Here is a 54,081-nt window from a genome sequence, read left to right as displayed (position 1 = left end):
ATGCGGTGACGGAGCGGCACCGGCCGGTCGGCCGAGCGGCGTTCTCCGGTCAGCCCCGCCCCCCGTCGGCCGGGTCGGCCAGCGCCCGGATGCGGTCCACCGCCCCGGGCACGGCGAACTGGGCCGCGCCCAGCCCCTCGACGAAGTAGCCGCGCCGGGCGGCGCCGCGCTCCTCCAGCGCGGAGAGCACCGGATAGACCGCGGCGAAGCCGCCGACCACCTGCTCGGCCACCACCGCGCCCCGGGTCACCACCCCGTGCCGCTCCAGCAGCAGGTCGGCCAGCGCCGCGGAGCGGCGGGTCGGGTCGGTGTCCCGCTCCGGCAGCCGGGACCAGCGGCCGGCCACGGTCGGCGGCCCACCGCGGGTGGGCAGCGCCACCCGGCCCGGACGGCGGTAGCGGGTGCGCGGCGCGGACGGCCGGGACCGGTGCGCCCCGCCGCCGCCGAGCACGGCCCGCAGCGGGGCGAGGGTGTCGTTGGTGAGGTGACCGGCCCAGACCAGGTCCCAGATGACGCCGGTCAGCGCCGCGTCGTCGGTGGCGCCCACCCGGTCGGACAGCGACCGGAAGAAGAGCGCCTGCCCGTCGGCGAGCGCGTCGAGGACCGCCTCGTGCAGCGGGGTGAGGCTCAGCGCCTCGTCCGGCGGCGACAGCAGCAACGGCGCGGCGTCGGCGTACGCGAGGGTGACCCAGCCGTCGCCGCCGGAGATCGCCCCGGCTCCGGCCCAGAGCACCTCGCCACTGGCGCAGAGCTCGTCGAGCTGGGCCGGGGAGTAGTCGGCGACCCGGGCGGGCAGCACCAGCCGTTCCAGCGCGGACGCCGGCACCGCCGCCCCCTGCACCTGCTCGATGGTGGCGGCCAGCGCCTCCACCCCCCGCGCCGACGAGCCGACCTGCTGCCAGCGGGGCAGGAACGCCGCGAGGGCCCGGGGCGGCACCGGCTCGATCTCCCGGCGCAGCGCGGCCAGGCTGCGCCGGCGCAGCAGCCGCAGCACCTCGGCGTCGCACCACTGGGTGCCGACGGTGTCCGGGGCGAACTCGCCGGAGACGACCCGCCCGGTGGCGGCGAGCCGGCGCAGCGCCTGCTCCACCACGAACACCCCGAGGCCGAAGCGGGCGGCACAGGTGGCCGCCGCGAACGGCCCGTGGGTGCGGGCGTACCGGGCCACCAGGTCGCCGAGCGGATCGGCCACCGGCGCCAGGTACGCCTCGGCCACCCCGACCGGCAGCGCCACGCCGAGCGCGTCGCGCAGCCGGGCGGCATCCTCGACCACCACCCAGCGTTCCTCGCCGGCGACGCGGACCCGCAGCACCCGGCGGGCGGCCTCCAGCTCGCTCAGCCACGGCAGCGGAGCGCCCCGCTCGGCCAGCTCCGCCTCGGAGAGGTCGCCGACCACCCGGAGCAGCTCGACGACGTCCTCCGCGTCGCGCGGCCGGCGCTGGTCGGTCAACCAGCGCAGCTGGCGTTCGGTCTCGGCGAGCACCGCCGGGTCCAGCAGCTCGCGCAGGTCGACCCGGCCGAGCAGCTCACCGAGCAGGGCGGAGTCCAGCGCGAGCGCGGCGGCCCGGCGTTCGGCCAGCGGGGCGTCGCCCTCGTAGAGGAAGGCGCCGACGTACCCGAAGAGCAGCGAGCGGGCGAACGGCGACGGCCGGTCGGTCTCCACCTCGACCAGGCGCACCTTGCGGGCGGTCAGGTCGCGCATCAGCTCGGCCAGGGCCGGCTGGTCGAAGACGTCCTGCAGGCATTCCCGGGCGGCCTCCAGGGTGACCGGGAAGTCGGCGTACTCCCGGGCGACGTCGAGCAGTTGCGCGGCGCGCTGCCGCTGCTGCCAGAGCGGCTGGCGGCGGCGCGGGTCGCGGCGGGGCAGCAGCAGCGACCGGGCGGCGCACTCGCGGAACCGGGAGGCGAAGAGCGCCGAGGTGCCCACGGACTCCTCGACCAGCTGGGCAATCTCGTCGGGCTCGAAGACCACCACGTCGGCGCCGGGCGGCTCCTCGGCGGTGTCGGGCAGCCGCACCACGATGCCGTCGTCCGAGGGCATGACCTGGGCGTCGACCCCGTAGCGTTCGGCCAGCCGGCGGCCGATCGCCAGCGCCCACGGCCCGTTGACCCGGGCGCCGAGCACGCTGTGCACGGCGAGCCGCCAGTCGCCCAGCTCGTCGCGGAACCGTTCGACCACCACCGTGCGGTCGTCCGGCAACGAGCGGGTCGCGGCCTTCTGCTCGCGCAGGTACGCCATCAGGTTGCCGGCGGCCCAGTCGTCCAGCCCGCCGGCGCGCAGCGCGGCGATCGCGGTCTCGTCGCTCTGCCGCAGCAGGGCCCGGACCCGGGCGCCGATGGCGCGACCCAGCTCCACCGGCCGGCCGAGCTGGTCGCCCTTCCAGAACGGCATCCGGGCGGCCTGCCCGGGGGCGGGGGAGACCAGCACCCGGTCGGGGGTGATCTCCTCGATCCGCCAGGAGGAGGAGCCGAGCAGGAAGACGTCGCCGACCCGCGACTCGTAGACCATTTCCTCATCCAGCTCGCCGACCCGGGCGGCGCGTTCCGCGCCGGCCAGGAAGACCCCGAACAGCCCCCGGTCGGGGATGGTGCCGCCGCTGGTCACCGCCAGCCGCTGGGCGCCGGGCCGGCCGGTGAGCACGTCGGCGGCGCGGTCCCAGACCAGCCGGGGACGCAGCTCGGCGAAGGCGGTGGACGGGTAGCGCCCGGAGAGCATGTCGAGCACGGCGTGCAGTGCGGAGTCGGGCAGCTCGGCGAAGGGGGCGGCCCGGCGGACCAGCACGGCGAGGTCGCCGACCCGCCACGGCTCCAGGGCCACCATCGCGACGACCTGCTGGGCCAGTACGTCCAGCGGGTTGCGCGGGTAGTGCAGCTCCTCGATGGCCCCCTCGGCCATCCGCTCGGCGACCACGGTGCAGGAGAGCAGGTCGCCGCGGTGCTTGGGGAAGACCACGCCCCGGGAGACCGCGCCGACCTGGTGCCCGGCCCGGCCGACCCGTTGCAGCCCGGCCGCGACGCTCGGCGGCGCCTCGATCTGCACCACCAGGTCGACCGCGCCCATGTCGATGCCGAGCTCCAGGCTGGAGGTGGCCACCACGGCGGGAAGCTGACCCGACTTGAGTGCCTCCTCGATGTGCTTGCGCTCCTCGCGGGAGACGCTGCCGTGGTGCGCACGGGCGATCACCGCCGGCGCGCCGGCTGCCTCGCCCGACTGGGCCGTCACCTCGGCCGGCGGCCGGTGGGACCCGACCGGCCTGCCCTCCGCCTGCGGCGTGCCGTCCGGGGCGCTCGCGGCGGCCAGCTCCTCGGCGGCGAGCTCGTTGAGCCGGGCGCAGAGCCGCTCGGCGCTGCGCCGGGAGTTGGTGAAGACGATGGTCGAGCGGTGCGCGCGGATCAGCGAGAAGACCCGTTCCTCGACGGCCGGCCAGATCGACGCCCGGCGCGGCCCCGGGCCGCCCAGGTCGTCCTCCGGCTGCTCCTGCTCGTCGAGGCGGGTCATGTCCTCCACCGGGACCTGCACGCTGACCTCGATGGTCTTGGCGCTGGCCGGCTGCACCACGTCGACCGGGCGGGCGCCGCCGAGGAACCGGGCGCAGGCGTCGATCGGCCGGACCGTGGCGGAGAGGCCGATCCGCTGCGCCGGGGCGTCCAGCAGCTCGTCGAGCCGTTCCAGGGAGAGCGCGAGGTGTGCGCCGCGCTTGGTGCCGGCGACCGCGTGCACCTCGTCGACGATGACCGTCTCGACGCCGCGCAGCGAATCCCGGGCGGCGGAGGTGAGCAGCAGGAACAGCGACTCGGGCGTGGTGATGAGGATGTCCGGCGGGGTGCGCGCGAAGGCCCGCCGCTCGTCGGCGGGGGTGTCGCCGGTACGCATCCCGACGGTGATCTCCGGAGGCGCGATGCCGAGCCGGGTGGCCGCCTGCCGGATGCCGGCGAGCGGGCCGCGCAGGTTGCGCTCGACGTCGACCGCGAGCGCCTTGAGGGGGCTGACGTAGAGCACCCGGCAGCGCTGCCGCGCCTCGGCGGGCGGCGGCTCCTTGGCCAGCCGGTCCAGCGACCAGAGGAAGGCGGCGAGCGTCTTGCCGGAGCCGGTCGGCGCGACGACCAGCGCGTTGCGCCCGGCGGCGACCGACTGCCAGGCGCCCGTCTGCGCCGGGGTGGGCGCGGCGAATGCGGCCGTGAACCACTCCCGGGTCGCCGCGCCGAAGCCGGCCATCACCCGTGCGCCGTCGGCCCCGCCCACCTGCTCTGTCACGCCATCCATCCTGCCCCGCCGGTGCGACAACCGGCGGGGCGCGGACGCGGTCTGTCCCGCTGCGACGGGTTACGGCTCGGATGGGTGTTACGTCTTAACTAACTGCTTGCTTGCGACACGCAACATAAAGTAACTTCACTCGCAACGCAGCGTCGGGTGGAGGGGATCGGATGACCGTCGAGGAGCACGGCTTCACGCCCGCCACCGACGTGCTGATCCGCAAGGTAGACAGTCACCTGGCGGCCGTGCGGGGCAGTCTGCGCGGCCCCGAGCTGGAGCTCGCCGAGCGCCTCGCCCGCTCCCTGCGCGAGCTGGTCGTCTCCACCGCCCAGGCCAGCGCCGCCGACCGGGGCCAGGTGCGCGCCGCGGTCCACTACTTCGTCCTGCGCCGGGAGAGCCGGGGCAACCTGCTCTCGGTGCGCTCGCTCGCCGCCGCCCAGCGCGTGGTCAACAAGGTCGTCGTCCAGCTCGGCCGTCCCGACCTGCTGGTCGAGACCCGCCGCCCGGCCCGGGAGGCCGCCGTGCCGGCCGGGGACGTCGCCCTGCGCTGACCGGCACCGCCCGACCCGCCCGTGCCGGCGCCGGGCTCGTCCGTGCCGCGGTCGCCCCGCGGACCGGCCCCGGCAGCCGGGACCACGGGCTGCACGGACGTGATGGCCGACAGCCGGCCGAGTGCCCGTACGGGTTCAGCCGGGTCACGGCCGCCCGGTTGCGCAACGGGGCCGCCTGGCGGCGGAAGATTTCCCGACCGGTGCCCGCCGGCGAGTGAGAGCGCGGCGAGGCGGATGGGCTCGTGAGCGATATGCCTGAGAGGCATAAATATTCCTGACAGGCATACCGCTCACGGAGGTGCATGTGTCCGGCCGCCGCGACCCGCCGCGGCCACCGCTGAGTCATCCATGACATCAGCTCGACAGGGCCATCCGGGGTGCCCGCCACCCCGCCCGCGAACGGGCCGCAGCGGGTGATTTCCGGAAAACGGCACGTCGCTCGCCGATCTGGCGTCTGATCGGTGCAGACCGGGACATTCCCGCCCGGCGCGCGCCGCCAGCTCGACCGGGGAGGACGCGTGCTCGTACTGCTGCTCCTCCACCTGGCGGCGGCCCTCGCCGCGCCGCTACTGGTCCGGCGGTGGGGCCCGCGCGCCTGCTACCCGCTCGCGCTGGCACCGGCCGCCGCGTTCGGCTGGGCGCTGACCCGTACCCCGGCGGTCCGCGACGGCGGCGCCGTCGTCGAAACGTACCGGTGGATCGACCAGCTCGACCTCGACGTGGCGCTGCGGCTGACCACGCTCTCCTGGCTGATGACCCTGCTGGTCGGCGGCGTCGGCGCGCTGGTGCTGGTGTACTGCGGCCGGTACTTCGCGGCCGACTCCGCCGGGCTGGCCCGGTTCGTCGCGGTGCTGGTCGCCTTCGCCGGCGCGATGCTCGGCCTGGTCCTCGCCGACGACCTGCTGCTGCTCTACGTCTTCTGGGAGCTGACCACCGTCTTCTCCTACCTGCTGATCGGCCACAGCACCGAGCGGCGCTCCAGCCGCTGGGCGGCGGCGCAGGCGCTGACCGTCACCACCCTGGGCGGCCTGGCCATGCTGGTCGGCTTCCTGATCCTCGGCGGGCACGCCGGCAGCTACCGCTGGTCGGAGATCGCCGCCGCGCCGCTGCCGGGCGGGGCGACGCTGGTCACCGCGGTGCTGCTGATCCTCACCGGCGCGCTCGCCAAGTCGGCGATCGTGCCGTTCAACGCCTGGCTGCCGGTGGCGATGGCCGCGCCCACCCCGGTCAGCGCGTACCTGCACGCGGCGGCCATGGTGAAGGCGGGCGTCTACCTGATCGGGCTGCTCGCCCCGGTGCTCGCCCACGTCGGACCGTGGCGGCCGGTGGTGCTCACCCTGGGCCTGGTCACGATGATCGCCGGGGGCTGGGCGGCGTTGCGGCAGTGCGACCTGAAGCTGCTGCTGGCGTACGGCACGGTCAGCCAGCTCGGCCTGCTGGTGGTGGTGATGGGTGCCGGCAGCCCCGACGCCGCGCTCGCCGGGGTGGTGATGCTGCTGGCGCACGCCCTGTTCAAGGCGGCGCTCTTCCTCGTCGTCGGCATCGTCGACCACGAGGCCGGCACCCGCGACCTGCGGGAGCTGTCCGGGCTGGGCCGGCGGGCGCCGGTGCTGACCGCCGTCGCCGCGCTCGCCGCCGCCTCCATGGCGGGGGTGCCGCCGCTGCTCGGCTTCGTCGGCAAGGAGGCGGTCTTCACCGCGCTGGCCGAGTGGCCGGTCGTCCTCGCCGGGCTGGTCGTCGGCACCACCCTCACCGTCGCGTACAGCATCCGTTTCCTCTGGGGCGCCTTCGCCACCCGCCCGGACACCGAACCGACCGAGGTCGACCGGGCGCCCCTGGCGATGCTGCTGCCGCCGGCGCTGCTCGCCGTCGGTGGCCTGGTCGCCGGCCCTGCGGTGGCCGCGCTGGACCGGCCGCTGCGCCCGTACGCGGAGCTGTTCGGGACGCCGCACGAGCACCTGGCGCTCTGGCACGGCCTGACCCCGGCACTGGGCCTGTCGGCGCTGGTGCTGGCCGGCGGCTTCGCGCTGCACGCGGTGCGCGGTCCGCTCGCGCCGGTGCTGACCCGGCTCCGCTCGCCGGTGGGCGGCAACCAGGGGTACGAGTGGGTCACCCGCCGCTTCGACCGGCTCGCCATCGAGGTCACCGGCGCCACCCAGCGGGGTTCCCTGCCGCAGTACCTGGGCACCGTGCTGCTCGCGCTGGTGCTCGTGCCCGGCGCGACGCTGCTGGTCGCCCGCCCGTGGCGCGCGCGGATCGCCCTCTGGGACAGCCCGTTGCAGCTGGTGGTCACCGCGGTCATCGCGGTAGCGGCGCTGCTCGCGGTCGGCGCCCGCCGGCGGCTGACCGCGATGCTGCTGGTCGGGGTGACCGGCTACGGCACCGCGATGATCTTCGTGCTGTACGGCGCGCCCGATCTGGCGCTGACCCAGTTCCTGGTCGAGACGGCGACCATCGCCGTCTTCGTGCTGGTGCTGCGCCGGCTGCCGGAGCGTTTCTCCGCCCGGCCGCTGCGCCGCAGCCGGTGGGCCCGCCGGGGGATCGGCGTCGGCGTCGGGGTGGTCCTCGCCGGCCTCGCTCTGGCCGCCGCCGGCTCCCGGACCGCCGTGCCGATCTCCGCGGCCTTTCCCGACCTCGCGGTCGTCGAGGGGTACGGCCGCAACGTGGTCAACGTGACCCTGGTGGACATCCGGGCCTGGGACACCCTGGGCGAGATGTCGGTGCTGGTGGTGGCCGCGACCGGGGTGGCCAGCCTGATCTTCGAGCGGTCCCGCACCGGCCCCCGCCCGCGCCGGGGCGAACCGTCGGGGGCGCCCCGGCGCGACGCCCGGCCGGTCTGGCTCAGCGGCGGCCCGACGCTGCAGGAGCGGCGCCGCGCGATCGTCTTCGAGGTGGTCACCCGGCTGGTCTTCCACACCGTGGTGCTCTTCTCGTTCTTCCTGCTCTTCTCCGGTCACAACGCCCCGGGCGGCGGCTTCGCCGGCGGGCTGGTGGCGAGCCTCGCGTTGGCCCTGCGCTACCTCGCCGGCGGCCGGTACGAACTGGCCGAGGGCGCCCCGGTCGGCGCGGGCACGGTGCTCGGCGCCGGGCTGGCGATCTCCGTCGGTGGCGGCGTGGTGTCCCTGCTGACCACCGGAGACGTGCTGGAGAGCGCCAAGATCGACCTGCCGCTGCCCTGGCTGGGCGAGCCGTACGTGGTCACCTCGCTCTTCTTCGACGTCGGCGTCTACCTGGTCGTGGTGGGGCTGGTGCTGGACATCCTGCGCAGCCTCGGCGCCGAGGTGGACCGGCACATCGAGGCGTCCGGCCGGTCCGAGCGGGGGCTGGTCGTGCAGGAGGAGGGGGAGCCGGGGTGAGGCAGGGCGGTGCGGGGCCGACCCTGGTGCTGGTGCTCGCCGTAGGCGTGCTCGCGGCCACCGGGGTGATCCTGCTGCTGGAGCGCAGCCTGACCCGGATCCTGCTCGGCGTCATCCTGCTCGGCAACGGGGTGAACCTGCTCATCCTGCTCGGCGGGCGGTCCGGCGCGGCGCCGGTGGTGGGCACCGCTGCGGTCGAGGAGTTCAGTGATCCGCTGACCCAGGCCATGGTGCTCACCGCCATCGTGATCACCTTCGGGCTGACCGCGTTCCTGGCCTCGGTCGCGTACCGGAGCTGGTATCTCGGCGGCGACGACGAGGTGCAGGACGACCTGGAGGACCGCCAGATCGTGCAGCTCGCCGAGCGCAACGAGGTGCCCGAGGCCGACCTCGGCGGGGAGGGCCCGGACGACGACCCGGAGCAGGTGGACCCGGAGCCTGCCCGGCGCCGGCTGCACGGGCCGGGTGATCGCCGGTGAGACAACTCCTGCCGCTGCCGGTGGTGGTGCCGCTGCTCGGCGCCGCGCTGACGCTGATCCTGGCCAACCTGCCCCGGGCGCAGCGGACCGTCAGCGTGGTCGCGCTCAGCGGCAACCTGGTCGTCGCGGTCGCGCTGCTGGTCCAGGCGTACCGGCACGGGCCGGTGGTGACGCAGGTGGGCGGGTGGCCCGCGCCGGTGGGGATCGTGCTGGTCGCCGACCAGCTCGCCGCGCTGATGCTGGTGGTCTCCTCGGCGGTGATCCTGTGCGTGCTGTTCTACTCCATCGGCCAGGGCCGGAGCGAGACCAGCGAGTCCGCGCCGGTGAGCATCTACCACCCGACCTACCTGGTGCTGACCGCCGGCATCACCAACGCCTTCCTGGCCGGTGACCTGTTCAACCTCTTCGTCGGCTTCGAGATGCTGCTCGCGGCGAGCTTCGTGCTGATCACGCTGGGCGGCACCGAGGCCCGGATCCGCACCGGCTCGACGTACGTGGTGGTCGGCATCCTCTCCTCGATGATCTTCCTGGTCGCGGTCGGCCTGGTCTACGCCGCCACCGGCACCCTCAACCTGGCCCAGCTCGCCACCCGGCTCGACGCGCTGCCCGACGGCGTACGGATGGGGCTGCAGTTGATGCTGCTGCTGGCCTTCGGCATCAAGGCGGCGGTCTTCCCGGTCTCGGCCTGGCTGCCGGACAGCTACCCCACCGCGCCGGCCCCGGTGACCGCGGTCTTCGCCGGCCTGCTCACCAAGGTCGGCGTCTATGCGATCATCCGCACCGAGACGCTGCTCTTCCCCGGCGGGCAGGTCTCCGACCTGCTCATGGTGGTGGCCGGGCTGACCATGGTGGTCGGCGTGCTCGGCGCGGTGGCGCAGTCGGACATGAAGCGGCTCTTCTCGTTCACCCTGCTCAGTCACATCGGTTACATGATCTTCGGGGTGGCGCTGAGCACCGCCGCCGCGCTCTCCGGCGCGATCTTCTACGTGGTGCACCACATCACCATCCAGACCACGCTCTTCCTCGTCGCCGGGCTGGTCGAGGAGCGCGCCGGCAGCACCGACCTGCGCCGGCTGGGCGGCCTGGCCCGGATCGCCCCGCTGCTGGCGGTGCTCTTCTTCGTCCCGGCGATGAACCTCGCCGGCATCCCGCCCTTCTCCGGCTTCCTCGGCAAGGTCGGCCTGCTCCAGGCCGGCGTGGCGGTCGGCGGGCCGCTGCCCTGGACGCTGGTCGCCGCCGGCACGGCGACCAGCCTGCTCACCCTCTACGCCGCCTCCCGGGTGTGGAACATCGCGTTCTGGCGCGCGCCCCGGCTGGCCACCGCCGAGCCGGTGGTCCGGCTGCCCCATCTGATGGTGGGCGCCACCGCCGCCCTGGTGGTGCTGGGGCTGACGTTCACGCTCGCCGCCGGCCCGCTGTTCCGCGTCACCGCCGACGCCGCGGCCGACCTGCGGCTGCGCACCCCGTACGTGCGAGCCGTCCTGCCCGGCGGCGCCCCGTGACCGCCCCCGACACGGCGGGGCACCCGTCCCCGAGGCGGGCCGGCCACCGCCGCCGCGACCAGGCGATCGCCCTCGGCTGGCTGGTCCTGGTCTGGAACCTGCTCTGGGGCGAGTTCACCTGGGGCAACCTGCTCGGCGGCGCGCTGGTCGGCATCGCCGTACTGCTGTTCTTCCCGCTGCCGCCGGTCACCTTCGGCGGCCGGCTGCGACCGAGGGCGCTGCTGGTACTGCTGGCGACGTTCGTCGCCGAGCTGGTCAGCGCCAGTGTGCACGTCGCCGCGATCGCCGTACGGCCCGGCTACCGGCCGCGTGGGGCGATCATCGGGGTACGCCTGCAGGTGCGTACGGACCTGAACCTGGCGCTCACCGCCGAGCTGCTCTCCCTGGTCCCCGGCACCCTGATCCTCGAGGTCGACCGGGACGGCGGCGTGCTGTACGTGCACGTCCTCGACGTGCGGCGGCCGCAGGACCTGATCGACAGCCGGGCGCGGGTCCTCGCCGTGGAGGAACGCGTCGTCCGCGCGCTCGGCTCCGCCGCCGAGCTGCGCCTGCTCACCACCGATCCGTTGACCGGAGGTAACGCATGATCGTGACCCTGGCCACCGTGCTCACCCTGCTGCTGTCGGTGACCGCACTGCTGGCGCTGGCCCGGATCTACCGGGGGCCGTCCCTGCTGGACCGGGTGATCGCCGCCGACCTGCTGCTCTCCACGATGCTCGGCGCGGTCGGCGCGGAGGCCGCGATCAACCGGCACGCCACCACGCTGCCCGTGCTGGTGGTGCTCTCCCTGCTCGGCTTCGTCGGCTCGGTGGCCCTGGTCCGCTTCGCCGTCCGGGGGGAGACGTGACCCCGGCCCACCGGGTCGGCCGGTACGCCCCGGTGCCGCCGGCCGCCGGCGACCCGACGGGCCGGCGCCCCGGGAGGACGTGGTGAGCGCGGGTACGGTCGCCGACTGGCTGGGGGCGCTCGCCCTGGTGGCGGGAGCGCTGCTCAGCCTCGCCGCCGGGATCGGGGTGCTGCGCTTCCCGGACGTGCTGGACCGGATGCACTCCGCCACCAAGCCGCAGGTGCTCGGGGCACTGCTCCTGCTGCTCGGGCTGGCGCTGCGGCTGCGGACCGCGGCCGACCTCGGCATGATCGGGCTGGTCGCCGTCTTCCAGTTGGTCACCGCGCCGGTCGCCGCGCAGATGATCGGACGGGCCGCGTACCGGTCGGGACGCGTGGACCGCAGCCTGCTGGAGACGGATGAACTCGCCGAGCACCGGAAATAGGGGATGAGCGGCGGCTTTGTCCCCACTTTCAGCGGGCTTTCAGCGACCGCCGATAGAATGACGGCATGATCGACTCCTCTGCCCAGGAGGGCAGCAGTAGCCAGCCGGGTCGTGCCCGGCATCCCCTCGGCCCGACGTCCCCGGGAGCCCTGAGCGACCCGTGCTGATCGTCGTCGGTCTCGTACTCATCATCGTTCTCACCGCCGCCACCGGTTACTTCGTGGCCCAGGAGTTCGGTTACGTCGCCGTGGACCGCGGCCGGCTCAAGCAGCAGGCCGACGAGGGCGACCAGGCGGCCGCCCGGGCCCTGGAGGTCACCGGCCGGCTCTCCTTCATGCTCTCCGGCGCGCAGCTCGGTATCACCGTCACCGCCCTGCTGGTCGGTTACGTCGCCCAGCCCTACCTGGGCGCCGGGCTGGCCGAGCTGCTCGGCGGCACCGGCGTGTCCACCGCGGTCAGCCTTCCGCTCGCGGTGGCGCTGGCCCTGCTCATCGCCACCGTGGTGCAGATGGTCCTCGGCGAGCTGGCCCCGAAGAACCTGGCCATCGCCCGCGCGGAGTCGCTGGCCCGGGCGCTGAGCCGCTCCACCCTGCTCTACCTGAAGGTCGCCGGTCCGCTGATCACGCTCTTCGACCGCGCGGCGGTGCGGCTGCTGCGCCGGGTCGGCATCGAGCCGATCGAGGAGCTGCCCAGCGGCGCCACCCCGGAGGACCTGGAGCAGATCATCGCCGAGTCCCGGGAGGAGGGGCACCTCGACGCCGAGATGTCCGACCTGCTCGACCGGGGGCTGGACTTCCGCGAGCTGACCGCCGGGGAGGCCATGGTGCCCCGGGTGGACGTGCACACCGTACGGGCGCACGAGCCGGTCAGCCGGATCGTGGAGCTGCTCGACACCGGCCACTCCCGCTTCCCGGTGCGCGGGGCCGAGGGCGTGGACGACCTGGTCGGGGTGGTCGGCATCGCCGACGTGCTCGGGGTACCCCCGGCGCAGCGCGCCACCACCCCGGTCAGCGCGGTGGCCGTACCCCCGTTGCTGGTGCCCGAGACGCTGCCGCTGCCGACGGTGCTGGACCGGCTGCGGTCCGGGCACCGGCAGCTGGCCTGCGTCGTCGACGAGTACGGCGGCTTCGCCGGCGTGATCACGCTGGAGGACATCGCCGAGGAGCTGGTCGGGCCGATCCGGGACGAGGACGACCCGCCCGAGCGCGCCCCCGCCCGGCAGGCGGACGGCTCCTGGGTGGTGCCGGCCCGCTGGCGGATCGACGAGGTCGCCGACAGCACCGGCATCTCGCTGCCCGAAGCCCCCGAGTACGACACCCTCTCCGGGCTGGTCATGCGGGAGCTGGGGCGGGTGCCCGAGGTGGGTGACCGGCTGGAGATCAGCCTGCCCGCCGACGGCGAGGAGCCGCGCGACCGGCCGAAGGCCCTGGTCGAGGTGCTCGTGGTGGACCGGCACGTGGCCGACTCGGTGCGGCTGCGGATGGCCGGCGAGGCGCCCGGCGGGGAGGTGGCGGCATGAGTCCCGGCGTCGCCCTGCTGATCTCCGCGCTGCTGCTGGTGCTCAACGGCTTCTTCGTGGCCGCCGAGTTCGCGCTGGTGGCGAGCAAGCGCTACCGCCTCGAACAGGCCGCGGCCGGCGGCGGCCGGGCCGCCCGGGCGGCCCTGGACGGCGTCCGCGAACTGTCGCTGATGCTGGCCGGCGCGCAGCTCGGCATCACGCTCTGCACCCTGGGCCTCGGCGCGCTCGCCGAGCCGGCGATCGAGCACCTGCTCAGCCCGCTGCTGCACACGGTGGGCCTGCCCGACGCGGCCAGCCACGCCGTGGCGCTGGTGTTCGCGCTGGGGCTGGTCACCTTCCTGCACCTGGTCGTCGGCGAGATGGCCCCGAAGTCCTGGGCGATCACCGACGCCGAGCGTTCGGCGCTGCTGCTGGCGCTGCCGTTCCGGGCCTTCGCCCGGGTCGCCCGGCCGGTGCTGTCGGCGCTCAACTCGCTGGCCAACGTGGTCCTGCGGTTGTTCGGGGTGCAGCAGCAGGATCAGCTCGCCCAGGTGCACGGCCCGGACGAGCTGCGCATCCTGCTGGAGCAGTCCCGCGAGCACGGGCTGCTCGGCGCCGAGCAGCACCACCTGCTCACCAGCATGCTGGAGTTGCAGGGCACCACCGTCCGCGACGTGATGGAGCCCTTCGACGAGATCGTCACGGTCCGCCGGGACGACACCGCGGGCCGCATCGAGCAGGTCAGCCGGGACAGCGGCCGGTCCCGGCTCGCCGTGCTCGACGCGGGCGGCGAGGTCTGCGGGCTGGTGCACGTGCGGGAGGCGGTGCGGGCGGTCACCACCGGCCGGACGGCGACCGCGGGCGAGCTGATGACCCGGGCGTTCACCCTGCCGGCGACCTCCTCGGTCACCGAGGCGGTGGCGGCGATGCGCGCCGACCAGGCCCAGCTCGCGCTGGTCCGCAACGGCGGCGGCCCCACCCGCCCGATCGGCTTCGTCGCCCTCGAGGACCTCCTGGAGGAGGTCATCGGCGAGTTCGACGACGAAACCGACCCCGTCCCCCGCGGCCGCCGCCTCCGCTGACCCCACCTCCAAGATCCGCGCACTTTCCGAGAAAGCGTGGCCATTCCGCGCGGAATGAGCCCGCTGTCTCGGAAAGTGCGGCCACCCGGCGGTCAGCGGACGGTGCGGATCTTGAGGACCAGGGCGCTGCCGAGGAGGGTGAGGGCCGCGGTGGCGGCGTACAGGGTCGGGTAGCCGCCCAGGTGGACCACGATGGGGGCGGAGATCGCCGGGCCGAGCACCTGCGGCGCGGAGTTGGCGATGTTGATCACCCCGAGGTCCTTGGCCCGGTCGGTGGCGCGGGGCAGCACCTCGGTGATCAGCGCGGCGTCCACCGACAGGTAGACCCCGTAGCCGGCGCCGAGCAGCAGCGCGGCGGCCACCGCCGTCGACCAGACCGGCGCGGCGGCCAGCAGCAGCGCCGCCACCGCCATGATCACCCCGGCGGCGATCACGAAGACCTTGCGCCGGCCGGAGCGGTCGGAGAGCCGGCCGGCGACCACGGCGGTCAGCATCATCCCCAGTGTGTAGAGCAGGATCAGCACCAGCAGCCCGCCCTCGGGGTCGGGGTGACGCACCCCGTCGGTGAGGAAGTACAGCAGGTAGAGGGTGCCGAGCGCGTTGCCGATCTGGACCAGGAACCGGGTGATCCAGGCCCAGGCGAAGTCGGGGTGCCGGCGCGGGCTGATCCACATCGAGGCGGCCAGCGCCCGCCAGCGCAGCACCGGCCGGTGCGCCCGGGGCAGCGGATCGTCGGCGGTGAGCAGCGCGAACGGCAGCGAGAGCACCAGTACGGCCAGCGCGACGGCGGCGTACCCGGCGGTGGTGCCACTGACCACGGCGGTGACCAGCACCGCGCCGAGGACCAGGCCGAGCGCCTGCGGGATGCCCACCCAGCCGGAGACGCCGCCGCGCTGGGCGACCGGCACCCGGTCTGGCACGGCCGCGGTCAGGCTGGCCAGCATCGCGTTGAAGCAGACCTGCGCGGCCACCCAGGCCAGCGTCACCCCGGCGACGGTGTCCTGCCGGGCCAGCAGCACCAGGGCGAGCGCGCCGAGCACCGCACCGCCCGCGGTCCAGACGTGCCGGCGGCCGAGGTCCCGCCCGGCGATCCGCAGGCAGGTACGGTCCGACAACGCCCCGGCGAGTGGGTTGGCCAGCACCGCCGCCAGCGCGCCGATCCCGGTGACGACGGCCAGCATGGCCTCCTTGTCGCCCGGCGCGATCCTTCCGATCTGCTGCGGCAGCAGCACCTGGATCGGGGTGAAGAAGGCCATCCAGACGCCGAGGTTGGCGGCGAAGATCAGCGCGATCCAGCCCCGGCGCACCGGGACGACGGGCTCGGCGAGCGCCGCCGGCAGCGAGGTCGGCGTCGGGTCGACCGTGGTCATCGCCGGACGACCTGGTCCCGGTACCAGGCGTACGAGGACTTCGGCGTGCGCACCTGGGTGTCGAAGTCGACGTGCACCAGGCCGAAGCGCTTGGTGAAGCCCTCCGCCCACTCCCAGTTGTCCAGCAGGGACCAGACGAAGTACCCGGTGACGTCGACCCCGTCGTCGATCGCGGCCCGGACGGCCCGCAGGTGACCGTCGAGGTACGCGATCCGCTCCGGGTCGTGCACCCGGCCGTCGGCGTCGGGTACGTCGTCGTAGGCGCAGCCGCTCTCGGTGACCTGGATCTCCGGCAGCGCCTCGCCGTAGGTGTCGCGCAGCCAGGTGAGCAGCTCGCGCAGCCCCTCCGGGACCACCGGCCAGTCGAAGGCCGTCCTCGGGTAGCCCTCCAGCGGCACCAGCTCGAAGGGGAGCGGGGCGCCCTCCTCGGGCGCGCGGATGCCGGTCGGGTTGTAGTAGTTCACCCCGAGCACGTCGATCGGCGCGGCTATCACGTCGAGGTCCCCGTCGCGCACCGGGGCGTCGGTGAACCCCGGCGGGTAGCCCCGGCCGAGCAGCGGGTCGGTGAAGAGCCGGTTGTGCAGCGCGTCGTACGCCGCCCCGGCGGCCCGGTCGGCGTCGGTGCCGCCGAGCAACCGCACCGGCGAGTAGTTGTTGGCGATGGCGATCGGGCTGGTGGTGCGGGCGCGCAGCGCGGCGACGGCGAGGCCGTGCCCGAGCAACTGGTGGTGGGCGACGGGCAGCGCGTCGAAGAGCAGGAAGCGGCCCGGCGCGTGCGCGCCCGTGCCGTGGCCGAGGCTCATGTGGATGAACGGCTCGTTCAGGGTGATCCAGAGCTTCACCCGGTCGCCGAGGCGGGCGGCGACCAGGTCGGCGTACTCGGCGAAGCGGTACGCGGTGTCCCGGTTCAGCCAGCCGCCGGCGTCCTCCAGCGGCTGCGGCAGGTCCCAGTGGAAGAGCGTGGCCACCGGGTCGATGCCGGCGGCGAGCAGGTCGTCGACGAGCCGGTCGTAGAAGCCGAGGCCGGCCGGGTTGGCCGCGCCGCCGCCGCCGGGCTGCACCCGGGGCCAGGCGATCGAGAACCGGTACGCCGAGACGCCCAGCCCGGCCATCAGCGCGACGTCCTCGCGGTGCCGGTGGTAGTGGTCGCAGGCGACGTCGCCGGTGCTGCCGTCGGCGATCCGCCCCGGGGTGTGCGCGAAGGTGTCCCAGATGGACGGCCCGCGCCCGTCGGCGTCGGCACCGCCCTCGATCTGGTACGCGGCGGTGGAGACCCCCCAGCGGAAGCCGGCGGGGAACGCGGGCATCGGCGCGGTCGTCACAGTCACCCTCCCAGGAACATGAAGCGTGTTCGGGACTCTAGGGCGCGGGCCCGGGAAGCGCCATAGGCCGACGGCGATGCCGACGCAAGGGTTTTCGGCGTGTCTTTTCCGAACCCGTCCCAGTACGTCCGAATTTGCGCATACAGTGCGGAATATCGCGGATGTCCTCAGTGGGGGAAGACAGAAATGATCCTCGTCGAACGCAGTGCGCACGTGATGGCGCCGGTGGAAGCGGTCTGGGACGTCGTGCAGCGGGCCGAGCAGTTGCCGGCCTGGCTGGCGGGCGTCCGCGCGGCCGAGGTCCTCTCGGGGGAGGGCTTCGGCCGGCGACAGCTCGTCCAGGCCGGGCGCGGCGCGGCGCACGAGGCCGAGGTGATCGCCTACCAGGAACCCACCCTGATCGGGTGGCGGGAGCGGGCCAAGGGGGCCGGCGCCCGAGCCGAGGCGCGCACCGAGATCTACGTCCAGCTGACTCCCGACGAGGAGGAGGGCGGGACGATCGTGCGGCTCATCGTCGTACGGTGGCCGGCCGGTCCGGTCAAGGCGGCCCTGCTCCGGCTCGGGCTGCGTCGGGTCGGCGCCGACCTGGAGGACTCGCTGGCCCGCCTCACCGACCTGGCCGCCGTCGGCTGAGACGGGCGCGTCCTGCGGCGTCACCCGCGACGGCGGTGGCCCGGCGTCCCCGCCAGGGGCTCCGGACCACCGCCGCTCCCATCCCCGCTCCACCCCCTCGACCCGCCCACGCGCGCACTTTCCGAGAAAGCGTGGCTATTCCGCGTCGGATAGCCACGCTTTCTCGGAAAGCGTCGGGTGGTTGCCGTCGGCGGGTGGGGACGACGAAAGGGCCCGGCGCGTTGTGCGCCGGGCCCTTCGTCGTACGCGGGGGCTAGCTGTCGCCGCCGGTCTCGCCGACCGGGGCGGCGGTGATGTCCTCGAGGGCGTACTTCTTGGCCGCCTCGGCCGGCACGGTCGCCGGCACCGCGCCGCGCAGCGCGAGCTGCCGCAGCGTCGCGACCGTCACCGACTCGGCGTCGACGTGGAAGTGCCGGCGCAGCGCGTGCCGGGTGTCCGACATGCCGAAGCCGTCGGTGCCGAGCGAGGTGTAGTCACCGGGTACCCAGCGGGCGATCAGGTCCGGCACCGCGCGCATCCAGTCGCTGACCGCGACCTTTGGCCCGTCGGCGTCGGCCAGCTTCTGCTGGATGTACGGCACCCGCGGCTCGCTGCCCGGGTTGAGCAGGTTGTGCTCCTCGCACTCCACCGCGTCGCGGCGCAGCTCGGTCCAGGAGGTCACCGACCAGACGTCGGCGGACACCCCCCAGTCCTGGGCGAGCAGCTCCTGCGCCTTGAGCGCCCACTGCATGCCGCTGCCGGAGGCCAGGATGTTGGCCTTCGGCGCGTCCCCGTCCACCTGCGGCGCGGGGGAGTAGCGGTAGATGCCCTTGAGTAGGCCCTCGACGTCCACGCCCTCGGGCTCGGCCGGCTGCAGGATCGGCTCGTTGTAGACCGTCAGGTAGTAGAAGACGTTCTCCTGAGCGTCCCCGTACATCCGGTGCAGGCCGTTCTCCATGATGTGCGCGATCTCGAACGAGAACGCCGGGTCGTACGCGACCACCGCCGGGTTCGTGGCGGCGAGCAGCAGCGAGTGGCCGTCCTCGTGCTGCAGACCCTCGCCGTTGAGCGTGGTCCGGCCGGCGGTCGCGCCGAGCAGGAAGCCCCGCGCCATCTGATCGGCGGCCGCCCAGAGCCCGTCGCCGGTGCGCTGGAACCCGAACATCGAGTAGAAGATGTACATCGGGATCATCGGCTCGTCGTGGGTGGCGTACGACGTGCCGGCCGCGGTGAACGAGGCGACCGAGCCGGCCTCGTTGATCCCCTCGTGCAGGATCTGCCCGACGGTCGACTCCTTGTAGGACAGGAACAGCTCCCGGTCGACCGAGGTGTACCGCTGGCCGTGCGGCGAGTAGATCTTCGCGGTCGGGAAGATCGAGTCCAGGCCGAAGGTGCGCGCCTCGTCCGGGATGATCGGCACCCAGCGCTTGCCGAACTCCTTGTCCTTCATCACGTCCTTGAGCAGGCGGACGAAGGCCATCGTGGTGGCCACCTTCTGCTTGCCCGAGCCGCGCTTGACGTCGGCGAACCGCTCCGGGCCCGGGATGGTCAGCCGCTTGCTGCTGGTCCGCCGGGACGGCAGGTAGCCGCCGAGCTGCTGGCGCCGCTCCTTGAGGTACGCGATCTCGTCGGACTTCTCGCCCGGGGTGAAGTACGGCGGCAGGTAGGGGTTCTCCTCCAGCGCCTTGTCCGGGATGTCCAGGTAGAGCCGGTCGCGGAAGGTCTTCAGGTCCTCCAGCGTCAGCTTCTTCATCTGGTGGGTGGCGTTGCGGCCCTCGAAGTGCGAGCCGAGCGTCCAGCCCTTGATCGTCTTGGCCAGGATGACGGTCGGCTGACCGGTGTGCTCGGTCGCCGCCTTGTAGGCCGCGTAGAGCTTGCGGTAGTCGTGCCCGCCCCGCTTGAGGTTCCAGATCTCGTCGTCGCTCAGGTGCTCGACCATCTTGCGGGTCCGCGGGTCGCGGCCGAAGAAGTGCTCCCGGACGTACGCCCCCGACTCCGCCTTGTAGGTCTGGTAGTCGCCGTCGGGCGTGGTGTTCATCAGGTTGACCAGCGCACCGTCGGTGTCCGCGGCGAGCAGCGGGTCCCACTCCCGGCCCCAGACCACCTTGATGACGTTCCAGCCGGCGCCCCGGAAGAAGGCCTCCAGCTCCTGCATGACCTTGCCGTTGCCCCGGACCGGGCCGTCCAGCCGCTGCAGGTTGCAGTTGATCACGAAGGTGAGGTTGTCCAGCTCCTCGCGGGCGGCCACGCCGATCGCGCCGAGGGTCTCCGGCTCGTCCATCTCGCCGTCACCGAGAAACGCCCAGACGTGCTGGTCGGAGGTGTCCTTGATGCCCCGGTGGTGCAGGTACCGGTTGAACCGGGCCTGGTAGATGGCGTTCAGGCCGCCGAGCCCCATCGAGACGGTGGGGAACTCCCAGAAGTCCGGCATCAGCCGCGGGTGCGGGTACGACGGCAGGCCGCCGCCCGGGTGGGACAGCTCCTGGCGGAACCCGTCGAGCTGGTGCTCGCTCAGCCGCCCCTCCAGGTACGCGCGCGCGTACATGCCGGGGGAGGCGTGACCCTGGTAGTAGATGTGGTCGCCGCCGCCCGGGTGGTTCTTGCCCCGGAAGAAGTGGTTGAAGCCCACCTCGTAGAGCGAGGCGGAGCTGGCGAAGGTGGAGATGTGCCCGCCGACACCGATCTCCGGGCGCTGCGCCCGGTGCACCAGCATCGCCGCGTTCCACCGGACGTACGCCCGGATCCGCCGCTCGACGTGCTCGTCACCGGGGAACCACGGCTCGCGCTCCGGAGCGATGGTGTTGATGTAGTCGGTGGTGGTCAGCGACGGCACCCCGACCTGGCGCTCGCGGGCCCGCTCCAGCAGGCGCAGCATGACGTAGCGGGCGCGTTTGGTTCCGCGCTCGTCGATGACACCGTCGAGCGACTCGACCCATTCGCCGGTCTCTTCAGGGTCGATGTCCGGAAGCTGGCTCGGCAGACCAGCGGTGATCACCGGGCGCTTGCGTTCCGTAGCCACAGGCGTTCCCTCGGTTGTGTGTGGGATAGGTCTCTAGCGCCATCCTGCCCCCTGGTGGCACCCGTCGTCACGTCTAGCTCCCCCAGACGCGACGCTCAACACAGGTACCCACCAGTAACTTTGCGCGACCGACGGATGCGCTAGCCGGCCGGGCGCTTGTCCGCCGTCCCTACCCTGCGGGCATGCGATGGCAACTGGTGCTCCTGGGGCTCGTGACGACCGTCGCCGGCGTGGCCGGCATCGGGGTGGGGGTGGCCGGCCTGCTGGCGGGCAGACCGGAGATGGCGGGCTTTCTGATCCTCGGCGCGTTCGCGCTGCTGCTCGTCGCCGGGCTGGCCTGGGACGCGCGCCGGCGCCGCCGGTCCCGCCCTGACGACGCCGCGGCCGGCTGGTACGCGACGGCGCCGTACGCGGACACCGGGGCCGACCCCGGCGTCCCGGACCCCGTCCCGTCGGACTCCGGCCGCAGCGGCGGCTCGGGCTTCTGGGGCGGGTCCGGGTTCTGGGGCGGCTCCGACGGCGGGTCGGGCTCGCACGGCGGCTCGGACGGCGGCGGGTCGAGCTGGGGCGGCGGCTCGGACGGTGGCGGCGGCAGCTACTGAGCCGGTGCGGCAGAATGCGCGGTATGCGCAGTGAGGTGATCACCGTCCGGACCGGGTCCCGGCCGACCGTCCAGGACATCACCGCCGAGGCCGAGCGCTTCGTCGCCGGCCAGGGCGACGGGCTGCTGCACGTCTTCGTGCCGCACGCCACCGCCGGGCTGGCGATCATCGAGACCGGCTCCGGCTCCGACGACGACCTGCTGCGGGCGCTGGACGACCTGCTCCCCACCGACGACCGGTGGCGGCACCGGCACGGCTCGCCGGGGCACGGGCGCGACCACGTGCTGCCGGCGTTCGTCCCCCCGTACGCGACCCTCCCGGTGCTGGACGGCCGCCTGGCCCTGGGCACCTGGCAGTCGGTCTGCCTCGTCGACCCCAACGGCGACAACCCCACCCGCCAGATCCGCTTCTCCTTCCTCCCCGCCTGACCTCGCCCGCTCTCCGGGGGCCTGTTTCAGAGAAAGCGTGGCCATTCCACGCGGAATGGCCACGCTCTCTCTGAAAGTGCGGGCTCGGGGGTGGGGTGAGGGCGCCGGGTCAGGCGGCGGCGAGCTGGGTGACGCGGATCTTGGTGATCAGGGCGTCGAGGAGGGCGCTCAGCAGGGTCTCGGTCGTCTCGTCCTTGACCGTGCCGTCCTCGGTGAGCTTCTCGTGGGCGTTGGTGACGATGACCTCCGGCTTGGTGACCACCGCGGAGTCGGTCCCGAGGAAGAGCTGACGTAGCTGGAGCTGGGCGCGGACGGTGCCCATCCCGGTCGGCGCGGCACCGACGACGGCGATCGGCTTGTGCGTCAGCGCGGAGACCCGCGAGGTGATCGGGAAGCTCGGGCGCGACGCCCAGTCGAGGGCGTTCTTCAGCACGCCCGGGACGCCGTAGTTGTACTCCGGGGTGGCGATGAGCAGGCCGTCCGCGGCGACGATCCGCTCCCGCAGGTCCACCACGGCCGCCGGCGGCTCGGGCTCGGCGTCCTGGTTGAACGGCGGGATCCCGCCGAGGCCGGTGTACTGCTCGATGGTCAGGCCGGCCGGGGCGAGCCGCTGCGCGGCCCGGATCAGCGCCGTGTTGAACGACGCCTCGCGCAGGCTGCCGGAGATGGCCAGGACGGTGAGATCGGACATCGGAGACCCTTCGATCGGGAATGCATGAGCTTGCCAACAGTAGAGGTAATCAACTATTGGCTGGCAAGTAGGATGTGAGACATGACGCAGAGCACCGTTCCCACCGGCTCCGACCTGGGCGACCGCTCCGGGCTGGCCGGAGACGCGGTGCGCCGGATCATGCACGTCGCGTCCGCCATCCGGCACTACCAGGACGTCGAGATCGCCGAGCTGGGCTTGACCCCGGCGGCGGCCCGCGCGCTGCACCAGCTCGACCCCGACCGGCCGCTGCCCGCCCGCGACCTGGCCGAGCAGCTGCGCTGCGACCGGTCCAACGTGACCGCCCTGGTCGACAAGCTGGAGCAGGCCGGGCTGGTCGAACGCCGCGTCGACCCGGCCGACCGGCGGCAGAAGACGCTGCTGGTGACCGGGGCCGGCCGCCGGATGCGCGAGCGGGTGGACCGGGTGATGACCGACTCCCGGCTCCTCGCCGGCCTCAGCACCGACGAGCTGGCCACCCTGCGCGAGCTGGTGTGGAAGGTCTCCGACGGCGGCTGCCCGGAGCAGTGCGGCCCGGAGTAGGACCCGCCGGGCGGATCGTGTCCGAGTGGGCGACCCTGGCCTCCGTCGGTAATGCTGATCGACGTGACCACCCCGCAGGATCTCGACGACCGGTTCCGGGAGAGCCTGGGCGCGCTGCCCGAGCCCGAGCGGCGGCGTGACCCGGCCGAGCCGGTCCGCGACGGCGCCGCGCTGACCGGGCGGCAGCTGCTCGCCCTCTTCGACGCCCAGGTCACCAGTCGCCAGCTCGACTTGGCCGGGCGCTGGCTGCGCAGCTTCGGTGAGGGCTTCTACACCATCGGCTCGGCCGGGCACGAGGCCAACGCCGCCGTCGCCGTCGCGCTGCGCCCCACCGATCCGGCCCTGCTGCACTACCGCTCCGGCGCCTTCTACTGCGCCCGCGCCGCCCTCGCCGCCGGCGAGTTCCCGGCCGCCGACACCGACGGGGGTACGCCCAGCGACGCCCCCGGCCCGGCGGACGTGCTGGACGCCCCCGCCGACAGCTCCGCCGGCGCCGATGCCTCGGCCGTCGTGGGCGGTGGGCAGACACCGGAACGGGCTGCCGACCCGGCACCGCCCACCGGCAGCACGGGCGCGGCCGCCTACCGGGTCGGCGCGGACGGCACCGCCGAGGCGGTACCCGCCCCGGAGGCCATCGGCGTCGGCCACGACACCGCACCCGAGGCCGCCCCCCGCGCCCAGGCGAGCGGCGCAGCCGAGCAGGCGAGCGGCGCAGCCGAGCCGGACGCGTACGCCGTCGCCGCGCGGGACGTTCTGCGCGGAATGGTCGCCTCCGCGCGGGAGCCGATCGCCGGTGGCCGGCACAAGGTCTTCGGCCGGGCCGACCTGGCGGTCGTACCCACCACCTCCACGATCGCCTCGCACCTGCCCCGGGCGGTCGGTCTGGGCCTGGCCCTGGAGCGGCTGCGGCGGGTGGAGACCACCGGCCGCCGCGACGGCGCCGACGTGCCGCCGCGCTCGCCGTGGCCCCGGGACGCCATCGTGGTCTGCTCCTTCGGCGACGCCTCGGTCAACCACGCCAGCGCCGCCGCCGCGCTCAACACCGCCGGCTGGTACGACCACACCGGGCTGCGCATCCCGGTGCTCTTCGTCTGCGAGGACAACGGGCTGGGCATCAGCGTCCGCTCACCACAGGGCTGGGTCGAGCGGAGCCTGCGGGCCCGGCCCGGGCTGCGCTACTTCTCCGCCGACGGCACCGACCCGGTCGGGACGTACGAGGTGGCGGCGGAGGCGGCGGCCTGGGTACGCCGGCACCGGCGGCCGGCGGTGCTGCACCTGCACACCGTACGGCTGATGGGGCACGCCGGGGCCGACGCGGAGACCGCCTACCGCAGCTCCGCCGAGATCGCCGCCGACGAGGCGCGCGACCCGGTGCTGGCCACCGCCCGGCTGCTGGCCGAGGCGGGCCTGGCGACCGGCGAGGAGCTGCTGTCCCGCTACGACGAGCGGGGCTGGCAGATCCGCCGGATCGCCGAGGAGGTACTCGACGAGCCCAAGCTCGCCACGGCGGCGGAGGTGGTCGCCCCGCTCGCACCTCGCCGGCCGGCGCGGATCGCCGCGGCGGTGGCGGAGGCGGCGGCCCGGGCCGGTGGGCCGGGCGCGGGTGCCCGGGCCGAGGCGTTCGGCGGGAAGCCGCCGGAGCTGGCCGGGCGGCTCACCCTGGCGCAGAGCATCAACGCCGCCCTCGCCGACGGGATGCTCGCCCACCCGCAGCTCGCGGTCTTCGGCGAGGACGTCGCCGTCAAGGGCGGGGTGTACGGCGTGACCAAGGGGCTGCGCGAGAAGTTCGGCCCGGCGCGGGTCTTCGACACGCTGCTCGACGAGACCTCGGTGCTGGGGCTGGGCCTGGGCGCGGGGCTGGCCGGGCTGCTGCCGGTGCCGGAGATCCAGTACCTGGCGTACCTGCACAACGCCGAGGACCAGCTGCGCGGCGAGGCGGCCAGCATGCAGTTCTTCTCCTCCGGTGCGTTCCGCAACCCGATGGTGGTGCGGGTGCCGGGACTGGCGTACCAGGAGGGGTTCGGCGGGCACTTCCACAACGACAACTCGGTGGCCGTACTCCGGGACGTGCCCGGCCTGGTGGTCGCGGTGCCGGCGCGGCCGGACGACGCCGCGCCGCTGCTGCGGACCTGCCTGGCCGCCGCGGCGGTGGACGGCGCCGTCTGCGTCTTCCTGGAGCCGATCGCGCTCTACCACACCCGCGACCTGTACGAGCCGGGCGACGGCGAGTGGCTGGGGGAGTACGCGGAACCGGGCGCGTGGGCGGGCGGGCACGTGCCGATCGGCCGGGCCCGGGTCTACGGCGTCGGCTCGGCCGAGGACGTCACGATCCTCACATTCGGTAACGGGGTGCGGATGTCGCTGCGGGCCGCCGCCGTCCTCGCCGACGAGGGGATCGGGTCCCGGGTGGTGGACCTGCGCTGGCTGGCACCGCTGCCGGTGGCGGACATCATCCGGGAGGCGTCGGCGACCGGCCGGGTGCTGGTGGTGGACGAGACACGCCGGTCCGGCGGGGTCGGGGAGGGGATCATCGCGGCGCTGGTGGACGCCGGATATGTAGGAGCAGCGCGGAGAGTAGCCGGAGTCGACTCGTTTGTACCATTAGGTCCGGCGGCGCGTCAGGTTCTGGTCTCGGAGGAAGCCATTACCCAGGGTGCCCGTACGCTGCTGGCACGGTAAATTCCGTTCCACCCGGTGCGCCACTTGCGCGTGGGCCCGCAACTGTGTGGACTTTGCCTGACGGCGTCACCCGACGCCGCGAGCAGGGACGAGATGAGGAGGCACGCGACAGTGAGCGCGACCGCAGGTCAGGCCGCCGACGGGGTACGCAGCCTGGCGGACCGGTTCGGGATCGAGCCGGGGATGGTCGTCATGGAGATGGGGTACGACGACGACGTCGACCAGGATCTCCGGGACGCCCTGACCGACCGCTGTGGAGATCTGGTCGACGAGGACACCGACGAGGTGGTCGACGCGGTGCTGGTCTGGTACCGCGACGGCGACGGTGACCTCTTCGAACTCCTCGTCGACGCCCTCGGCCCGCTGGCCGACGCCGGAGTCGTGTGGCTGCTGACCCCGAAGGCCGGGCGTGACGGGCACGTCGAGCCGAGCGAGATCGCCGAGTCGGCGCAGACCGCCGGGCTTCAGCAGACCTCGACGGTCAACGCCGGCCGGGACTGGAGCGGCGCCCGCCTCGTGCTGCGGCGCGGCTCCAAGGGCAAGAAGTAGCCGTCCCCCACCGTGACCCGGCGGCGGCCGCCGCCGGGTGTGGCACGCTGTTGCCACCTCCAGACTCAACCCAGGGAGCTCGCATGCCGATCGAGGTTGGCGCCCAGGCGCCGGACTTCGTGCTCAAGGACCAGAACAACCAGGAGGTCCGGCTCTCGGACTTCCAGGGCAGGCGCACCGTCCTGCTGGTCTTCTACCCGCTCGCCTTCACCGGCATCTGCCAGGGCGAGCTGTGCGAGGTGCGGGACAACCTCAACGAGTACGTCAACGACGACGTCCAGGTGCTCACCGTCAGCGTCGACTCGGTCTACAGCCACAAGATCTGGGCCGAGCGCGAGGGCTACCAGTTCCCGCTGCTGGCCGACTTCTGGCCGCACGGGGCGGTCGCCCAGGCGTACGGCGTCTTCAACGACGTCGCGGGCATCGCCAACCGGGGCACCTTCGTCATCGACAAGGCCGGCGTCGTCCGGTTCGCCGAGATGAACATGCCGGGCGAGGCGCGCGACCAGGAGGGCTGGCGCAAGGCCCTGGCGGAGGCCGTCGCCGCCTGACGCCCGAACCGGGCACACCGTTCGACCGGGCCGGAGGCCGGCAGGTAAGCTTGCCACCCTCCGGCCCGCCGTACGGGCGTTCCGGGCGCGTAGCTCAGTGGGAGAGCACTCGCCTTACAAGCGAGGGGTCGCAGGTTCGAAACCTGCCGCGCCCACCACCCGTCATCCCAACGGAAGATCACGTTGGTCGACGCGGGGAAGCGTGATGGTGAAGGTCGTCCCGACGCCGACCTCACTCGCGACCGTGATGGTGCCCTGGTGATCCGTGACGATCTGCCGGGCGATGGCGAGGCCGAGCCCGCTGCCCCCGGTACGGCGGCCCCGCGCGGCGTCGGCCCGCCAGAACCGGTCGAACACCTGCGGTAGCGCGTCCGCCGCGATTCCCGAGCCGGTGTCGACGACCTGGACGATCGCCTGCGCGTCGGTGCGGCCCGCGACCAGCCGGACGCTGCCGCCCGCAGCGGTCGCCCGGAGGGCGTTGGTGACGAGGTTGCCCACCACCTGACGCAGCCGGTCGGGATCGGCGTGCACGGCCACCGGCTCGGCCGCCACGTGCAACGACACCCCGGCCGACTCCGCCCGGGCGTGGTGGGCGGTGCGGCAGGTCTCCAGGAGTTCGGCCAGATCCACGGTGACCCGGTGGTACGCCAGGTTGCCGGCCTCGGCCAGGGCCAGGTCCTGCAGGTCGTCGACGATGCGCTGCTGCAGCACCGCCTCCTCGTGCAGGGACGCGAACAGGTCCTGGTCCGGCGTGATCACGCCGTCGGAGAGCGCCTCGAGATAGCCGCGCAGGTTGGCCAGCGGGGTACGCAGTTCATGTGCGACGTCGGCGACCAGCCGGCGTTGCCGCTCCTCGCCGCGCTGCAGGGAGTCGGCCATCCGGTTGAACGACCGGGCCAGCTCCGCCAGCTCGTCGTTGCCCCGCTCCGGCACCCGTCCGGTGAGGTCGCCCTGGCCGAGCCGCTGAGCGGCCGCGGTGAGCGTGTCGATGGGGCGCAGCACCCGCCGGCTCAGCAGCGCGGTGCCGATGACCGCGACCGCCGCGACGCCCGCCGCCGCGGCGAGCAGTGGACCGGCGGTCAGCACGGACGCCGGATCGCCGCGAGCGCCGAGGTAGACCAGGGCGGGTACCGGTGCGACGTCACTGATCCCGTTGGTGAAGGCCTGGGCCAGGCAGGAATCCAGTGGTACCACCGTGGAGGCGCCACAGACCTGCACCTGGGCGGCGTCCGCCAGGCCCCGGCCCGGCTCGGCCGCGACGTCCCGGCAGCCGGCGACGATCTCGTCGACATACGGGCGATCGCGCACCTCGACCCTGCTCAGGTCGGCGCCGAACTGCGGAACTCCGGTGCTGGTGGGTGACGCGACGACAGGGACGGACCGCCGCGTCAGGCAGGCCGCGTACCGCACGCCGGTACGGTAGGCGGCGATCGCGTCCACCATGCCCTTGTTGCGGGCCGCCGGCTCCGCCGGCAACGCGGCCAGGTTCAGCACCGGCCGCGGGTCGACGAACCCGACCATGGTGCCGAGCGGCCGGGCGGTGCGGTTCTCCTGCGTGTCCGTGTCCACGATCACCTGGCCCGTGTCGGCGACCAGGTGGATCCGCTGACCGGTCTGGCCGCGCAGGTCCTGCACCAGGTCGGGCACGCCCTCCCAGGTGCCGTGCCGGCTGCCGTACGTCCGGAGTCGGTCGACGACCTCATCGAGTTGCGCCCGGTCGGCGGTGGCGGAGTCGTTGATCTGTTGCGAGGCCTGCCGCAGGGTCAGCCACGCGGTCGCCGCGGTCGCGCTCACCGCGACGAGGACGACCAGCCAGAGCACCCGCAGGCGGAAACTCACCGGCCGGCTCCGGGCGTGCCCTCGGGCGTCGGCGTCGCCGCCGGTTCCGGTGCGGCGAGCCGGTAGCCACGGCCGTAGACGGTGTGCACGTACCGCGGCTGGGCGACGTCGTCCTCGATCTTGCGGCGGAGGTTCATCACGTGCGCGTCGACGGTGCGTTCGAGCACGAAGCGATCGAATCCGAAGGCGCGGTCGATGATCTGCGCCCGGGTGAACGCCCGCCCGGGCTCGCCGGCGAGCACCTCGAGGATGCCGAACTCCTTGGCCGTCAGGGCGACCGGCCGCCCGCCGACGCGTACCTCGAACCGGCCGGCGTCCACCTCGAGGTCGCCGACGCGCAGCACCGCCCGGTTGTCGGCGTTGACCACCCGGGCCCGGCGCAGCAGCGCCCGTACCCGGGCGGTCAGCTCCCGCGGGCTGTACGGCTTGGTGAGGTAGTCGTCGGCACCGAGGTCGAGGCCCAGCAGGACGTCGTCCTCGGTGGTGCGGGCGGTCAGCAGCAGGATCGGAATCTCCGATTCGGCGCGCAGGATCCGGCACACGTCCAGGCCGTCGATGACCGGCATCATCACGTCGAGGACCACCAGGTCCGGCCGGCGGGACCGGCACTGGTCCAGCGCGGCGCGCCCGTCGCCGACCAGCAGCACGCTGTGCCCCTCGCGCTCCAGGTAGACCCGGACCAGGTTGGCCTGCTTGGGGTCGTCCTCGGCGACCAGGATCCGCGCGCTCATGTCTCCCCGTTCTGGCTGGTGGTGGCGGGGGTCAAGTAAACCCGAAACCCGTGAAGAACTGATGTGGGCGAGCTCCGGGAAGCGGCGGGCCGGACATCGCACAGCCGGTCCACGGTTTCTTCAAAGGTTCTTCACCACCGGCTGCCTACGGTGCCCGTCGTGTCAGTCAGGAGCCGGACATGATCTTCGAACCAGCACACCGGGGCCGCCGCGACGAGCAGCAGCGGCGGGCGGCCCGGCGGCGCATCCGGGAGACGCTCGCGGTGCGCCGGGCCGCCGCGGTCGGCGGACACGGGGCCGCCGAACCGCCGGACGACCCGCCCGTCGCGCCCGAGGCCGCCAGGTGACGCCGGGTACGCGTGGCCGGCCCGCGGGGACCGCGGTGATCGACGAACGTGTCCAGCTCGCCGAGGCCGTGATCGATCTGGCGGCGATCGCGGAGAACGTCCGGACGATCGCGGCGATCGCGCGTACACGGGTGATGGCGGTGGTGAAGGCCGACGGGTTCGGGCACGGCGCGGTGCCGGTGGCGCGGGCCGCGCTGGGCGCCGGCGCCACCTGGCTGGGCGTGACCTCGGCGGCGGAGGCGGTGACCCTGCGCTCGGCGGGCATCGGCGCGCCCGTGCTGAGCTGGCTGCACCGGCCGGACGAGGACTTCACCCGCCTGATCGCCGCGGACGTCGACATCGCGGTGTCGACCCTGGCCCACCTGCACGCCATCGCCACCGCGGCCACGGACCTCGGTGTGCCCGCCGCGGTCCAGCTCAAGGCGGACGTCGGGCTGTCCCGCAACGGTGCCGGCGGCGACGCATGGCCCGAGCTGGTCGCCTGGGCCCGCCGGCACGAGGCGGAGGGCAGCGTCCGGGTACGCGGGGTGTGGTCCCACCTGACGAACGCCGACGTGCCGGGCTGCCCGAGCATCGCCCGCCAGCTGTCGACGTTCCAGGAGGCGCTGCGGATCGCCCGGAGAGCCGGGCTCGACCCCGAGGTGGTGCATCTGGCGAACTCGGCGGCGGCCCTGGCCGCCCCGCAGACCCGGTTCGATCTCTGCCGGATCGGCCTGGCCATGTACGGCGTCGACCCGTTCGGCGCGACCGGTCCCGGCCACTACCGCCTGCGACCCGCCATGACCCTGCGGTCGAGGGTGATCAACCTGAAGCGCGTGCCCGCCGGTACCGGCGTGTCCTACGGCCCCGATCAGGTCACCGACCGGCCGACCACGCTCGCGCTGCTGCCGCTCGGGTACGCCGATGGCCTGTCACGTACCGCCGAGGGCCGGGCGTGGGTCTGGCTCGCCGGTCGGCGCTGCCCGATCGTCGGCCGCATCGCGATGGATCAGTGCGTCGTCGACGTCGGCGACCTGCCGGTGTCGCTCGGCGATCCGGTGGTCGTCTTCGGTCCCGGCGCCGAGCCCGGCTCGCCCGGCCCGGCCGAGCCGACGGCCGCCGAGTGGGCGCGGTGGGCCGGCACCAACCCGCACGAAGTCCTGACCGGAATCGGCGCGCGAGTGGCGCGCGTCCACCTGCACGGGGAAGCGGCAACATCATGACTGTTCGTCTGGCGGTGCTGTTCGGCGGGCGCAGCGGGGAGCACGACGTCTCCCGAGGCTCGGCGGAGAGCATCCTGGCCCATCTCGACCGCGACACGTACGACGTGACCGAGGTGCTGATCGAGCGCGACGGCCGGTGGCGGGTGAACGGCGACCGGGCCACCTTCGCGCAGGCGCTGGGGACCCTCGGCGGCCAGGACGTGGTGTTCCCGGCGCTGCACGGCCCGTACGGTGAGGACGGCACCGTCCAGTCGATGCTGGAGTGGCTCGGCGTCGCGTTCGTCGGAAACGGTGTCTTCGCCAGCGCCGCGGGCATGGACAAGCCGGTCACGAAGAGGCTCCTCGCCGCCGACGGGCTGCGCGTGGCCGACGGGGTGACGCTGCGGCCCGGCGAGGAGCTGTCGTCGCGGGACCAGGAGCGGCTGGGCCTGCCCGTCTTCGTCAAACCGGCCCGGGCCGGCTCCAGCCTGGGAGTCTCCAAGGTCGAACGATGGGCGCAGCTGCCCGCCGCCCTGCGGCTCGCGCGCGAGAGCGACGCGAAGGTTCTCGTCGAACGCGCCGTGCGTGGGCGCGAGATCGACGTCGGCGTCCTCCAGCACCCCGACGGTCGCGTCGAGGCCGGGCCGCCGCTGGAGATCCGGGTGGCGAACGCCGCCTTCTTCGACTACGACGCCAAGTACGACGGCGGTGCCGTCTTCCACATTCCGGCCCGGCTCGACCCCGGTACCACCCGGCTGCTGCAGGACCGAGCGGTGCGGGCGTTCCACGCGCTCGGCTGTCGTGGGCTGCTCCGCGTCGACTTCTTCCTCCCGGATCCGGACGCCGACCACGGCACCGGGTGGGCCGGAGACCGCACGGAGCCGGTGATCAACGAGGTCAACACCTTCCCCGGATTCACCGCCGCCTCCCAGTACCCGCAGATCTGGCAGCGGGCCGGCGTCGGCTACTCCGCCCTGCTCGACATCCTCATCCAGGGCGCACTGCACCGGCACGACACCGCCTCCGTCTGCCCGAGTCCCCGCTGATGGCCGTCTACACCGCGGAACACCTCCGTGGTCTCCGCATGATCGTCACGGGCGGGGGAACGGGCGGGCACACCTACCCGGCGCTGACCACGATCCGTACGCTCCGCGACCGGCTGGCGGCGGCCGGCACCGCACCGGACATCCGCTGGGTGGGCGTCGCCCACGGGCTGGAGGCCGGCATCGCCCGGCAGGAGGGCGTTGCCTTCACGGCGATCACCACCGGCAAGCTGCGCCGCTCGCCGAACCGGCACGAGTGGGGCCGCAACGTCGCCGACGCCTTCCGGGTGCCGCTCGGCGTCCTCCAGGCCGTCATGATCGTGGTGCGCACCCGGCCCGAGGTGGTCTTCTCCACCGGCGGATACGTCTCCGTCCCGATCGGCGTCGCCGCCTGGCTGGCCGGCCGCCCGCTGGTCATGCACGAGCAGATCCTCACGCTCGGGCTGGCGAACCGGATCCTCGCCCGCCTCGCCGATCGGGTCCTGCTGAGTCACGAGTCCTCCATCGACCACCTGCCCGCCCGAGCGAGAACCCGCGCAGTGGTCACCGGCAACCCGATCCGGCCCGAGATCCTCACGGGCGACCGCGACCGGGCGCTCGCCGCGTACCACCTGGATCCGCGCCTGCCGCTGGTGTACGTCACCGGCGGCGCCCAGGGCGCCGTCCAGGTCAACGAGCTGATCGCCGCCATCCTCTCCGGACTCCTGCCGAGCTGTCAGGTGCTGCACCAGTGCGGCGACTACTCCCTCGACCGGATGCGGCAGGTCGCGGCCGCCGTGCCGGAGCACCTGCGCAGCAGGTACCGGGTCGTCGACTACGTCCACGGCGAGCTGCCCGACGTCCTGACCGCCGCGGACATCGTCGTCGCCCGCAGCGGCGCCGGCACCGTCGCCGAACTCACCGCCCTGGGCAAGGCCTGCATCTTCATCCCGCTCATCCCCACCGGCGGCGACGAACAGCGGCGGACCGCACGGCACCTCGCCGACGCCGGTGCCTGCCGCATGCTCGCCGGCCCCGACGCCTCCGCCGACCGCCTCCACGAGGAGATCATGGTGCTGCTCGACCACCCGCAACGACGCCGGCAACTGGCCGACGCCGCCCGCCGGCACGGCCGGCCCGATGCGGCCGCGGCCGTGGTCAGCGCGATCATCGACGCCGCTGGGCGGTACCGGCCCTGATCCTGCGCTCCGATCGGCGAATCGCCTGCGCACACCTGCGCGTACGCGCCGGCCTGCCCGTTGCCACGTGGTACGGGTGAGGCGTGGGCATCGACGCACCGGGAAGCACCAGGTGAGCTACGCGGACGTCAACGGCCTGCGCCTCTGGTACGAGGTCCACGGCGACGGCCTCCCGCTGGTGCTGCTGCACGGCGGGTACGGCGCGGTGGAGATGTTCGCCCCGATCCTGCCCGCCCTGGCGCGGCGGCGGCGGGTGATCGGCGTGGACCTCCAGGGCCACGGGCGCACCGCCGACGTGGACCGTCCACTGCGGTACGAGACGATGGCCGAGGACATCGCCGCGCTGCTGCGGCACCTCGGCCTGCCCGAGGCGGACCTGCTCGGCTACTCCCTCGGCGGCGCGGTGGCGCTGCGTACCGCGATCCAGCATCCCGGGGTCGTCCGGCGGCTGGTGCTGGTCTCCACCCCGTGCCGGCGGCAGGGCTGGTATCCCGAGGTGCTGGCCGCGATGGCCGCCCAGGACGAGCGGGCCGGCGAGCAGATGCGCGGCACGCCCGCGCACGAGCGCTACGTGCGGATCGCCCCCCGCCCCGGCGACTGGCCGGACCTCTGGGCCAGGACCGGCGACCTGCTGCGCCGCGAGTACGACTGGTCGGCCGAGGTCGCTGCGCTCACCGTGCCGACGCTGCTGGTCTACGCCGACGCCGACTCGATCCCGGTCACCCACATGGCCGAGTTCTTCGGGCTGCTCGGCGGGGGCCACCGCGACGCCGGCTGGGACGGCACCGACCGGCCGGCGGCCCGGCTGGCGGTGCTGCCCGGCCTCACCCACTACGACATCGTCGCCTCGGCGGCCCTGCCCGCCGCCGTCCTGCCGTTCCTCACCCACGAGGTCCGCCCACCGCAGTGACCCGACGGTCGAGCGGGTGATACCTCAGAGGTATCAAGATGCCTCTGAGGTATCACGCTCGTGGGCCCGTCCGCTTTCGGCGCGGGTGGTGGATGCCGCGGCACCGGATCGGCCCCGGGCGCCGCCATCCGCCCCGTCGTGCTCAGCTGGTGAAGCCGCCGTCCACGGCGATCACCGCTCCCGTCACGTAGCCGGCGTCGTCGCCGGCCAGGTGGGCCACCGTGGCGGCGATCTCGTCCGGCGCGGCGTACCGGCCCAGGGCGGTGAATCCCCGGATGGTGTCGGCGTTCGGTCCGTCGGCCGGGTTGGCGTCGGTGTCGGTCGGCCCGGGGACGACCAGGTTCACCGTGATACCCCGTGGTCCCAGCTCGCGGGCGAGGCCCCTGGTCAAGCCGGTGAGCGCGGTCTTGCTCATCGCGTACGCGGCCAGGCCGGGGAAGACCGCCCGCTCGCCGACGTTGCTGCCGATCGAGATGATCCGGCCGCCGGCGGTCATGTGCCGCACGGCCGCCTGGGCGGCGACGAACGGCGCCCGGACGTTGACCGCGATGGTGCGCTCCAGGTCGTCGGCGGTGAACTCGTCGATCGCGCCGATCAGGAAAGCCCCGGCGTTGTTCACCAGGATGTCCAGCCGGCCCAGCTCGTCCGCCGTCCGGTCCACCGCCTGCCGCAGCGCGGCCGGGTCGGCGCTGTCCGCTCGCACGGCGGTCGCCCGCCGGCCGAGCGCCTCGATCTGCTTCACCACCGTCGCCGCCCGGTCGGCGTCGCGCTGCCAGGTCACCGCCACGTCGGCGCCGTCGGCGGCGAGGCGCAGCGCCGTCGCCGCCCCGATGCCCCGCCCACCGCCGGTCACCAGGGCCACCTTGCCGTCAAGAAGTGTCGTCGTCATGCAGCTCAGCATCGGCGTGGACGGCCCGGAGGTCTGGCGGCGATCGGACGCCTCGTTCGGGTGGTCAGGCGTCGGGCTCCTCCCCGGCGAGGCTCAGGCCGCGATCCCGCAGCGCCGCCCGCAGGATGCCGATCGCCTTCGGCCCCATGCCGTGCAGGGCCCGCAGCTCCCGCTCGGTGACGGCGGTCAGCTGGTCCAGCCGGGTCCAGCCCGCGCCGATCAGCGCCCGCCGGGCCGGCGCGCCCACCGCCGGGATGTCCATGTCGCTCACCACGTCATGGTGTCACGGTGCCGGTGCGGCGCGGCGGGTCGCCGATCCGGGCGGGCTTCGGTGCAACCGGCGGCGTACCCAGGGCAGCAGGGCGTCCGCCTGGGCCCGCTGGAACGCCCGGACGGTGGGGATGCCCGGCGGGGGCGGCTGCCGGGCGCCGTCGGTGAAGAAGCCGGCCAGCCCGGCGTACACGCCGGTCAGCGCGGCCGGGTCGACGTCGGCGGTGAGCGGGAGCCGGCGCAGCAGCGCCTCGACGTCGTGCCCGCCGTGCAGCGCGACGTCGACCAGCAGCAGCGCGGTGTCCAGCCAGGCCGGACCCCGGCAGGCGTGCGGCCAGTCGACCACGCTGACGATGCCGGCCGGGTCGACGAGCAGGTTGTCGGCGCGCAGGTCGATGTGGCACAGCGTGTCGCCGTCGAGGGCGGCCAGGCCGTACGCGGCCGCGGCGCGCAGGTCGTCCAGGTGCGCGCGGGCCCACGGGTCGAGGTCGGCGGGCGGGTCGGCGGCGATCCGGTCCCAGGCACCGAAGTCGTACGCCAGCCGCGCGGCGGCGGCCGGCGTGTGCCGGACCGGATCGGGGGTGAGCGCCGCGGCCATCGCCGCCAGCGTGTCGAGCACGGTCATCAGCTCGTCGGTCCGCCAGGGGGTGACCGGGTGCCGGCCCTGGACGTCGGTGAAGACCAGCGCCACCCACTCGCCGTCGTCGTAGCGCCCGAGCAGTCGGGGCGCCGGGGCGGACGCCGGCAGCGCGGCGGCGACGGCCGCCTCGGCGCGGTGCAGCGCGACGCTGTGCGCGTTCCGCGCCCGGCTGACCGCCTTGACGAAGGCGCGTCGGCCGTCGGCGGTGCGGACCCGGTCGGCGGTGCCGGGGGAGAAGCCGCCCGGCTGGGACACCGCCTCGACCACCCGGTCGCCGAGGACGCGCTGCACGCCGGACCGGACCTGACCGGGCAGGTCCGCCCAGCCGATCCGGGTCCTGACCAGCTCGTCCATCCGTCCAGGTTGGTGCGGGACGGGCCGGCGGGCAACCGGGTTACCCGGCGAGGTAACGCAGCATGACGAGCCCGCTGGCGAAGGGCCGGGTCTCCACCAGCCGGAACCGGCGCGGGTCGAACTCCCGGTCGACGATCGGCACGCCCCGGCCGACCAGGACCGGGTGGAGCTTGACCACCAGTTCGTCCACCTCGGGCAGCAACTGGCCCGCGAGCTGTCCGCCGCCGGCGAGCCAGATGTCGCCGCCGTCGCGGCGCTTCAGCTCGCGGACGAACTCGACCGGGTCGGCGTCGACGAGCTGCACGTCGGGGTAGTCCGCCGGGGGCAGCGACCGGGAGAAGACGTACTGGGTCAGGTGGGCGTACGGGCTGGTGACGCCGATGGCGAGGCCCGGGTCGTAGGTGGCGCGCCCCATCACCACCGCGTCGAAGCGGCCCTGCGGCCGGTCGATGCCGAACCGCTCGTGGGTGAAGGTGGGGAACGTCTGGGGCCAGGTCGCCACCAGGTGCTCCTGCACGTCGGGTTCGAGCGGGAGGAAGTCGTACGTCCCGTCGGGGGCGGCGATGAAGCCGTCGACGGTGCCGGCGACGTAGTACACGAGCTTGCGCAAACTGACTCCTCAATCACTACGGCTGTCGTGGTTGAAAAACTACAACACCTGTCGTGGTTCCGCTAGGGTTAATTCGTGGCGAGAAACGTGGAACGGCGGGCGGCGCTGGCCGACGCGGGGTTGCGGGTGCTGGCGGCGACCGGGGCGCGAGGCCTGACCCACCGCGCCGTCGACGCCGAGGCCGGCGTCCCGGTCGGCACGGCCTCCAACTACTTCCGCTCCCGCGACGCCATGCTCGGCGCGCTCGGCGAACGGATCATGGAACGGTTCGCGCCGGACGAGGGCACCCTCGCCGAACTCGGCGCCCGGGAGCCCTCGCTGGAGCTGTTCACCGACTACGTCCGCTACATCGTCGAGCGCACCACCGCCCAGCCGGAGCTGACCCGGGCGCTGATCGAGCTGCGGCTGGAGGCGGTGCGCCGGCCGGAGCTGGCCCGGATCCTCGGCGACACGCTGCGCCGTGGCTACCGCGACGACGTCGCGTTCCACGTCGCCGCCGGGCTGCCCGGCGGGGCGTTCGAGGTGGCCCTGCTGCACTACGCGCTGGACGGCCTCCTGCTCGACCTGCTCACCACCTCGATCGGCGCCGGATTCGACCCGGACGAGGTGGTCTCCGCCCTGGTGTCCCGGCTGGTCGCCCGCGCCTGAGCCCGGCCCGCCGCCCGGCCCGGCCCGACCCGACCCGAGGTATGCCACCGGCCGCAACGGGAAACCGCCTGCGGGACGTACCCCCGGGAGGAGTGACGCATGAGAGACGGCGCCGGCCTGACCATCGGTGTGCTCGGCTCGTACGGCGGACGCAACCTCGGCGACGAGGCGATCCTCACCGGTCTCCTGGCCGACCTGCGCGAGCAGGAACCCCACGCCCGGATCATCGTCTTCTCCCGCAACCCGGCGCACACCGCGCTCGCCCACCCCGACGTGGAGGCGGTGCCCTGGGAGGGGGTCAGCCGGGTCGACTCCGCGGAGGTGCTCGCCCAGCTCGACCTGCTCATCCTCGGCGGCGGCGGCATCCTGTACGACCGGGAGGCCCGCCGCTACCTGCGCGTCGTCCGGGTCGCCCAGGAGCGGGGCCTGCCGCTGCTGACGTACGCGGTGGGGGTCGGGCCGCTCAGCGACGGCGTCGACACCGGCATGGTCCGGGAGACCCTGGCCAGCGCCATCGAGGTCACGGTGCGGGACCAGGAGTCCCGGATGCTGCTGGAGGAGGCGGGGCTGCTCAACCCGATCACCGTCACCGCCGACCCGGCGTTCCTGCTGGAGCCCGAGGACTTCCCCGCCCGGCTGCTGCGCGAGGAGGGCGTGCCCGCCGGCAAGCGCCTGATCGGCCTCAGCGTCCGCGAGCCGGGCCGGGCCGCCGAGCGGCTCGACGTCGACGGGTACCACCGGCTGCTCGCCCAGATCGGCGACTTCCTGGTGCACCGCATCGACGCGTACGTGCTCTTCGTCCCGATGGAACGCGACGACATCCGGCACTCGCACGGCGTGCTGTCCCACATGGTCGCCGCCGACCGGGGCCGGATCCTGCACGGCGACTACTCGCCCCGGCAGGTGCTCGGCCTGATGAAGCACTTCGACCTGGCGGTCGGCATGCGACTACACTTCCTGATCTTCGCCGCGATGGTGGGCACGCCGTTCCTTCCCCTGCCGTACGCGGGAAAGGTCTTCGACCTGGCTCAACGGCTCGGAGTGCCGGCGCTGCGCGGCGTGGAACGGGAGGTGGAGGGTCCGCTGCTCGCGGAGGTCGACCGGCTCTGGGACGAACGCGACTCCCGGGCGGAGGCCACCGCCCGCCGGGTCGCCGAGGTCTGCGACCAGGCCCGGGGCACCTCGCAGGTCACCCGGGCGGTGCTGGACAGCCTGCGGTCCCGGGCGCTGGCCCGGATGGACGCCTGACCGCCCGGCCGGCTCAGATCGCCGGGCCGCGCCAGCGGTAGCAGTACTCGCCTTCGACGGACTCCAGCTCGTAGATCTGCGCGTCGATCAGCCCCTCCGGACCGAGGTGGTGATGGGTCAGCGGCGGACGGTTGTTGGTGTCCAGTTCCACGTCGACCGTCTCGCCGTCCGCCGGGCCGTCTGCCAGGGGAATCCGCACCGTTGATGCCATGGGCCCATCCTGCCCCGGAGATCGCCGGCCCGCAGGGATTGCCGGACCGGGACTACGGTGCAGGGTATGGCGGACATCGAGATCGATCCCACGCTCGCGCCGGTCCTGGCCCGCACCGGCGACGAACGCGTCGTGCTGGAGGCGTTCCTCGACTTCCACCGGGGCATCGTGCTGCGCAAGGTGCGCGGCCTGGCCGACGGCGACGCCCGCCGCCGGCTGGTGCCGTCCGCGACCACCCTCGCCGGGTTGCTGAAACACCTGGCCCTGATCGAGCGGAGCTGGTTCCCCGTCCTGCTCGACCCCGCCCCGGGCGAGGTCTTCCCGACCACCGAGGAGGACGCCGCGGCCAGCTTCGCCGTGGCCGAGGGGGAGACCCTGGACGACCTCGTCGAGGCGTACGAGCGGGCCTGCGCGCGGTCCCGGGAGGTGGCCGCCCGGTTCCCGCTGGACCACGTCGTGCCGCACCCCCAGCTCGGCGAGGTGTCGCTGCGCTGGATCCTGGTGCACCTGATCGAGGAGACCGCCCGGCACGCCGGGCACGCCGACATCCTGCGCGAACTCACCGACGGCGAGACCGGGGTGCTCTGACTCAGGCGCGCGGCAGCAGTCCCGGCGGGTACTCCATGCCGTCGTGGGTGCAGGCCGCGGCGGCCACCGCCGCCGCGTACGCCGCCGCCTCGGGCAGGGCCGCGCCGCGCAGCCGACCGGCGACCAACCCGGCGGCGAAGGCGTCCCCGGCGCCGTTGGTGTCCACCACCGGCGCGGCCGGCACGGTGGCGGGCACCCGCACCGGCGCGCCGCCGCCGGGGTGCAGGTCGGCGCCGTCCGCGCCCCGGGTCACCACCACCGTGCGGGGCGCCAGCCCGGCCGCCAGGGTCGGGGCCTGGTCACCCAGCCGTACCCCGCTGACCAGGACCAGGTCGGCGGCCTCGGCGAACGGACGGTGGTAGGGCTGCTGCCCGTCCCAGTCGTGCAGGTCGGTGGAGAGCGGCACCCCGTCGGGCAGTGCCGCGCGCAGCACCGGCAGCCGGTCCCGGACCCAGTCCATGATCGAGACGTGCACGTGGGCGGCGTCCCGGATCAGCCCGGCCAGCTCGTCGTCGGTGAACGGGGCCGCCGCGCCGGTCCACGGGGACGGGTCGTGCAGGGACATCCGCCGCCCGGCCGGGTCGAGCAGGTTCACCGACTGCCGGGTGCCGCCCGGGTTGTCGACCAGCACCGTGTGCACCGAGGTCCGGGCCAGCGCGGCGCGCACCACCTGACCGGCGGGATCGGTGCCGAGCACGTCCACCAGGGCGACCCGCAGCCCCAGCGCGTGCGCGGCGAGGGCCACCCCCGCGCCGGTGTTGCCGATCCGCGACTCGATCGCCGGGACGATGAGCGAGTCGGCGGCGGGAGGCGGGATCGCGGGCACACGGACCCGCACATCCACCCCAAGGCCGCCGATCACGAGCAGGTCGAACATGGCGCCGACGGTAGCCGGTGGGCGCGGCCTATCCTGGGCCGGGCGTCGACGAGGGGGGAGCTGTGCTGGTCATCCACGCGTTGTGGCTGGTCGGTGCCGGTCTCGCCGTCTGGGCGGAGGACAGCACCGCGCCCGCCCGGGCGCCCCGCCGGCCCGGAAGGGCCCCGCGCGAGCGCGCCCACCCGTTCGCCGCCGACCACGCCACGCTCGCCGCCGCGCTGGGCGACGTCCCGGCCCAGGCCGGTTCCCTGCCGCTCACCCTGCCCACCCGGGGCGGCTCCCCGCTGGACTCGCCCGAGCTGGTGCGGACCACCGTCGCCGAACCGGTCCGCGGCCCGGTCACCCTGGCCGGCTGGCGGGTGCCCGTCCTGACGTACGGCCCGGACGCGGCGCTGACCCTGCTGCGCGCCCTCGACGGGCCGGCCGCCGTACCGGGGGCCACCCTGCGCCACCTCGCCGAGCTGGCCGAGTTCGCGGTCGACCTGGTGTCCCGGGGCCGGGTCCTGCCCGCTCTGGCCGACTCGGCTCCGCCCGACGGCGGGGCGGTGGCGGTGGCCCGGGCGCTCTGGCGGCCGCTGCTCACCGGCACCGACGCCGGGTGGGCCCGGTCGCTGGCGCTGGCCCTGCCCCCGGCCGCCCGGTCCGCCGCCGGGCCGCTGTCCGTCCTCGACCTCGAGCCGGGTCCGGGCGCCCGCCCGGCGTCCGCCGCCGGACCGGTGCCCACCGGCGGGCGTGGACCCGGCCGGGCCGGTGCACCCGGCAGCCCCGGCTCGGCGGATCCCGGGGCGGGCGGGCTGGTGGCCGACGCGCTGGACGCGCTCACCGACGCCGCCGCCCGGGCCGCGCTGGCCGAGGTCGACCTGGCCCGGGGCGGCCGCCGCGACGGCGTCGTCGCCGACTGGCTGACCGCGCTCTCCGGGGCGGACCGGAAGTTCAGCGCCGACCCCGACGCGCTGGCCACCCTCCGCGCCGAGCTGGACGACTGGCAGCGCGACGCCGCCGGTGGCGCGGTACGGGCCAGCTTCCGGCTGGTCGAGCCGCCGCCCGAGGACATCGTCGACCCGCTGGTGGTGGTTCCCGCCGACCCGGCCACCGTGGTCCGGCCCGCCGGTCGCTGGCGGGTCGAGTTCGGCCTGCAGGCCGCCGACGAGCCGAGCCTGCACGTCGACGCCGGCCAGGTCTGGCGTGCGCCGGAGACCGTGCCCGCGCTCGCCGGCCGGCGCGACGACCCGCAGGAGACGCTCCTGGCCGAGCTGGGCCGGGCCGGCCGGCTCTGGCCGGAGCTGGACGCCGCGCTGCGGACCCCGGCCCCGGAGGAGTTGGAGCTGAACGTCGAGGGCGCGCACCGGTTCCTGCGCGACGGCGCCCCGGTGCTGCACGCCGCCGGCTTCGGGGTGCTGCTGCCCTCCTGGTGGCAGCGCCCGTCGGCGCGACTCGGCGCCCGGTTGCAGGCGCGCAGCCGTACCGCCCCGGGCACCGTCGCCGGCGCCTCCGGCGGGCTCGGCCTGGACGCTCTGGTCGACTACCGGTGGGAGGTGGCGCTCGGCGACGAGACGCTCGACGCCGACGAGCTGACCGCGCTGGCCGCGTTGAAGACGCCGCTGGTGCGGCTGCGCGGCCGATGGGTGGAGCTGGACCCGAAGCGGCTCGCCGCCGGGCTGCGGCTGCTGCGCTCCTCCGGCGAGCTGACCGTCGCCGACCTGCTCCGGCTCGGCCTGGCCGGCGCCGACCGGCCCGAGGCGCTGCCGGTGCTGGAGGTGACCGCCGACGGGCCGCTGGGCGACCTGCTCGCCGGGGAGGCCGAACGGCGGCTCACCCCGCTCGACCCGCCGCCGGGATTCAAGGGCACCCTGCGGCCGTACCAGCGGCGGGGGCTGGCCTGGCTGGCCTTCCTCCAGTCACTCGGGCTCGGCGGCGTGCTCGCCGATGACATGGGGCTGGGCAAGACGGTGCAGCTGCTGGCCCTGCTCGCCGGGGACCCGCCGGCGGCCGGGCCGACCCTGCTGGTCTGCCCGATGTCGCTGGTCGGCAACTGGCAGCGGGAGGCGGCGAAGTTCACCCCGGGGCTGCGCGTGCACGTGCATCACGGCGCGGAGCGGGCCCGGGGCGAGGAGTTCACCGCGGCGGCGCACGCGGCCGACCTGGTGGTGACCACCTACTCGGTGGCGGCCCGGGACGCGGTCGCGCTCGCCTCGATCGGCTGGCACCGGGTGGTGGTGGACGAGGCGCAGGCGATCAAGAACGCCTCGACCCGGCAGGCCGAGGCGGTGCGGTCGCTGCCCGCGCGGCACCGGGTCGCGGTCACCGGTACGCCGGTGGAGAACCGGCTGGCCGACCTCTGGTCCATCATGCAGTTCGCCAACCCGGGGCTGCTCGGCCCGGCCGCCAGCTTCCGGACCGCGTACGCGGTGCCGATCGAGCGGCACGGGGACGCCGAGGTTGCCGCCCGGTTGCGCCGGATGACCGGCCCGTTCGTGCTGCGCCGGCTCAAGACCGACTCCTCGATCATCTCCGACCTGCCCGAGAAGCTGGAGATGGAGGTGCTCTGCAACCTCACCGCCGAGCAGGCGTCGCTCTACCGGGCCATCGTGGACGACATGCTGGCGAAGATCGAGTCCAGCGACGGCATGGAGCGGCGCGGCCTGGTGCTGGCCACCATGACCCGGCTCAAGCAGGTCTGCAACCACCCGGCACAGCTGCTGCGCGACGGCTCGGCCCTGCCCGGGCGCTCCGGCAAGCTGGAACGGCTGGAGGAGATCCTCGACGAGGTGCTCGCGGCGGGGGAGAAGGCCCTGCTCTTCACCCAGTACGCGGAGTTCGGCGGGATGCTGCGCGGGCACCTCTCGGCCCGCTTCGGCCGCGAGGTGCTCTTCCTGCACGGCGGGGTCGGCAAGGCGGACCGGGACGCCATGGTCACCCGGTTCCAGTCCCCGGACGGACCGGCGATCTTCGTGCTGTCGCTCAAGGCCGGCGGCACCGGGCTGACCCTCACCGCCGCCAACCACGTCGTGCACGTCGACCGGTGGTGGAACCCGGCGGTGGAGGACCAGGCGACCGACCGGGCGTTCCGGATCGGCCAGCGCCGGCGGGTCCAGGTACGCAAGTTCGTCTGTGTCGGCACGGTGGAGGAGAAGGTCGCCGCGATGATCGCCGACAAGCGCAGCCTGGCCGCCTCGGTGGTGGGCAGCGGGGAGCAGTGGGTCACCGAGCTCTCCACCGCCCAGCTGCGCGAGCTGTTCGCGCTGGAGGCCGGGGCGGTGGTCGAGTGACCGGCCCCGACCGCACCCCACCACCCGGCGACCCGGCACCCGGCGAGGGCGCGGGCCCGGCCGGCCGGTTCGCCGACTTCGGGCGGCCCCGACGGGTCGACGGCGGGCTGAAGGCGCGCAGCACCCGGGGCGCGATCGGCGTCTCCTGGTGGTCGCGGCGCTTCCTGGAGGTGCTGGAGTCGTTCGCCCTCGGCACCCGGCTCACCCGCGGCCGGTCGTACGCGCGCCGGGGCCAGGTGGTGCGGCTCGACGTGATGCCCGGCCGGGTCGAGGCCGTCGTGCAGGGCTCCCGGGCCGAGCCGTACCGGGTCGGTATCGAGCTGGCGGTCTTCCCGCCGGCGCTCTGGGACCGGATCGAGCGGGACCTCGCCGCGCAGGCGTTCTTCAGCGCCCGGCTGCTCGCCGGGGACCTCCCGGCGGAGCTGGAGGAGGTGTTCGCCGCCGCCGGCGCCCCGCTCTTCCCGAGCGGGGTGACGGAGCTGACCCAGCGGTGCAACTGCCCCGACTTCGCGGTGCCCTGCAAACACCTCGCGGCGACCTTCTACCTGCTGGCCGAGGCGTTCGACGCGGACCCGTTCCAGCTGCTGCACTGGCGCGGCCGCAGCCGGGCCGAGCTGCTCGACCGGCTGCGTGCCCTGCGCGGCACCGGCCCGGCCGGTCGGACCGGTACGCCCGAGGTATCCGATCCGGACACCGTCGCGCCGGGGACACCCGAGGACGATCCGGCCCCCGCCGGGGAACCGGGCGTGGCGGCCGGGGCGGCACGGGTGCTGGCCGGACTGCCGGTGATGCCACTCGGTGAGGCGGTGGACCGGTTCTGGCTGCCGCCGGTACCACTGCCGGACCGGCCGCCGACCCTCGCGACCGGGCCGGAGCTGCTGCTGCGGCAGCTCGGCGCGCCCGCGGCCGCCATCGGCGGCCCGGGCCTGCTCGAGCGGCTGCGCCGGGCGTACCGGACTTTCGGCCGGTCCTGACCCCGCCGCCCGCGGCGGATCGTGGACGGTCGTCGTCCGAGTGGGCGTCGACTGTCCACGATCTCGAACCGGGTGACGCGTCCTGACGTCCGGCCGCCTACCGCCGGCGGGTCAAAGCCAGCGACGGCGGAACCGCCACATGAGCGCGGCGTTGGCCGCCAGCACCACGGCGCAGATCGCGCCGGCCATCCGTCCGGCCAGCACGGTCATCGCCGGCAGCGACGCCCAGAGCACGATCGTCAGGATCATCAGCCAGCGCCCGCGCCGGGCCCGCGCCCGATGGTCGAGTCTCGCGAAGAACTTCGGGTCGCTCTCCCGGAGGTGCCGGGTGATCTGTTCGAATCTGCGCTGATCCTCTTTGCTGAGCATGGCGATGCCTTCCCCTCACGGCTTCAGCGGTCCGGCGGCTTACCCGCTGCGGCGGCCGGTCACGCCCGTGAGCTGCTGCCACTTTGCGCGTTCGGGTGGTCCGGAACACGGGTCAGGAACGGCTCAGCAGCGGCTTATCCCTTCCTTAAGTTTGGCTGTGCCCGTGAACGGGGCCGAGAGCGTCGCGTGGGCCGCAAACGTTACGTCCGGGCCCTGCGGGGACGTGTCGGCCCTGCTCGGGACGCCGCCGCCCGGCAGGGCGCAAACCGGGCCGGTCACGGCGGTGCTGAGCGGTGCCTTAAGTGCCGTCCTGAGCCGCTGATCAGCGCCTTGAAGGCACCCCACCCCTTGGCTACCTTCCCGGGGCAACCCCCTCAGACAAACAGTCGCCGCACCCAACGCCCCGCTCTGGTGGCAGCGTGTCGGCGCCTTGAAGAAATCGGGATTGGTGCATGGCCGACCAGAATGTGCCACCGCGCGGACCGTGGGAAGACCGCGGCTGGACCCCTGGACAACACCCCACCCCGGACGGTTACCGCGACGTCCACCCCTCTGCGTCGTACCCCACGCAGTACCAGGGCCCGGCGGGCTCCGGCCAGCCGTACGGCGGGTACCCCGCCCCGCCGGCCCCCCGCGGCCCGCAGTGGGTCGGCCCGGAGGGCCTGGGCCGGCAGTCGTTCCACCAGCCGGCCGGCACCGGACTGCCCCGACTGGACGATGACGGCGAGCCCGGCGGCCGGGTCGGCCGGCGGCGCGCCCTCGCGATCGGCGGCACCGCCGCCGTGGTCGCCGGCGGCGCCGCCCTCGGGATGAGCTCGACGGTGCGTGGGTTCTTCGGCGGCGACGACGCGGTGGCCGGCGACGCGACCGGCACCACCGTCACCGACGGCACCGCCGCCCGCCCCAGTGGGCAGCAGGCGAGCACGGTGCGCACCTACACCGAGCAGAACGAGAGCTACATGGGCTCCCGGGCCGGGGCCGCGCTGAAGAAGAACGCCCCCAGCGGAGGGCGGACGTTCTCCGGTCCGGCGGCCGCCGCGGCGGAGACCCCGGTGACCGTGAAGACGGTGCTGGCCAAGGACCCGGTACGGCACCTGGCCAGCCGGGCCACCTTCGGCGCCTCGCCCAAGACGCTCGCCGACATCCGCCGGATGGGCATCGACGGCTGGGTCCGCTGGCAGCTCGACCCGGAGAAGATCGCGCCGAGCCCGGCCGAGCTGAAGCTCGCCGAGCTGCCCAGCCTCAAGCTGAGCCCGGTGCAGCTGCGCGAGCAGCGCGACCAGCTCAACGAGAAGGGCGTGCAGCCGGAGCGGGAGATGGTGGACGCCACCATCGCCCGTCAGATCTGGTCCGAGCGGCAGCTCTTCGAGGTGATGGTCGACTTCTGGAACGACTTCCTGCACGTCGCCGCCGACTTCGACGGCGGTGAGGTCTACCGCAATTCCTTCGACCGGGACGTCGTGCGGGCCCACGCGCTGGGCAGCTACCCGGACATGCTGGTCGCCGCGAACAAGCACCCCGCCCTGCTGCTCTACCTGAGCCAGAACGACTCCCGCAAGGACGCCATCAACGAGAACCTGGCCCGGGAGAACCTGGAGCTGTACTCGGTCGGCGTCGACGGCGGCTACACCGAGAAGGACGTCCGGCAGGCGGCCATGCTGCAGACCGGCCGGGGCGTCCAGGACGGCAAGTACGTCTTCCGCGCCGACCAGCACTACCTCGGCAAGGTCAAGATCCTCGGGTTCAGCCACGCGAACGCCTCGGCGGACCCGAAGAAGGCCGACGCGGTCATCGACTCCTACATCCGCTACATCGCCCTGCACCCGTCGACCGCCCAGTACGTGGCGCGCAGCCTCGCCACCCGGTTCGTCTCGGACACCCCGCCGAAGTCCCTGGTGGACCGGCTGGCCAAGACGTACACGGTCAACAAGGGCATGGTGAAGCCGCTGCTGATGACGCTCTTCAGCTCCTCGGAGTTCTGGGCGGCGGTGGGGCAGAAGGTGCGCCGGCCGATGGAGTACCTGATCGCCACCTACCGGACCCTCAACGTCCGGCCGGAGGCGTCGCGGGGCTTCAAAGCCGACGGTGGACGCCCGGCGTTCGCCCGGGGGCTGCGCCAGATCCACGACAAGCTGCGCGAGCTCGGCCAGTACCCGATGGGTCAGCCCACGCCGGACGGCTACCCGGACGTCTACGTCGCCTGGACCTCGGCCGGCACCATGGTCAACGGCTGGAACGAGGCCGCCGACCTGCTCAACGGCTACCGCACCGAGTTCACCTACACCAGCGCCGACAAGCTGGTGGCGAAGCCGCCGGCGACCGCCGGGGCGTACGTGGACGCGCTCGCCCAGCGGCTGGTGCACCAGAAGCTGAGCGCCAAGGAGAAGGCGCTGATCCTCGGTGTCGCCGGTGTGCCGGCCGGCGCCAAGGTCGACGCGACGTTCAACGGGGCCGTCACCGCCGTCGCGCGGGCGATCCTCGCTTCCCCCCAGCACCACCTCCGGTGAGGCACCCGATGGAGAAGACTGTGCACTCGTTCCCCCTGCACCCCGAATGCCCCGACGTGCGGCGGCTGGCCGACGACCCGGCCGAGGCGCTGCTGCGCGCCGAGGCCGACATCGTCGCCGCCGAGAACGCCGCCGAGGCCGACCGCTACCGCCGGCTGGAGGACCTGGAGGAGGCCCAGCAGGACGGGCGGGGGGTGACCCGGCGTACCTTCGTCGCCGGTGCCGCCGCCACCGCCACCGCGCTGGCCACCGCGCAGTTCGTCACCACCTCGGCGTCCTTCGCCGCGACGAAGACCGGCACCCTGATCCACGTCTTCCTCTACGGCGGGCTGGACGGGCTCAGCCTGGTCGCTCCGGACAACGACCCGGTGCTGGCCAAGGCCCGGCCCGACCTGCTGCTCGGCAACGACTCGCTGCCCGTGGGCCGGGGCTTCAAGCTGACCAGCGCCTTCAAGCCGCTCGAGCAGTGGCTCAAGGCCGGCCAGCTCGGCTTCATCCCGGCGGTCTCCGACGAGCGGCTGTCGCGCAGCCACTTCCAGGCCGCGGACGCCTGCAACCTCGGTGGCCTGCCCAACGAGACCGGCGGCCGGGGCTGGCTGGACGGTCTGGTCGACAACCTGGGCAAGGGCACCGCGTTCCGCAGCGTCGGCATCGGCAGCACGCTGCCCCGGTCGCTGGTGGGCAACAACGGCGCGCTGTCGCTCAACAACGTCGGTTCGCTGCGGCTCAACGGCGACGAGAAGTACCGGGCGGCCACCGAGAAGGCGATCCGGGGCCTGTTCACCGGGATCAACCACCCGGTGCAGGAGGCGGTGCTCGACGGCATGGGCGCGCTGGCCACCGCGCAGCGGCTGGCGGCCAAGCCGTACCAGCCGGCGGCCGGCGTGACGTACGAGGGCGTCGGGTACGCGTTCCAGCAGCTCGCCCAGCTCATCAAGGGCGGGGCGAACGTCCGGGTGGCCACCGTCGGCATGGGCGGCTACGACACCCACGAGAACCAGGGCACCCGGGACGGCGGTCAGCTCCACCGGCGGCTCAACGAACTGGCCACGGCGATGGCCGCGTTCTTCACCGACCTCGGTGACCGGGCCGCCGACGTCACCGTCATGGTGTCCAGCGAGTTCGGCCGCCGGGTCGCCTCCAACAGCGGCGGCACCGACCACGGCCACGGTGGCGTGGTCACCCTGCTCTCCGGCCGCAAGCTCGCCGGCTCGCTGCTCGGCACCTGGAACGGGTTGAACGATCTGGACAGTGGCGACGTACCTGAGTACAACAACATGTTCAACGTCTACGGAAGCGTGGCGCAGGGCCGGTTCGGCCTGACCAACGCCGAGGTGGACAAGATCTTCCCGAGGCAGAAGTACACCCCCATGAAGCTGTACGCGTGACGTACCAGGACACGTACGCCGGCGGCCGCCGTACCGGGACCTCGTCCCGGCACGGCGGCCGTTCGGCCGCCCCCGTACCCCCGACACCGGTGCTGCCCCGGCGCGGGCCCGGCGGCCGGCGCGCGCTGTCCGCGCTGTTCTGGCTCGGCCTGGTGGCCAGCGTGCTGCCCTGGTGGCTGGACACCCCGGCCGACTCGCTGGCCGGCACCGCCGACGTGCTCACCGCCGCCGGGCGGATCACCGGCCTGGTCGCCGGCTACCTGCTGCTGGTGCAGGTGCTGATGATGAGCCGCCTGGGCGTGCTCGAACGCGTGCTCGGCGGCGAGCGGATCTCCCGGCTGCACCGGGACGTCGGCGTCACCCTGCTCGTCGCGGTGCTCACCCACATGTCCCTGCTGGTGGTGGCCTACGCCGAGGCCGACGAGCAGTCGGTGCTGGGCGAGGTGGGCGTGCTGCTGCGCGACTACGAGGACATGCTCTCCGCGTTCGCCGCCGCCGGCATCATGGTGCTGGTCGGCTGCACCGGCGTCCGGGCGATCCGCACCCTGCTGCCCTACGAGCTCTGGTACCACCTGCACCTGACCAGCTACGCGGCCCTGCTGCTGGGCTTCGGCCACCAGTTCAGCAACGGCGCCCAGCTCTTCCCGCCCGGTCCGGTGCGCACCGGCTGGATCGCCGCCTACCTGCTGGTGGTCGCCGCACTGGTCTGGGGACGGCTGATCGCCCCGCTGCGCTTCAACCTGCGGCACCGGCTGCGGGTGGCCGACGTGGTCGCCGAGACCCCGGACACCATCTCGATCTACCTGACCGGCGAGCGGCTCAACCAGATCGACATGCTCGGCGGGCAGTACTTCCGCTGGCGGTTCCTCACCCGCGGCTGCTGGTGGCAGTCGCACCCGTTCTCGCTCTCCGCCGCGGCCAACGGCCGCTGGCTGCGGCTGACCGTCAAGGTGGTCGGTTCGCACACCGCCGACCTGCGCGACCTCGACCCGGGAACCCGGGTCTGGGCGGAGGGGCCGTCCGGCACCTTCACCGCCGCGCACCGCACCCGGGAGCGCGCCCTGCTGATCGCCGGCGGCAGCGGCATCGCCCCGCTGCGCGCGATGCTGGAGGAGCTGCCGCCCGGCGCCGCGCTGATCTACCGCGCCCGTACCCCGGCCGACGTGCTGCTGCACCACGAGCTGGACTGGCTCGCCCAGGCCCGCCAGGTCTCCGTCTGGTACGTCATCGGCTCCCGCGACGACGCCGGCCCCCGTCAGGTGATGAACCCCGAGGGCCTGCGCCGCCTGGTGCCCGACGTGGCCCGCCGCGACGTCTACCTCTGCGGCCCGTCCGGGCTGGTGGAGGAGTCGGTGCGGGTGCTGCGCGCCGCCGGTGTGCCCCGGGGGCAGATCCACCTCGCCACGTTCGAGTTGTAGAGAGGCAACGCCATGCGTCGCGCGATCCTCGCGATCACCGGTCTGGCCGCCGGCACCAGTGCACTGGTGGTGCTCAAGGGTTCCCCGGGCGCGGGCCAGGTCGCCCAGGACCTCCCGTCCGCCCAGGCGTCCGCCGCCCCCGCGGCCGGCGACCCCGGCCCGGCCGGCACGGTGCGTCCCGCGCCCCGGCCCTCCGCCACGGGCCGCACCCCGGCGGCGCGACCCACCACCGCCACGCCCCGGACCCCGGGCCCGGGCAACACCACCGCCACCCGGCCCGCCGCGCCCCGGGCCACCACCAGCGCGCCGAAGCCGGCCCTGCGCACGGTGAGCGGCCCGGACGTGAAGTACGAGTACGGCACGCTGCACGTGCAGATCACCCTCTCCGGCAGCAGGATCGTCAACGTCACCGGGATCGGCCTGCCGCAGAGCGGGCAGTCCGGCCAGCGCAGCGACGACGTGCAGCGCACCTACAGCGGCACCAGCGGCGAGGTGGTGCAGAAGCAGAGCGCCGACCTGAACACCGTCAGCGACGCCACCGCCACCAGCAACGCGTACCAGCAGTCGCTGCAGGCGGCGATCGACCGGGCCGGCTGAGGTGCCGGTCTCGCCGGTCCGTCCCGGCCTGCGCCGGGTCGAGCACGTCATGGGTACGGCGATCAGCCTCGACCTGGCCGACGACCTGCCCGCCGCGACCCTGCACGACCTCGCCGCGGAGACCTTCGGCTGGCTGCGCGAGGTCGACGCCCGGTTCAGCACCTACCGCGACGACAGCGAGGTGTGCCGCCTGGACCGGGGTGAACTGCGGCCGGCCGACGCCTCGCCGGACCTGCGGGCGGTGCTGGAGCGCTGCGCCGACCTGTGGGCCGCCACCGACGGCTACTTCGACGCGTACGCCACCGGCCGGCTCGACCCGTCCGGCTACGTGAAGGGCTGGTCGGCGCAGGTCGCCTCGGACCGGCTGGTCGCCGCCGGTGCGGCCAACCACTGCCTGAACGCCGGGGGCGACGTGGTGGTCCGGGGACTGTCACCCACCCGGGAGGCGTGGCGGATCGGCGTCGCCCACCCGTGGAACCCGATGGCCACCTGTCTCGTCCTCGCCGGCAGCGACCTGGCGATCGCCACCTCGGGCGTGCAGCACCGGGGCCGGCACGTGCACGATCCGCGCCGGGGCGAGCCGGCCCGGGGCCTGCGCTCGGTCACCGTGGTCGGCGCGGACCTCGGGGTCGCCGACGCGTACGCCACCGCGGCGGTGGCCATGGGCGAGGCCGGCATCGGTTGGCTGGACCGCCTCACCGACCACCGGCCCGCGCGGGTCAGTCGGTGAGCGGGAGGTCGGTGGAGTGCAGCAGGCGGGCGCGTTCCGGGCGGGAGCCGCCGGGTCTGGTGCGCGACCGGCGGTGGGGCCGCCGGTGGTGCGGCGGCGGCTCGGTGCCGCCGGCGGGCCACGTCGCGTCGTCACTGGCCATCTCGTACCCCCGCTCCCGGCGCGTCCGCGCCGTCACCGGTCCAACGACCCCGGCCCCGGCGGGGACGCTGCCGGTGACCCGACCGGCGGATCAGTGGCCCCGTCGGGGGAGCGGCAGCTGCCCGGGAAGCAGCTCCGGGGTCAGCGTCACCCCGCTGGCCCGCAGCGCGTCGACCAGGGTGTTCTGCACCAGGTACGAGTCGGGCAGCTGCCAGCGCGCCTGTTCCGGGGCGACCACCCAGCGCACCGGCCCCTCGGGCAGCCGGGTCGGCGGCGCCGCGATCCACGAGCCCGGGCCGTGGCGTACCACGTGGAAGCAGTGCTCCAGCTCCGGTCGCAGCGGGTCGCCCGGGCGGACGAGGAACATCCAGCGACCGGTCGGGGTCACCAGCACCGGGCCCCGGACGCCGGGGCCGGCCGGGTGGGCCGGGATCGCGTCGAGGACGTGCCGGCCGAGGTGGGCGGGCACCTCCAGCACGTCGAACGCCCGCCCGGTGGGCAGCAGCACCCCGTGCGGCCGGCTGCGCCACCAGGTCGCCACCCGGGCCGGGTCGGCGCTGGCCGCGTGCTCCCAGTTCTCCAGCGCCGGGTGGCAGCCGACCGTCGGGCAGCCGGCCCGACCGCAGACGAAGCGGCTGCGCGCCAGGCAGGCACCCGGGGTGACCTCCCAGCCGTGCGCGGCGTACCGGACGGCGATCCGGCGCAGCCGGACCCGTTCGATCGGCGAGAGCTGGGCGACCCGCGGTCCGACGTTCCCCCACATAGTTCGTGATCTCCCCTCGCCCCGACCGGTCACCCCGTCAGGCGGTATGTCGAGCACCGTCACTGCCGTAACCCGCGATCGTTGAGCTGTCGAACGGCTCGTGCAACTTGCACGAAAACTACGAGGACTGGCCGTACGGCCGACGTACAACCTGTGCGACCAGCGAAAACCTGGGACGGACGGAGCGCCGCGCCCGCGGGGGAGCCGTCCGGAGATCCACCGGACGGACGACGAGGGGGAGGAGCAGGGGATGGACGAGCTACCCATAGGACGGCGGGTGGCCTACTGGCGGGGCCGGCGCAAGATGTCGCAACAGGTCTTCGCCGATCGGCTGGGCAAGTCCAAGAGCTGGGTCGACAAGGTCGAGCGCGGGGTGCGCCGGCTCGACAAGTTCTCCGTCCTCTACGAGATCGCCGACATCCTCCAGGTCGACGTGCAACTGCTGCTCGGCAAGGACCCGGAGCGGCGTACCGACGCGCTCAACTGCATCGACCAGATCGAGGTGCAGGAGATCCGGGCCGCCCTGGAGCGGTACGACTCGATGAGCGCCTACTTCGACGCCGCGCCGTACCCGCCGCCGCTGGCCGACATGCGCAAGGCGGTCAACCACGCCTGGCTCACCTACCAGTACGGCCGCTACGGGATGCTGACCCGGGCGCTGCCGAAGCTGCTGCGCGACGCCCAGGCCGCTGACGCGGGCTACCGGGGCGACCAGGCGTGCGAGGCGGCCCACCTGCTCGGGCAGGTCTACCAGATCGCCTCCTCGGTGCTGCGCAAGCTCGGCGAGTGCGAGCTGGCCTGGCTGGCCGCCGACCGCTCGATGGCGGTCGCCCAGCGCGCCGACGACCAGCTGCTGGCCGGCGTCGCCACCACCCGGGTCTGCAACGCGCTGGTGGCGATGGGCCGGGCCCGGCCCGCGCTGGAGCTCAACGTCACCATCGCCAACCGGCTCGCCCCGGGCGGGAGCAACGAGGCCTCCCCGGACCGGCTCTCCGTCTACGGCATGCTGCTGCTCCAGGGCGCGATGGCCGCCGCCCGGATCGGCGACTCCGCGACCGTGGACGACCTGCTCAACGGCGCCCACGAGGCGGCCACCCTGCTCGGCGGCGATCAGAACCACTACTGGACCTCGTTCGGCCCGACCAACCTGGAGCTGCACCGGGCCGCCGCGGCGGTCGAACTGGGCGACGGCGGCCGGGCGGTGGAGATCCACCAGCGCCTCGCGGAGCCCGCGTTCAACGCGCTGCTGCCCGAGCGCCGCGCGCACCACCTGCTCGACATCGCCCGGGGGTTCGCCCAGATCGGTGACGTGGCCAACGCCGGGGAGATGCTGCTGCGCGGCGACCGGCTCGCGCCCTCGGAGATCCGCTGCCGCCCGATCGCGCACGAGGTGATGTCGGACGTGCTGCGTCGCACACGTGGTGCGCCGCCTTCGCCGATAGCGGAGTTGGCTGAGCACATGGGAGTCGGAGTATGAGCACGGTGCCGGCCGGATGAGCGGCCCGCACCCGAGCAGCGAGCGCCGCGAGGTGCTCTACGTCATCGCCTGCGGTTCGCCGCTGGCCCGCCACGTCGGCCGCCTGGTCGAGCTGGCCCAGCAGGACGGCTGGGAGGTCTGCCTGGTGACCACGCCCGACGGGGCGAAGTTCGTCGACCGGGCCGCGCTGGCCCGGCAGACCGGTCACCCGGTACGCACCCACTACAAGAACGTGGGCGACCCCGACCTGCTGCCCCCGGCCGACGCCATGATCGTCTGCCCGGCGACGGTCAACACGGTCAACAAGTGGGCGGCGGGGATCACCGACACGCTCGCGCTCGGCCTGCTGGTCGAGGGGCAGGGCAAGGGGCTGCCCGTGGTGGCGGTGCCGTTCACCAACGCCGCGATGGCCGCCCACCCGGCCTTCCGGGCCGGCCTGGCCCGATTGCGCGAGTGGGGCACCACGGTGCTCTTCGGCGACCACGTCTTCCCCCTGCACGCGCCGG

The 54,081-nt window shown here is 74.0% G+C and carries 48 protein-coding genes, 1 tRNA gene and 1 pseudogene; 34 read left to right on the top strand and 16 right to left on the bottom strand.

Going from position 1 to position 54,081, the window contains the following annotated elements:
* Positions 1–55: 55 nt before the first annotated feature.
* Positions 56–4,264, bottom strand: a pseudogene (locus ACSNN7_RS14015) (ATP-dependent helicase); the annotation flags it as partial.
* 161 nt (positions 4,265–4,425) lie between these two features.
* On the opposite strand from ACSNN7_RS14015, the gene ACSNN7_RS14010 reads away from it, so the two are divergent.
* The 9 genes from ACSNN7_RS14010 to ACSNN7_RS13970 all read left to right on the top strand — a co-directional run bounded on the left by ACSNN7_RS14010 (position 4,426) and on the right by ACSNN7_RS13970 (position 13,994).
* Positions 4,426–4,806: a hypothetical protein gene (locus tag ACSNN7_RS14010; RefSeq protein WP_436681178.1), complete on the top strand. Its 381-nt coding sequence runs from the start codon at positions 4,426–4,428 to the stop codon at positions 4,804–4,806.
* 518 nt (positions 4,807–5,324) lie between these two features.
* Complete coding sequence (locus ACSNN7_RS14005) at positions 5,325–8,162, top strand: Na+/H+ antiporter subunit A (protein ID WP_436681177.1); 2,838 nt, start codon at positions 5,325–5,327, stop codon at positions 8,160–8,162.
* Complete coding sequence (locus ACSNN7_RS14000; RefSeq protein WP_436681176.1) at positions 8,159–8,641, top strand: Na(+)/H(+) antiporter subunit C; 483 nt, start codon at positions 8,159–8,161, stop codon at positions 8,639–8,641. Before ACSNN7_RS14005 ends, ACSNN7_RS14000 begins: the two co-directional genes overlap by 4 nt.
* On the top strand, positions 8,638–10,143 hold the full coding sequence (locus ACSNN7_RS13995; RefSeq protein ID WP_436681175.1) for a Na+/H+ antiporter subunit D: 1,506 nt from the start codon (positions 8,638–8,640) through the stop codon (positions 10,141–10,143). The genes ACSNN7_RS14000 and ACSNN7_RS13995 overlap by 4 nt, the downstream gene beginning before the upstream one ends.
* Positions 10,140–10,730, top strand: coding sequence for a Na+/H+ antiporter subunit E (locus ACSNN7_RS13990; protein ID WP_436681174.1), 591 nt, complete (start codon positions 10,140–10,142; stop codon positions 10,728–10,730). Before ACSNN7_RS13995 ends, ACSNN7_RS13990 begins: the two co-directional genes overlap by 4 nt.
* Positions 10,727–10,990 (top strand): monovalent cation/H+ antiporter complex subunit F, encoded by a 264-nt coding sequence (locus tag ACSNN7_RS13985; protein ID WP_436681173.1) that lies wholly within the window; start codon positions 10,727–10,729, stop codon positions 10,988–10,990. Before ACSNN7_RS13990 ends, ACSNN7_RS13985 begins: the two co-directional genes overlap by 4 nt.
* A gap of 82 nt (positions 10,991–11,072) precedes the next feature.
* Complete coding sequence (gene mnhG, locus ACSNN7_RS13980) at positions 11,073–11,414, top strand: monovalent cation/H(+) antiporter subunit G (RefSeq protein WP_436681172.1); 342 nt, start codon at positions 11,073–11,075, stop codon at positions 11,412–11,414.
* A 160-nt stretch (positions 11,415–11,574) separates the two neighbouring features.
* The gene (locus ACSNN7_RS13975; protein ID WP_436681171.1) at positions 11,575–12,933 is read left to right on the top strand and encodes a hemolysin family protein; all 1,359 of its coding nucleotides are present in this window, start codon (positions 11,575–11,577) and stop codon (positions 12,931–12,933) included.
* Positions 12,930–13,994: a hemolysin family protein gene (locus tag ACSNN7_RS13970; protein WP_436681170.1), complete on the top strand. Its 1,065-nt coding sequence runs from the start codon at positions 12,930–12,932 to the stop codon at positions 13,992–13,994. The genes ACSNN7_RS13975 and ACSNN7_RS13970 overlap by 4 nt, the downstream gene beginning before the upstream one ends.
* 92 nt (positions 13,995–14,086) lie before the next feature.
* On the opposite strand, the gene ACSNN7_RS13965 is transcribed toward ACSNN7_RS13970, so the two are convergent.
* Together ACSNN7_RS13965 and ACSNN7_RS13960 are read right to left on the bottom strand one after the other, a co-directional pair.
* Entirely contained in the window at positions 14,087–15,364 is a 1,278-nt protein-coding gene (locus ACSNN7_RS13965) for an MFS transporter (protein ID WP_436681169.1), read from the bottom strand.
* A complete protein-coding gene (locus tag ACSNN7_RS13960) occupies positions 15,361–16,671 on the bottom strand; it encodes a GH1 family beta-glucosidase (RefSeq protein WP_436681180.1) in 1,311 nt (436 codons plus the stop codon). Before ACSNN7_RS13960 ends, ACSNN7_RS13965 begins: the two co-directional genes overlap by 4 nt.
* Positions 16,672–16,872: 201 nt before the next feature.
* Here ACSNN7_RS13960 and ACSNN7_RS13955 point away from each other — a divergent pair, with 201 nt between their 5' ends.
* Entirely contained in the window at positions 16,873–17,319 is a 447-nt protein-coding gene (locus tag ACSNN7_RS13955) for an SRPBCC family protein (RefSeq protein WP_089013161.1), read from the top strand.
* A 253-nt stretch (positions 17,320–17,572) separates the two neighbouring features.
* Here the strand turns inward: ACSNN7_RS13955 and aceE are convergent, their stop codons facing one another.
* The gene (aceE, locus tag ACSNN7_RS13950; protein ID WP_436681168.1) at positions 17,573–20,317 is read right to left on the bottom strand and encodes a pyruvate dehydrogenase (acetyl-transferring), homodimeric type; all 2,745 of its coding nucleotides are present in this window, start codon (positions 20,315–20,317) and stop codon (positions 17,573–17,575) included.
* A 182-nt stretch (positions 20,318–20,499) separates the two neighbouring features.
* On the opposite strand from aceE, the gene ACSNN7_RS13945 reads away from it, so the two are divergent.
* Entirely contained in the window at positions 20,500–20,919 is a 420-nt protein-coding gene (locus ACSNN7_RS13945) for a hypothetical protein (RefSeq protein WP_436681167.1), read from the top strand.
* A gap of 23 nt (positions 20,920–20,942) precedes the next feature.
* Entirely contained in the window at positions 20,943–21,347 is a 405-nt protein-coding gene (locus ACSNN7_RS13940; protein ID WP_436681166.1) for a YjbQ family protein, read from the top strand.
* 109 nt (positions 21,348–21,456) lie between these two features.
* Here ACSNN7_RS13940 and ACSNN7_RS13935 read toward each other — a convergent pair whose 3' ends face one another.
* Entirely contained in the window at positions 21,457–22,038 is a 582-nt protein-coding gene (locus ACSNN7_RS13935) for an NADPH-dependent FMN reductase (RefSeq protein WP_436681165.1), read from the bottom strand.
* 81 nt (positions 22,039–22,119) lie between these two features.
* On the opposite strand from ACSNN7_RS13935, the gene ACSNN7_RS13930 reads away from it, so the two are divergent.
* From ACSNN7_RS13930 to ACSNN7_RS13910, 5 genes are all read left to right on the top strand, one after another.
* On the top strand, positions 22,120–22,599 hold the full coding sequence (locus ACSNN7_RS13930; RefSeq protein WP_436681164.1) for a MarR family winged helix-turn-helix transcriptional regulator: 480 nt from the start codon (positions 22,120–22,122) through the stop codon (positions 22,597–22,599).
* Between the two features lie 51 nt (positions 22,600–22,650).
* Positions 22,651–25,278: a thiamine pyrophosphate-dependent enzyme gene (locus ACSNN7_RS13925; RefSeq protein WP_436681163.1), complete on the top strand. Its 2,628-nt coding sequence runs from the start codon at positions 22,651–22,653 to the stop codon at positions 25,276–25,278.
* Between the two features lie 111 nt (positions 25,279–25,389).
* A complete protein-coding gene (locus tag ACSNN7_RS13920) occupies positions 25,390–25,827 on the top strand; it encodes a DUF3052 domain-containing protein (RefSeq protein WP_436681162.1) in 438 nt (145 codons plus the stop codon).
* 83 nt (positions 25,828–25,910) lie between these two features.
* Positions 25,911–26,378, top strand: a complete 468-nt coding sequence (locus ACSNN7_RS13915) for a peroxiredoxin (RefSeq protein ID WP_436681161.1) — start codon at positions 25,911–25,913, stop codon at positions 26,376–26,378.
* Between the two features lie 83 nt (positions 26,379–26,461).
* Positions 26,462–26,536 (top strand) — tRNA-Val (locus tag ACSNN7_RS13910).
* A gap of 4 nt (positions 26,537–26,540) precedes the next feature.
* Here ACSNN7_RS13910 and ACSNN7_RS13905 read toward each other — a convergent pair.
* Together ACSNN7_RS13905 and ACSNN7_RS13900 are read right to left on the bottom strand one after the other, a co-directional pair.
* Positions 26,541–28,217: an ATP-binding protein gene (locus ACSNN7_RS13905; RefSeq protein ID WP_436681160.1), complete on the bottom strand. Its 1,677-nt coding sequence runs from the start codon at positions 28,215–28,217 to the stop codon at positions 26,541–26,543.
* Positions 28,214–28,948 carry a response regulator transcription factor gene (locus ACSNN7_RS13900; RefSeq protein ID WP_436681159.1) on the bottom strand — a complete coding sequence of 245 codons (735 nt, stop codon included), beginning with the start codon at positions 28,946–28,948 and terminating at the stop codon, positions 28,214–28,216. The genes ACSNN7_RS13905 and ACSNN7_RS13900 overlap by 4 nt, the downstream gene beginning before the upstream one ends.
* 179 nt (positions 28,949–29,127) lie before the next feature.
* Between ACSNN7_RS13900 and ACSNN7_RS13895 the strand changes: the two genes are divergently transcribed.
* From ACSNN7_RS13895 to ACSNN7_RS13875, 5 genes are all read left to right on the top strand, one after another.
* Entirely contained in the window at positions 29,128–29,295 is a 168-nt protein-coding gene (locus ACSNN7_RS13895; protein ID WP_436681158.1) for a hypothetical protein, read from the top strand.
* A 35-nt stretch (positions 29,296–29,330) separates the two neighbouring features.
* Positions 29,331–30,497: an alanine racemase gene (alr, locus tag ACSNN7_RS13890; RefSeq protein WP_436681157.1), complete on the top strand. Its 1,167-nt coding sequence runs from the start codon at positions 29,331–29,333 to the stop codon at positions 30,495–30,497.
* A complete protein-coding gene (locus ACSNN7_RS13885) occupies positions 30,494–31,522 on the top strand; it encodes a D-alanine--D-alanine ligase family protein (protein WP_436681156.1) in 1,029 nt (342 codons plus the stop codon). Before alr ends, ACSNN7_RS13885 begins: the two co-directional genes overlap by 4 nt.
* Positions 31,522–32,697: a UDP-N-acetylglucosamine--N-acetylmuramyl-(pentapeptide) pyrophosphoryl-undecaprenol N-acetylglucosamine transferase gene (locus ACSNN7_RS13880; RefSeq protein ID WP_436681155.1), complete on the top strand. Its 1,176-nt coding sequence runs from the start codon at positions 31,522–31,524 to the stop codon at positions 32,695–32,697. The genes ACSNN7_RS13885 and ACSNN7_RS13880 overlap by 1 nt, the downstream gene beginning before the upstream one ends.
* 112 nt (positions 32,698–32,809) lie before the next feature.
* Entirely contained in the window at positions 32,810–33,607 is a 798-nt protein-coding gene (locus ACSNN7_RS13875) for an alpha/beta fold hydrolase (protein WP_436681154.1), read from the top strand.
* Positions 33,608–33,749: 142 nt separating this feature from the next.
* Here the strand turns inward: ACSNN7_RS13875 and ACSNN7_RS13870 are convergent, their stop codons facing one another.
* From ACSNN7_RS13870 to ACSNN7_RS13855, 4 genes are all read right to left on the bottom strand, one after another.
* On the bottom strand, positions 33,750–34,496 hold the full coding sequence (locus ACSNN7_RS13870; RefSeq protein WP_436681153.1) for an SDR family NAD(P)-dependent oxidoreductase: 747 nt from the start codon (positions 34,494–34,496) through the stop codon (positions 33,750–33,752).
* Between the two features lie 64 nt (positions 34,497–34,560).
* Complete coding sequence (locus ACSNN7_RS13865) at positions 34,561–34,767, bottom strand: DNA-binding protein (protein WP_436681152.1); 207 nt, start codon at positions 34,765–34,767, stop codon at positions 34,561–34,563.
* Positions 34,768–34,779: 12 nt separating this feature from the next.
* A complete protein-coding gene (locus ACSNN7_RS13860) occupies positions 34,780–35,760 on the bottom strand; it encodes a phosphotransferase family protein (protein WP_436681151.1) in 981 nt (326 codons plus the stop codon).
* A gap of 40 nt (positions 35,761–35,800) precedes the next feature.
* Positions 35,801–36,370 carry a dihydrofolate reductase family protein gene (locus tag ACSNN7_RS13855; protein WP_436681150.1) on the bottom strand — a complete coding sequence of 190 codons (570 nt, stop codon included), beginning with the start codon at positions 36,368–36,370 and terminating at the stop codon, positions 35,801–35,803.
* 75 nt (positions 36,371–36,445) lie between these two features.
* On the opposite strand from ACSNN7_RS13855, the gene ACSNN7_RS13850 reads away from it, so the two are divergent.
* Together ACSNN7_RS13850 and ACSNN7_RS13845 are read left to right on the top strand one after the other, a co-directional pair.
* Complete coding sequence (locus ACSNN7_RS13850) at positions 36,446–37,018, top strand: TetR/AcrR family transcriptional regulator (protein ID WP_436681149.1); 573 nt, start codon at positions 36,446–36,448, stop codon at positions 37,016–37,018.
* Between the two features lie 99 nt (positions 37,019–37,117).
* Positions 37,118–38,266, top strand: a complete 1,149-nt coding sequence (locus ACSNN7_RS13845) for a polysaccharide pyruvyl transferase family protein (RefSeq protein WP_436681148.1) — start codon at positions 37,118–37,120, stop codon at positions 38,264–38,266.
* Between the two features lie 13 nt (positions 38,267–38,279).
* Here the strand turns inward: ACSNN7_RS13845 and ACSNN7_RS13840 are convergent, their stop codons facing one another.
* Positions 38,280–38,477, bottom strand: a complete 198-nt coding sequence (locus ACSNN7_RS13840) for a hypothetical protein (protein WP_436681147.1) — start codon at positions 38,475–38,477, stop codon at positions 38,280–38,282.
* Between the two features lie 66 nt (positions 38,478–38,543).
* Between ACSNN7_RS13840 and ACSNN7_RS13835 the strand changes: the two genes are divergently transcribed.
* Positions 38,544–39,065: a DinB family protein gene (locus ACSNN7_RS13835; RefSeq protein WP_436681146.1), complete on the top strand. Its 522-nt coding sequence runs from the start codon at positions 38,544–38,546 to the stop codon at positions 39,063–39,065.
* Position 39,066: 1 nt separating this feature from the next.
* Here the strand turns inward: ACSNN7_RS13835 and ACSNN7_RS13830 are convergent, their stop codons facing one another.
* Positions 39,067–39,942, bottom strand: coding sequence for a carbohydrate kinase family protein (locus ACSNN7_RS13830; protein ID WP_436681145.1), 876 nt, complete (start codon positions 39,940–39,942; stop codon positions 39,067–39,069).
* Positions 39,943–40,004: 62 nt separating this feature from the next.
* Between ACSNN7_RS13830 and ACSNN7_RS13825 the strand changes: the two genes are divergently transcribed.
* Together ACSNN7_RS13825 and ACSNN7_RS13820 are read left to right on the top strand one after the other, a co-directional pair.
* A complete protein-coding gene (locus ACSNN7_RS13825; RefSeq protein WP_436681144.1) occupies positions 40,005–43,211 on the top strand; it encodes an SNF2-related protein in 3,207 nt (1,068 codons plus the stop codon).
* The gene (locus ACSNN7_RS13820; RefSeq protein ID WP_436681143.1) at positions 43,208–44,185 is read left to right on the top strand and encodes an SWIM zinc finger family protein; all 978 of its coding nucleotides are present in this window, start codon (positions 43,208–43,210) and stop codon (positions 44,183–44,185) included. Before ACSNN7_RS13825 ends, ACSNN7_RS13820 begins: the two co-directional genes overlap by 4 nt.
* A 111-nt stretch (positions 44,186–44,296) precedes the next feature.
* On the opposite strand, the gene ACSNN7_RS13815 is transcribed toward ACSNN7_RS13820, so the two are convergent.
* Positions 44,297–44,554: a DUF3040 domain-containing protein gene (locus tag ACSNN7_RS13815; RefSeq protein ID WP_334450062.1), complete on the bottom strand. Its 258-nt coding sequence runs from the start codon at positions 44,552–44,554 to the stop codon at positions 44,297–44,299.
* Between the two features lie 452 nt (positions 44,555–45,006).
* Between ACSNN7_RS13815 and ACSNN7_RS13810 the strand changes: the two genes are divergently transcribed.
* From ACSNN7_RS13810 to ACSNN7_RS13790, 5 genes are read left to right on the top strand one after another with little or no spacing between them, the layout of a single operon-like run.
* Entirely contained in the window at positions 45,007–47,061 is a 2,055-nt protein-coding gene (locus tag ACSNN7_RS13810) for a DUF1800 domain-containing protein (protein WP_436681142.1), read from the top strand.
* 8 nt (positions 47,062–47,069) lie between these two features.
* Positions 47,070–48,449 (top strand): DUF1501 domain-containing protein, encoded by a 1,380-nt coding sequence (locus ACSNN7_RS13805; RefSeq protein ID WP_436681141.1) that lies wholly within the window; start codon positions 47,070–47,072, stop codon positions 48,447–48,449.
* Positions 48,446–49,867 (top strand): ferredoxin reductase family protein, encoded by a 1,422-nt coding sequence (locus ACSNN7_RS13800; protein ID WP_436681140.1) that lies wholly within the window; start codon positions 48,446–48,448, stop codon positions 49,865–49,867. Before ACSNN7_RS13805 ends, ACSNN7_RS13800 begins: the two co-directional genes overlap by 4 nt.
* A gap of 12 nt (positions 49,868–49,879) precedes the next feature.
* Positions 49,880–50,464 (top strand): FMN-binding protein, encoded by a 585-nt coding sequence (locus ACSNN7_RS13795; RefSeq protein ID WP_436681139.1) that lies wholly within the window; start codon positions 49,880–49,882, stop codon positions 50,462–50,464.
* 49 nt (positions 50,465–50,513) lie between these two features.
* Positions 50,514–51,194, top strand: a complete 681-nt coding sequence (locus ACSNN7_RS13790; RefSeq protein ID WP_436681179.1) for an FAD:protein FMN transferase — start codon at positions 50,514–50,516, stop codon at positions 51,192–51,194.
* On the opposite strand, the gene ACSNN7_RS13785 is transcribed toward ACSNN7_RS13790, so the two are convergent.
* Both ACSNN7_RS13785 and ACSNN7_RS13780 read right to left on the bottom strand, forming a co-directional pair.
* Positions 51,184–51,372 carry a hypothetical protein gene (locus ACSNN7_RS13785; protein ID WP_436681138.1) on the bottom strand — a complete coding sequence of 63 codons (189 nt, stop codon included), beginning with the start codon at positions 51,370–51,372 and terminating at the stop codon, positions 51,184–51,186. The genes ACSNN7_RS13790 and ACSNN7_RS13785 overlap by 11 nt on opposite strands.
* 54 nt (positions 51,373–51,426) lie before the next feature.
* Positions 51,427–52,098, bottom strand: a complete 672-nt coding sequence (locus tag ACSNN7_RS13780) for a bifunctional DNA primase/polymerase (RefSeq protein ID WP_436681137.1) — start codon at positions 52,096–52,098, stop codon at positions 51,427–51,429.
* 250 nt (positions 52,099–52,348) lie between these two features.
* Between ACSNN7_RS13780 and ACSNN7_RS13775 the strand changes: the two genes are divergently transcribed.
* Both ACSNN7_RS13775 and ACSNN7_RS13770 read left to right on the top strand, forming a co-directional pair.
* Positions 52,349–53,575 carry a helix-turn-helix domain-containing protein gene (locus ACSNN7_RS13775; RefSeq protein WP_334450069.1) on the top strand — a complete coding sequence of 409 codons (1,227 nt, stop codon included), beginning with the start codon at positions 52,349–52,351 and terminating at the stop codon, positions 53,573–53,575.
* Positions 53,576–53,591: 16 nt separating this feature from the next.
* Positions 53,592–54,081, top strand: a 490-nt coding sequence (locus tag ACSNN7_RS13770; RefSeq protein ID WP_436681136.1) for a flavoprotein, incomplete at its 3' end; no start/stop codon positions are given.

It is taken from the genome of Micromonospora sp. URMC 105 (assembly GCF_051386295.1).
In the GTDB taxonomy this organism is placed as follows: Bacteria; Actinomycetota; Actinomycetes; order Mycobacteriales; family Micromonosporaceae; genus Micromonospora.
Note: the sequence above shows the minus strand (reverse complement) of the source record. Positions and strands in the feature narration are given on the sequence as shown.

Excerpts from the sequence above, each read along its gene's own strand:
- ACSNN7_RS13915 (WP_436681161.1), top strand. The coding sequence starts at position 25,911 with ATGCCGATCGAGGTTGGCGCCCAGGCGCCGGACTTCGTGCTCAAGGAC.
- ACSNN7_RS13805 (WP_436681141.1), top strand. The coding sequence starts at position 47,070 with ATGGAGAAGACTGTGCACTCGTTCCCCCTGCACCCCGAATGCCCCGAC.
- ACSNN7_RS13970 (WP_436681170.1), top strand. The coding sequence starts at position 12,930 with ATGAGTCCCGGCGTCGCCCTGCTGATCTCCGCGCTGCTGCTGGTGCTC.
- ACSNN7_RS13830 (WP_436681145.1), bottom strand. The coding sequence starts at position 39,942 with ATGTTCGACCTGCTCGTGATCGGCGGCCTTGGGGTGGATGTGCGGGTC.
- ACSNN7_RS13840 (WP_436681147.1), bottom strand. The coding sequence starts at position 38,477 with ATGGCATCAACGGTGCGGATTCCCCTGGCAGACGGCCCGGCGGACGGC.
- ACSNN7_RS13930 (WP_436681164.1), top strand. The coding sequence starts at position 22,120 with ATGACGCAGAGCACCGTTCCCACCGGCTCCGACCTGGGCGACCGCTCC.
- ACSNN7_RS14010 (WP_436681178.1), top strand. The coding sequence starts at position 4,426 with ATGACCGTCGAGGAGCACGGCTTCACGCCCGCCACCGACGTGCTGATC.
- ACSNN7_RS13860 (WP_436681151.1), bottom strand. The coding sequence starts at position 35,760 with ATGGACGAGCTGGTCAGGACCCGGATCGGCTGGGCGGACCTGCCCGGT.
- ACSNN7_RS13815 (WP_334450062.1), bottom strand. The coding sequence starts at position 44,554 with ATGCTCAGCAAAGAGGATCAGCGCAGATTCGAACAGATCACCCGGCAC.
- ACSNN7_RS13885 (WP_436681156.1), top strand. The coding sequence starts at position 30,494 with ATGACTGTTCGTCTGGCGGTGCTGTTCGGCGGGCGCAGCGGGGAGCAC.
- ACSNN7_RS13895 (WP_436681158.1), top strand. The coding sequence starts at position 29,128 with ATGATCTTCGAACCAGCACACCGGGGCCGCCGCGACGAGCAGCAGCGG.
- ACSNN7_RS13935 (WP_436681165.1), bottom strand. The coding sequence starts at position 22,038 with ATGTCCGATCTCACCGTCCTGGCCATCTCCGGCAGCCTGCGCGAGGCG.
- ACSNN7_RS13845 (WP_436681148.1), top strand. The coding sequence starts at position 37,118 with ATGAGAGACGGCGCCGGCCTGACCATCGGTGTGCTCGGCTCGTACGGC.
- ACSNN7_RS13775 (WP_334450069.1), top strand. The coding sequence starts at position 52,349 with ATGGACGAGCTACCCATAGGACGGCGGGTGGCCTACTGGCGGGGCCGG.
- ACSNN7_RS13925 (WP_436681163.1), top strand. The coding sequence starts at position 22,651 with ATGCTGATCGACGTGACCACCCCGCAGGATCTCGACGACCGGTTCCGG.
- ACSNN7_RS13985 (WP_436681173.1), top strand. The coding sequence starts at position 10,727 with ATGATCGTGACCCTGGCCACCGTGCTCACCCTGCTGCTGTCGGTGACC.
- ACSNN7_RS13955 (WP_089013161.1), top strand. The coding sequence starts at position 16,873 with ATGATCCTCGTCGAACGCAGTGCGCACGTGATGGCGCCGGTGGAAGCG.
- ACSNN7_RS13965 (WP_436681169.1), bottom strand. The coding sequence starts at position 15,364 with ATGACCACGGTCGACCCGACGCCGACCTCGCTGCCGGCGGCGCTCGCC.
- ACSNN7_RS13940 (WP_436681166.1), top strand. The coding sequence starts at position 20,943 with ATGCGCAGTGAGGTGATCACCGTCCGGACCGGGTCCCGGCCGACCGTC.
- ACSNN7_RS13810 (WP_436681142.1), top strand. The coding sequence starts at position 45,007 with ATGGCCGACCAGAATGTGCCACCGCGCGGACCGTGGGAAGACCGCGGC.
- ACSNN7_RS13835 (WP_436681146.1), top strand. The coding sequence starts at position 38,544 with ATGGCGGACATCGAGATCGATCCCACGCTCGCGCCGGTCCTGGCCCGC.
- ACSNN7_RS13960 (WP_436681180.1), bottom strand. The coding sequence starts at position 16,671 with ATGCCCGCGTTCCCCGCCGGCTTCCGCTGGGGGGTCTCCACCGCCGCG.
- ACSNN7_RS13780 (WP_436681137.1), bottom strand. The coding sequence starts at position 52,098 with ATGTGGGGGAACGTCGGACCGCGGGTCGCCCAGCTCTCGCCGATCGAA.
- ACSNN7_RS13790 (WP_436681179.1), top strand. The coding sequence starts at position 50,514 with ATGGGTACGGCGATCAGCCTCGACCTGGCCGACGACCTGCCCGCCGCG.
- ACSNN7_RS13900 (WP_436681159.1), bottom strand. The coding sequence starts at position 28,948 with ATGAGCGCGCGGATCCTGGTCGCCGAGGACGACCCCAAGCAGGCCAAC.
- ACSNN7_RS13880 (WP_436681155.1), top strand. The coding sequence starts at position 31,522 with ATGGCCGTCTACACCGCGGAACACCTCCGTGGTCTCCGCATGATCGTC.
- ACSNN7_RS13795 (WP_436681139.1), top strand. The coding sequence starts at position 49,880 with ATGCGTCGCGCGATCCTCGCGATCACCGGTCTGGCCGCCGGCACCAGT.
- ACSNN7_RS13945 (WP_436681167.1), top strand. The coding sequence starts at position 20,500 with ATGCGATGGCAACTGGTGCTCCTGGGGCTCGTGACGACCGTCGCCGGC.
- ACSNN7_RS13870 (WP_436681153.1), bottom strand. The coding sequence starts at position 34,496 with ATGACGACGACACTTCTTGACGGCAAGGTGGCCCTGGTGACCGGCGGT.